Raw genomic sequence first — 55,157 nt, 5'->3', positions numbered from 1 at the left:
GCGGACGCCGCACTCCCACGTGCATGGCCGCGTCGCGCGCCCACCACTCGACGACCTTCTCCGCTTGCTCCCTCGACTCCCACTGCCTCGGCACACGCCGTTTCAGCTCCTTGGTGAGCTGGCGGTGCACGGCCGGCTGGTAGACCCCGCGGACCCGGAAGTTCGTCATGTGCACCCGAGGCATGATCATCTGGGACACCGGCCCAGGGCTGCCGCGGTGCCGGCCGACCACCACGAGGTCCTGCCCGCCGTCACCCCACTGCGGCGGCAACACCCACAGCTTCGTTCCGTGCGAGAAGTGCTTCAGATCGGTGGCGGCCACGTTCGCGACCACGCACCACCCCAGGAGTTCGTCCACCACCACAGTCTGGCGAGGAACATCACCACCACGCCCGCCGTTTACCGGACATGCGTCTGCGTTTGCTCGGTGACTCCCTCGCCGCGGGCGTCGGCAGCACACGCCGTGAGGACACTCTCGGCCCGCTGCTGGCCGCACGCCTCCGCGCGGCAGGGCACAAGGTCGACCTGCGGGTGCACGCCGTACCGGGCGCCCGCTCCGCCGACCTGCGCGCACAGGTGCAGGCCGCCATCGCGAGCGGCGTGGACCTCGCCGTGGTGGTGATCGGCGCGAACGACCTGACGAGGTTCGTCCCCGCGCACGTCGGTGCGCAGCAGCTGCACGACGCAGTTGCGGACCTGCGCCGCGCAGGTGCCGGCGTTGTCGTCAGCACCGCACCCGACCTGAGCGTTGTCGCGCACGTGCCTCCCGCGCTGAGGCACGTCGTGTCCGCGGTGAGCAGGGACTACGCCCTGGCGCAGCAGCAGGCCGCCATCCGGGCGGGCGCCGTGGTCGCCCACGTCGAGCAGGCCGTCACACCTCGGTTCGCCGCCGATCCGTCGCTCTTCGCCGCGGACCGCTTCCACCCGTCCGGCGCCGGGTACCGGGTGATCGCCGAGGCGCTCGCGCCCGCGGTCGAGGCGGTCCTGAGCGCCTGAGCGATTGCGATCACGGCCGGGGCGTCGTACTGTCCGCACTAAGTTCAAGCATTGAACGAACGAGGTGGATCATGAACGCGCCCACTCCGACGGACAAGTTCTCCTTCGGTCTCTGGACCGTCGGCTGGCAGGGTCGTGACCCGTTCGGCGAGGCCACGCGGCCCGAGCTGGACGTGGTCGAGGCGGTCAACCGGCTGGCTGAGCTGGGGGCGTACGGGTTGTCGTTCCACGACGACGACCTGTTCGGGTTCGCCGCCACCGATCGCGAGAAGCAGATCGGGCGGTTGCAGGGTGCGCTGCAGGAGACCGGGATGGTCGTCCCGATGGTCACGACGAACCTGTTCAGCCACCCGGTGTTCAAGGACGGCGGCTTCACCAGCAACGACCGCGGCGTGCGGCGGTTCGCGCTCAGGAAGGTGCTGCGCAACATCGAGCTGGCGGCCGAGCTCGGCGCGGAGACCTACGTGTTGTGGGGTGGGCGCGAGGGGTCGGAGTACGACACCGCGAAGGACGTGCGGGCGGCGCTCGACCGGTACCGCGAGGCGATGAACCTGCTCACGCAGTTCGTCACCGACAAAGGCTACGACCTGCGGTTCGCGATCGAGCCGAAGCCGAACGAGCCGCGCGGCGACATCCTGCTGCCGACGGTCGGGCACGCGCTGGCGTTCATCACGACGCTCGACAAGCCGGAGTTGGTCGGGCTCAACCCCGAGGTCGGGCACGAGCAGATGGCAGGCCTCAACTTCGTGCACGGGATCGCGCAGGCGTTGTGGCACGGCAAGCTCTTCCACATCGACCTCAACGGGCAGCGCAGCATCAAGTACGACCAGGACCTCGTGTTCGGGCACGGCGATCTGATGAACGCGTTCGCGCTCGTCGACCTGCTCGAAACTGCGGGCTACGAGGGGCCGCGGCACTTCGACTACAAGCCGTCGCGCACCGAGGACATCACCGGCGTGTGGGACTCGGCCAAGGCGAACATGCGGACGTACCTGCTGCTCAAGGAACGCGCTGCGGCCTTCAGGGCGGATCCCGAGGTGCAGGAGGCGCTCGCCACGGCCGGTGTGGCCGAGCTCGGGCAGCCGACGCTCAACGCCGGCGAGTCGTACGACGACCTGCTCAAGGACGACGGGTTCGACCCCGACCAGGCCGGTGAGCGCGGGTACGGGTTCGTGCGGCTCAACCAGCTCGCGCTCGAGCACCTCGCCGGGGCGCGCTGACATGACGCTCGTCGCGGGCGTCGACTCCTCGACGCAGTCGTGCAAGGTCGTGGTGCGCGAGGCGGAGACCGGGCGGCTCGTCCGGGAGGGCCGCGCGGCGCACCCGGACGGCACCGAGGTCGATCCAAAGCACTGGTGGACGGCGCTGCAGACGGCTGTCGAGCAGGCCGGCGGGCTTGATGACGTCGCGGCGGTCAGCGTTGCCGGGCAGCAGCACGGCATGGTGTGCCTCGACGAGGACGGCGACGTCGTGCGGGATGCGTTGCTGTGGAACGACACCCGGTCGGCGAAGGCGGCTGCGGATCTCACCGACGAGGTGGGCGCGGACGTGTGGGCGCGGCGGATCGGGCTCGTGCCGGTCGCCTCGTTCACGATCACGAAGCTGCGCTGGCTCGCCCAGCACGAACCGGACAACGCCAAGCGCACCGCCGCCGTCTGCCTGCCGCACGACTGGCTGACGTGGCGGTTGCGCGGTGCCAAGACGCTCGCCGATCTGGTCACCGACCGCTCGGACGCCTCCGGTACCGGGTATTTCGACTCGACCGCGAACGAGTACGCGCCGGATCTGCTCGAACTGGCCTTGGGGCGTGCGGATGTCGTGCTGCCGCGGGTGCTCGGGCCCGCGGAGTCGGTCGACGGGTTCGGAGCGGGTGCCGGGGACAACGCGGCGGCGATTCTCGGTGTCGGGGCGGGCGCGGAGGTGCTGGTGTCGCTCGGCACGTCCGGAGTTGTCACGGCGACCAGCGAGGTGCGGGCGGCGGACGCTTCCGGGATCGTGGCGGGGTTTGCCGATGCCACGGGGCGGTATCTGCCGTTGGCGTGCACGCTCAACGCTGCCCGCGTGCTGGACGCGACCGCTCGCGTGCTGGGCGTTGATCTAGCGACACTCAGCGATCTGGCGCTGTCCGCCAAGCCGGGCGCGGAAGGTCTCGTGATGGTGCCGTACCTGGAGGGCGAACGGACGCCGAACCTCCCGGACGCGACCGGCGCATTGCACGGGCTGACGCTGACCAACGCCACGCCTGCCAACATCGCGCGTGCGGCTGTTGAAGGCATGCTCTGCGGTCTCGCCGTGGGGCTGGATGCGTTGGCAGAGCAGGGTGCGGACGTCACGGGCGTACGGCTCGTTGGTGGCGCAGCGGTTTCTCCTGCCGTGCGGGAGATCGCACCGATGGTGTTCGGTGTGCCCGTGACTGTGCCAGCGCCCGGTGAGTACGTCGCCGACGGTGCGGCGCGCCAGGCCGCGTGGACACTCACGGGCGGGACGACGCCGCCGGCGTGGGCGGGCTCGGACAGCCGCAGGTACGAGGCCGAGGCACTGCCGGAGATCCGCGAGCGATACGGCGACGCAGCGCAGCGATACTTGAGTCGATGACCACCGTCGACCACCTGCGGCAGGTTCGCCTCGGCAACCTGCGGACGGTCCTGCTCGCACTCGTCGACCGCCCCGGTTCGCGGGCCGACCTCGCGGCCCGCACCGGCCTGACCAAGGCGACGCTGTCCAACCTCACCGAGCCGCTGCTGGCGGCCGGTGTGCTGGTCGAGGAACCCGCCACCCTCGCGGGCATGGGCAGGCCGTCCAAGCCGTTGCGGTTCCACCCGGACGGCCCGGTCGCGGTCGGCGCGGAGATCAACGTCAGCCACCTCGCCGTCGAGACCCTCGGCCTCGACGGCGAGACGATCAGCCGTCACCTCGTCCCCGCCGACAACCGCCACGCCACCCCTTCCGAGCTGCTTGATCGCGTTGTCGCACTGATCCGCGAGATCACCCCGCAACGCAGGCTGCTCGGCGTCGGCCTCGCGGTGCCGGGCGTGGTCCACGACGGCGTCGTCGTGCGCGCGCCGAACCTGCCGAAGCTGGTCGGCGCCGGACTGGCCGCCGATCTCAGCGCGCGCCTCGGCCTCGACGTCGAACTGGACAACGAGGCGAACCTCGCCGCACTGGCCCACCTCTGGCCGCGCCACCTCACCGGCGAGGACTTCGTGCACGTCTCCGCGGACGTCGGCATCGGCGCCGGTGTCGTGCTCAACGGCGAGATCTACCGCGGCGCCAGCGGGTTCGCCGGCGAGCTCGGCCACGTCGTGATCGAACGCAACGGCGTGCGCTGCACGTGCGGCAGCCGCGGGTGTGTGGAGCGGTACGCGGGCCTCGACGTCATCCTCCGCGAGGCGGGCCGCAGAAGGCTCGACTCGCTGGTCAAAGCCCTGGAAGCGGGCGATCCCGCAGCACTCAAGTCCGTGCACGACGCGGGCGAGGCGCTCGGGGTCGGGCTGGCGACCCTGATGAACCTCTTCGACGTGCCGACCGTCGTGCTCGGCGGCAGCTACGCCGTGCTGTACGAACACCTCAGCGCCGCCGTTCAGTCCGAAATGGACGGAAGGGTGCTCGCGGACGGAGAACGGCACACCCGGTTGCTCGCCTCGCCTCTCGGCGAGTTCGCCGTGGTGCGGGGTGCGGCAGGACTGGTCACCCGGCAGGCCGTGCACCAGCCCGAGCGCCTTTTCGCTTAGCCAGCCCGCCGAGCGTCACGGCGGCCAGTCCCAGCACCAACGAGACGTATCCCCCGACGATGCCGTAGCCGGTGCCAGGGCCACCCTTGGCCATGAGCACGACCATCACCCCGAGCGCAGCCCCCAGCACGCCCGCGACCAAGGCCACGACCGCACCCCGGCGCCGCGACAACGCCAGCGCGCCGAAGACGATGCCCACCAGGCCGAGCGCGGCGCCGACCAGGGACCACGCACGTCCCGCGGTCATTTCATAAGCAGCAGCAATGAGTGTCATGGGCACAGCATGTTCGCCGAACCTGGGACAGGTCGTCGTGCGAGCGCAGACAACGCATACCGCAGGCGCAGTACGTCGCATCTCCTCCCCACGCAGGATCTACCAGCGCGAACACCGGTCTAAAGTGCACCCATGAGGGGCCGCTGGCTGGACTGGGCGATCGCCGCCGGAGTGGCGGCGAGCCTCGTGGTGGCCGGACATCCCGCCACCATCCCCGCCTACGCGCTCCTGGCAACGAGCGGACTCGCCCTGGCGGCACGCAGGACCGCACCGATCGCCGTCCTCGCCGCCACCGGTCTCCTCGCGCTGGGCTATCAGGCGCTCGGATCAGACGTACCGGTGATCGCGTTCCTGTTCGCCGTCTACTCGACGATGCGGGCGGGCCACCGCCTGATCACCGTCGCCGGCTCCGTCCTGATGCTGGCCGTGCTCCCCCTGGCCGCACTCGTCTCGCCGCGCGACCTGACCACGTACGAGGCGTTCGCGCAGTCCCGTGACGTCCTCCAGATCGCCTGGCTCATCGCGGCCGCCGCAGCGGGTGAGGCGCTCCGGCAAGCCGAACGACGAGCAGACGAAGCCGAACGCACCCGCGAGGAGACCGCGCGCAGGCGTGCCAACGAGGAACGCCTGCACATCGCGCGCGAGTTGCACGACTCGCTCACCCACCAGATCTCGGTGATCAAGCTGCAGGCCGAGGTCGCGGTCCACCTGGCCCAGAAGCGAGGCGAGGACGTGCCCGAGCCGCTGCTGGCGATCCGCGACGCCGGCAGAGAGGCCGCCAGGGAGCTGCGGGCGACGTTGGAAGCCCTCCGCGATGACGACAAGAACCCGCCGCACGGCATCGACGACGTCCAGGAACTGGTGCAGCGAGCGCGATCCGCCGGACTCGACGCACAGCTGACGATCGAAGGAGAGCGCAACGACGTGCCCGCCGCCGTGGAACGAACCGCTTACCGGATCGTGCAGGAGTCGTTGACCAACATCGCCCGGCACGCCGCCGCCGCGTCCGCGAAGATCAGCATCGACTACCGGCCGGACGCGCTCCTCATCCGCGTCGAGGACGACGGCACCGGATCCCCGGGAACGGCGAATCCGGGCGTCGGACTGCTCGGCATGCGGGAACGGGTCACCGCGCTCGGCGGCAAGCTCGACGCGGCGCCCCGAGACGAAGGCGGCTTCGCCGTGCGCGCCGAACTCCCGGTGGCGCAGCCGTGATCCGCGTGCTGCTCGTCGACGACCAGCCGCTGATCCGCAGCGGGTTCCGGGCGTTGCTCGACGCCGAGGACGACATCGAGGTCGTGGCCGAGGCGGCGGACGGCGAAGCGGGCGTTCTGCAAGCGCGGCAACACCTTCCGGACATCGCGCTGATCGACGTCCAGATGCCGGGCGTCGACGGCATCGAGGCGACCCGGCGCATCGCCGCGGATCCTGCCCTCAGCGGCACCCACGTCGTGATCCTGACCAACTACGGCCTGGACGAGTACGTGTTCGACGCGCTGAAGGCCGGCGCGGCCGGGTTCCTGGTCAAGGACGTGCTGCCGGAGGACTTCCTGCACGCCGTCCGGGTCGCGGCCCGCGGCGACGCGCTGCTCGCACCGTCGATCACCCGCAGGCTGATCGACCGCTTCGTCAGCCAGCCGTTGCGGCCCAACCACAGCCTGACGCAGCTCACGGGCCGCGAGCGCGAGGCCGTCACGCTGGTCGCGCGTGGGCTGTCCAACGACGAGATCGCGCAGCGCATGGTGATCAGCCCGCTCACCGCGAAGACGCACGTCAACCGCGCCATGATGAAGCTGCACGCCCGCGACCGCGCGCAGCTCGTCGTGATCGCCTACGAGTCAGGCCTCGTCGAGGTGTAGCGCGGTCCGCAACCAGCCGAGGCTCGACGCGATCCACGGCAACGCGACCGGGTCATCGCTGCGCAACGGTTCCAGGTCCGGATACAGGCAGAACGCGGCTTGCGGCGGGCGGCACGCTTGAGCAGGTCGGCGGAGGCGCAGGTGCCGGTCGGGTTGTCCGGCACGGTGAGGATCAGGATGCGCGGGTCCGCACCCGCGGCACGCGCGGCGGTCCGGGCGGGTTCCCACAGGTCCGGGTCGGGAACACCACCTGCAGAGGCGGGGATCGGGACGCCGATGACGCGCTTGCCGGTGAGCTGGGTCTGGGCGGCGTAGGGACACCCACGACGGCACCGGGAGCACGACGTCGCCGGGCAACGCGGCCAGCGCGGCGTAGAGCAGCGCCTTGCTGCCAGGCGCAACAATCACCTGGTCAGGGTCCGTGGGCAGGTCACTGCGGGCGAGGTCGCCGGAGACCGACTCGCGCGCACGGGAGGAGCCGGCGACAGGTCCGTAGCCGTTCTCACCCGCGGCGGAAGCGTGCACCGAGGCGGCCTCGGGGAGGACCGGGCGACCTGCCTCGCCGAAGCCGAGGTGGAGGACGGGGCTGCCGGCGATGTGCTGGTGGGCGACTAGATCCACCGGTGCTACTACGTGGACGAGCAGGCGTGAACGGGCTCCACCGGGCACCCGGCCGCGAGCCAGGTGCTCGTGCTCTCGTGGGCGGCCGTGATGAGCTCGCGGGAGTGGCTGAAGTCGCCGGGTGAGACCCGCAGCGGGCACAGCGACGGCACCACGCGCAGGTCGACGGAGTCCCGGTAGCGCTCGACGTCGCGCGCCAGCCGGTGGTTGACCAGCAGTGTCAACGCCTGCAGCGCGATCCCCACGGCGCTGCGCGGCGGTGACGTGAGGGCGCACGCGTACCCCGTTGGCAGCACCCAGATCCGGTCGGCGCCGAGCTCGAACGCGTGGGACACCGGGGCGTTGTTCACTGCGCCACCGTCGACCAGGTACCTGCCGTCCAGCAGCAACGACGGGAACACCGCGGGGATCGCAGTGCTCGCCAGGACGGCGTCGACCGCGTTTCCGCTGGAGAGCAGGACTTCCGCGCCGGACAGCACATCCGTTGCACCCACGTGCGCGGCGATCCGCGTCCGGCCGAGGTCGAGGTCGCCCAGCGACCTCGTCAACAGGCGGCGCAGCGCGGAGTTCGGCACGAGGTGGTCGCGGAAGCCCAGCAGGCCGAGCAGGCCGCGCACCGGTCTGATCGGGAAGACGTCCGTGCGCGACAGGCCGGTCCAGAGCTCGACCAGACCGTCCACATCGGACGGGTTGGCGGCGTACCAGACCGCGTTGGCGGCGCCGACCGACGTGCCCACCACGAGATCGGGGCGGATGTCCGCCTCGGTCAGCGCGGTGAGCATGCCGACCTCGACCGCGCCCAGGCTGCCCCCGCCGGCGAACACGAACGCGGTCGTCATCCCGTCATCGTCGACCCGCGCGCAGGCCCGCGCGAGTGGCCATTTCATCCCTCACGGGTGACTCGCGTCCTCCTTTCCCGTACCAGCCTGAGGAAAAACGAAAGGTGGCGACGTGGCCAAAGGAGATGCGCCCAGTGCGGAGAAGCAGAGGCTCAGTGACGCCGGTCCGTGGCGGAGGTGGGGACCGTATCTGAGTGAACGGCAGTGGGGCACGGTCCGGGAGGCGTTCGGCGGCGGGGACGCGTGGGAGTCGTTCACCCACGACCAGGCGCGCTACCGCGCCTACCGGTGGGGTGAGGACGGGCTGGCCGGGTTCAGCGACGACCAGCAGAGGGTGTGCCTGTCGCTGGCGCTGTGGAACGGCACCGACCCGATCCTCAAGGAGCGGCTGTTCGGCCTCACCAACGGCGAGGGCAACCACGGCGAGGACGTCAAGGAGTGCTACTTCTACCTCGACGCCACGCCGACGGCGTCGTACCTGAGGATGCTCTACAAGTACCCGCAGGCGAAGTTCCCCTACGAGGACCTGGTCGCGACGAACGCCGGGCGCGGGCGGCACGACCCGGAGTACGAGCTGCTCGACACCGGGGTGTTCGACGACGACCGCTACTTCGACGTCTTCGTGGAGTACGCCAAGGCCGGGCCGGACGACGTGCTGATGCGGGTCACCGCGCACAACCGCGGGCCGGAGGAGGCGACGCTGCACCTGTTGCCCACCTTGTGGTTCCGCCACACCTGGTCGTGGGCCGGAGACGTGCGCACGCCGACGCTGCACACCTGCGCACCCGGCGCGGTCCGCGTCGAACACCCCGATCTCGGGGCGCGGTGGTGGTACGTCGAGCCGCCCGCACCGATTCTGGTGACGGAGAACGAGACGAACGACGAGCGCGTGTTCGGCTCCCCCAACGTCAGCCCGTACGTCAAGGACGGCATCGAACGTGCTGTGGTGCACGGAGAACTCGACGCGGTCGCCCCGGACGGCGTGGGCACCAAAGCCGCCGCACACCACGAGGTGCGCATCCCTGCCGGACAGAGCGCCACCGTCCGGGTCCGGTTCACCGACGCGAGCGCCGCCGAGCCGTTCGCCGACTTCGACGCGATCCTCTCGCAGCGGCGCGACGAGGCCGACGACTTCTACGACGAGGTGCTGGGCGGTGAGCCCCGCAGCGACGAACGGCTCGTCTGCCGGCAGGCGCTCGCCGGGCTGCTCTGGTCGCAGCAGTACTACGCGTTCGACGTGGAGCGCTGGCTGACCGAACGGGGTGCCGACCCGCTCGGCGCGGACATCGGACTGTCCAATCAGGACTGGCGGCATCTCGTCGCCGAGGACGTCATCGTCATGCCGGACAAGTGGGAGTACCCGTGGTTCGCGGCGTGGGACCTGGCGTTCCACGCGGTGCCGCTCGTCGTCGTGGACCCGGAGCTCGCCAAGAGGCAGATCGAGCTCCTGCTGACGCGCCGCTACCTGCACCCGAACGGCCAGATCCCGGCGTACGAGTGGAACTTCAGCGACGTCAACCCTCCCGTGCACGCGTGGGCGGCCTGGTTCGTCTACCAGCACGACCGCGACCGGGAGTTCCTCGTCCGCGTGTTCCACCCGTTGTTGCGCGCGTTCACCTGGTGGCTCAACCGCAAGGACGCCGACGGCCGCAACCTGTTCCAGGGCGGGTTCCTCGGGCTGGACAACATCGGCGTGTTCGACCGCAGCGCTCCCCTGCCGACCGGCGGCCGGATCGACCAGGCCGACGGCACCGCGTGGATGGCGCTGTACTGCCAGAACCTCGTCCAGATGGCATTGGAACTCGGAAAGGAGGACCCCACCTACCTGGAGCACGCCGCCACGTTGCTGGAGAACCTCGCCTGGATCGCCGCTGCCACCGGCCACGTCGGCAGCGGCCTGTGGGACGAGGAGGACGGGTTCTTCCACGACGTGCTGCGGCACCCGGACGGTCGCGCCACACCCTTGAAAGTCCGGTCCGCCGTGGGCCTCCTGCCCCTGGCCGCGGCGACCGTGATCAGCGCTGAGGTGCGGCGCGACCACCCCGGTCTGGTCGACGGCATGCGCGAGTTCCTCGACCGGCATCCCGCGGTGCGCGAGGCGTTGTGGGGACACGGCGCACAAGCCGACGCTTCGGGGCCGGTGTTGTTCTCACTGTTCGACGAGTCGCGCCTGCGCCGGATCCTCGCGCGGATGCTGGACGAACGCGAGTTCTTCGGCCCGCACGGCATCCGGTCGTTGTCGCGCTGGCACGAGGAGCATCCGTACGCGCTGGTCGTGGATGGTGTGGAGCATCGCGTCGGCTACCTGCCCGCCGAGTCCGACAGCGGCATGTTCGGCGGCAACTCGAACTGGCGCGGGCCGGTGTGGTTCCCGATCAACGTCCTGGTCATCCGCGCGTTGCTGCACCTGCAGGAGTACTACGGCGACGGGTTCACCGTGGAGTGCCCGACCGGGTCCGGGCGGCACCGGACGCTGCGCGAGGTCGCACGGGACATCGGTGACTCCCTCCTCGACACGTTCCTGCGCGGCGTGGACGGCCGGCGTCCGGTCCACGGTGGACAGACGCGGTACGCCGACGACCCGCACTGGCGGGACCTGCCGCTGTTCTACGAGTACTTCCACGGCGACAACGGCGCCGGCCTGGGTGCGAGCCACCAGACCGGGTGGACCTCGCTCGTCGCCCTTCTCCCCGGGATGGTGACGCGATGAGCTGGCCGGAGCGACCGGTGATCTACGAGGTCAACACCGCGGTGTGGCTGGGTGAGCTCTCGTGCACGCTCGCCGACGTTCCCCCGGAGGCCTGGAACGCCGTCACGCCGGCCGGGGTCGACGCGGTGTGGCTGATGGGTGTGTGGGAGCGCAGCACGCTGGGGCTGGCGATCGCTAACGCGCATCCCGGGCTGCGGGCGTCGTTCTACGAGACACTGCCGGACCTGCGGGTGGAGGACGTCGCCGGATCGCCCTACTGCGTGCGGCGTTACGCCGTGGCCAGCGAGTTCGGTGGCGACGAAGGGCTCGCCAAGGCACGGGCGGAGCTCGCTTCCCGTGGTGTGCGGCTGATCCTGGACTACGTGCCGAACCACGTGGCGCCGGATCACCCGTGGGTCGTCGAGCACCCCGAGTTCTTCGTGCGCGGCGATCTCGACGACTACACCGCTGATCCGCAGAGCTGGCTCATCGTCGGGGAGAACGTGATCGCGCGCGGCAAGGATCCGTACTTCCCCGCGTGGCCGGACGTCGTGCAGCTCGACGCGTTCTCGCCCGCGTTCCGGGCCGCCGCGACGATGACGCTCGCGAGCGTGGCCGCGCGTTGTGACGGCATCCGGTGCGACATGGCGATGCTCATGACGAACGAGGTGTTCTCGCGGACCTGGCAGGTTCCCCCGCCCTCCGCTGACTTCTGGCCGGAGGTCATCGGCGGGTTGCGGGCGGAGCACCCGGAGACGGTGTTGATCGCCGAGGCGTACTGGAACATGGAATGGCCGTTGCAGCAGCAGGGTTTCAACTTCTGCTACGACAAACGGCTCTACGACCGGCTCGTCGCCGGTGATGTGTCCGGTGTCCGTTCGCACCTGCTGGCCGATCCCGGTTACCAGTCGCGGCTGGTCCGGTTCCTGGAGAACCAGGACGAGCCTCGGGTCCTGAGCGAGCTCTCCCCCGCCGCCGCACGGGCCGCTGCGGTCGTGATCGCGACACTGCCGGGTGCGACGCTGTGGCACGAGGGCCAGTTCGAGGGCAGGCACGTCCGGCCGCCGGTGTTCCTGGCTCGCCGTCCTGACGAGCAGCTCGACGACGACCTGGCCGGCTGGTACCGGCGGCTGCTCGCGATCGTGGCCGATCACGGGGTGCGGCGTGGCGTCTTCCGGCTGCTCGATGTCCAGGGCTGGCCGGACAACCGGTCGTGCGAACGGCTGCTCGCGTGGGAGTGGACGGCGGCCGACGGTGCGCGGCACCTCGTGGTGGTGAACTTCTCCGACCAGACCGCGCAGGGACTGATTCCTGTTGACTGGCCGGAGAAGTACACCGATCTGCTCGACGGTTCCGTCTACGAGGCCGCTAGTCCGCTGTACGTGGAGCTGGGGCCTTGGGGGTGTCATCTGTTCGTGGCGGCCTGAGCAGTGCCGCCACCCAGCCGGCTGCCGGGTCGAGGTCGACCAGGAGCACCTTCACCAGCACGGTGAGCGGTACCGCCAGCAACGCGCCGAGCGGTCCGAGCACCCAGGCCCAGAACACGAGCGCCAGGAACGTCGCGGTGGTGGAGAGCCCCGCGGCGTTCCCGGTGAAGCGCGGCTGGATCAGCGACTGCACCACGAAGTTCAGCACGCCGTAGAACGCCAGCACGGCCAGCGCTTTGCGCGGGCCGTGCTGCAGCAGTGCGAGCACCGCGGGCGGTGCCACCCCGAGCAGGAACCCGATGTTGGGGATGTAGTTGGTGACGAACGACAACACGCCCCACAACAGGGCGAGCGGGATGCCGAGCAACAGCAATGCCACCGTGTCCAGCACCGCGACGACGAGCCCGAAGATCGTGGTCACCAGCACGTAGCGGCGGGTTCTCCTGGCGAACTCGGACAGCGCTTCCCGCAGGTGCGGCCGGTCCAGCGCGATCTCGGCCAGTCGTGACTTCGCCCAGCCGACCTCGACGCCGAGGAACAGCAGCAGTGCCGCCAGGAACACCAGGCTCGTGGTGAGGCTCGTCAGCTCCGTCAGCAGTCCGCCGATCGCGCCGGCCAGTTGCCCGCGGTCGATGTCGTGGAGCGCGCGCTCGGCCCTGACAACCAGCTCCTGCCGGGCGAACTCGGGCACCATCGAGGCGAGGCGCGCACCGGAGGCGATGACCGTGCCGGCAACGACCGCGAGCACGCCGTAGACGAGCACCACCACCGCGAGCGTCGCGAGCCACGGTGGCGCGCCGCGGCCGCGCAGCCACCGGTGCGCGGGGCTGACCGCGATCACGACCAGCAACGCCAGCATCGCCGGCGCCACCAGCCACGCGATCGCCCGCACACCGGCGACCACGACGACCGCGGCCGCGCCACCGAGCAGGATCGTGAGTGCTCTTGGCATCAATGGTGGTGTGTCGGTTCGAGCCTGGTGGTGTTCACATCCGCCTGGGAGCCGTGCACGACCACCGCCCAGATCACCGTGACGCACAAAGCGATGACGATCGTGGACCACAGCGGGTGCACCGACACGAACGCCAGTTGCGCCACCGCGTTGATCACCGCCAGCACCACGGCCACCACCCGCGCCCACGCGGCACCGGAGAGCAGCGCGCCGCCCGCGAGCGCCACCAGCACACCGATCACCAGGGTGATCCAGCCCCAGCCGGTGAGGTCGAAGACGAGCACCTGCTCCTCGGTCACGACGTAGTACTCACCGCGGAACAACGCCACCAGCCCCTCAATGGCGTTGAAGGAGCCCATGACGATCATCATGATCCCCGCGAACCAGATCCAGCCCAGCCAGCCTGTGTCCCGCATCGTGCCTCCGAAGTCTTGAGGTTGTGCGGCAACCGTGGCACCGGCGTCCGGTGCGGATCTTCACCCGCGAAGGGTGAGGACGGCACGGTGCGGTTCTCGGACAGTGGCGGGCATGGCCACTTTGACCGTGTGGAAGTTCGACACCTCCGACGGGGCGCGCTCCGCGCTCGACCTGTTGCGCAAGCTCCAGGAGCAACAGCTGATCACCATCCGCGACGCGGCCTACGTGTACTGGGAGGCCGACGACAAACGCCCGAAGACCAAGGAGCTCGGCAAGCTCACCGGCGCGGGCGCGCTCGGCGGGGCGTTCTGGGGCCTGTTGTTCGGGCTGATCTTCTTCATCCCGATCCTGGGCGCGGCGATCGGTGCGGGCGTCGGCGCGCTGGCCGGCTCGCTGTCCCGCGCGGGCATCGACGACGACTTCGTCCGCGACGTCCGGGACAGCGTCACACCCGGCACGTCCGCGCTGTTCGTCATGTCCGAGCACGCGGTCGTCGACAAGGTCGCCGACCAGTTCAAGCAGACCGGTGCTCACCTGATCACCACGAACCTCTCGGCCGAACAGGAAAAGCTGCTGCGGGAGACGTTCACGTCTTGAACCGCGGCGTGATCACGGCGGTGGCACGGCCGGTGGCTTCAGTCGGGGTGATGCTGCTGGTCTACTACCGCCTGCCGATGGACCAGCCGGAGGACGGGTACACCGTGCTCCGGCTGGTCTGCGGTCTGCTGCTGGTCGTCGCCGTGCTGTGGTGGCAGGTGCGGTTGATCCAGCGGTCGGCTCGCCCTTTCTGGCAGGGCGTGCAGGCGTTGGCGCTCGCGGTCTCCTTGTTCCTGCTGGTGTTCGCCCAGGCCTGCTTCCTGTTGGAACGGCATGATCCTGGGAGTTTCAGCTCTGCTTTGAGTCGCACGGACGCGCTCTACTTCGTCGTCACCGTGTTCGCCACCGTCGGATTCGGTGACATCGTGCCGGTCTCTCCGTTGGCGCGGGTGGTGGTGACCGTGCAGATGCTGTCCAACCTGCTGTTCTTCGGGGTGGCGTTGAAGGTGGTCCTCATGGCCGTTCGCCGGACCGGATGAACAGCGCGAGCACGAATCCCGTGGCCCCGAACAGGACGAGCATCGTCAGCGCCGCCTGATACGGGTGTCCCGCACCGACGAGCACCGAACCGACGAGCGCGGTTCCCAGTGACGATCCCAGGTTCGACACGGCGCGGGACACCCCGGACACGTCCGCCTGGTCCTCGTCCGGCCACCGCGACTGCACGACGTTGACCGACGCCGTCAGCATGATCCCGATGCCGGCGCCGATGAGGAACAGTCCTTGCTCCGGTTGGAGCGTGCCGACGATCGTGAGCGCGAATCCCGCGCGGATCAGGGTGTTCTGCTTGTGCTTTCGCGCCAGCCGGCCCGCCAGTGCGGACGTGACCAGCATGCCGATGGTCGCGGGCAGCAGGGCCAGGCCGGTGCCGATCGCGGTGAAGCCTTGTTCCTGCTGCAGGTGCACGGACAGCACGAAGAAAGTGCCCTGCAGCACGAGCCACTGGACCAGCTGCGTGCCCAGGCCGAGGTTCGACGTGCGGTCCTTGAACAGCTTCGGGTCGCACAGCGGGTTCTTCGATCTGGTGATGTGCCAGGCGAACCCGGCTAGTGTCGTCGCTCCCGCCGCGATCAGCAGCCAGGTCGTGGCTTGCCAGCCGTTGACGTTGGTGCGCAGGAAGCCCAGGACGATCAGTGTCAGACCGGCGCCGGACAGGAATGCGCCTATCAGGTCGAACTTCTGCCGTCCGGTCGTCGGTTTCGGGAGTCTGCGGGCCATCACGATGATCACCGCCACCACCGCGACCTGCAGCAGGAACGAGGCCCGCCAGCTGAACGTGCTCGTGATCAGTCCTCCGATGAGCGGTCCCGCCGCCGCGCCCAGGCCGCCCGCGCCGCTGACCATGCCGAACCCTCTTGCTCGCGAGGTCGGATCGGTGGTCAGTGCCGTGACGAGGATGTAGATCGGCGGGATCATCAACGCCGAACCGGTGCCCTCAAGGAACGCGTAGCCGACCAGGAGGAGGCCCGGTCCGGGTGCCAGCGCGGCGAGGAGGGCGCCGGTGCCGTAGATCGCCAGGCCGATGACGAAGCAGCGGCGGCGGCCCCAGATGTCGGTGAGCTTGCTGCCCGGCACCATCAGCGCGGCCATGACGAGCGTGAACAGGGTGATCGTGGTCTGGACGCCGGTGATCGTGGTGCCCAGGTCGTCGGCGATGGTGCTGATGGCGACGTTCATGTTGGTGGCGGCGTAGCTCGCGATGAACTGGGCCAGCGCCAAGGGAAGGATCTTCACGCCGCACCGCCGCACTCGGTGCGCCCGCCGGACTCGATCCGCCCGCCGGACTCGATCCGCCCGCCGGACTCGATCCGCCCGCCGGACTCGATCCGCCCGCCGGACTCGATCCGCCCGCCGGACTCGATCCGCCCGCCGGACTCGATCCGCCCGCCGGACTCGATCCGCCCGCCGGACTCGAACCGCCCGCCGCACGCGACACGGCCCGCGCGCTCGCCCGATCCGGCCTGCCCCGCTCCTCCGCTCCGCCGGGCGTCCCCACCTCCTCCGCTCCGCCCGGCGTGCCCAACTCTCCTGTCCCACCCGGCGCGCCCGACTCCCCCGCCCCGGTCGACACGCCCCGCACCCTCACCCCATCCGCCGTGTCCGGCGCGCCCGTCCCGCCCGCCTTGCCCAGCCAGCCCGCCCGACCCGGCGTGCCCGACTCCCCCGTCCCACCCGGCGCGCCCGACTCCCCCGCCCCGGTCGACACGCCCCGCACCCTCACCCCATCCGCCGTGTCCGGCGCGCCCGTCCCGCCCGCCTTGCCCAGCCAGCCCGCCCGACCCGGCGTGCCCGACTCCCCCGTCCCACCCGGCGCGCCCGACTCCCCCGCCCCGGTCGACACGCCCCGCACCCTCACCCCATCCGCCGTGTCCGGCGCGCCTGACTCCCTCGTCCCATCCGGCGCGCCCAGCTCCCCCGTCCCACCCGGCGCGCCCAGCTCCCCCGCCCCACCCGGCGTGCCCGACTCCCCCGTCCCACCCGGCATTCACGCCGTTCCCGGCGGATGGCCGAGCTCGTCCAGCGCATTCCGCGACAGACCACCACCCCAGCCACCGCGCCCACCCTCCACACCGCCCAATCCCGTTGCCGCCCAACGCCCCCATCACACCCCGTCCCCCGCACGCAGGTGCTCCGCCGCCTTGCCCAGCAACGCGTGCACCACCCGCAGCACGTCCGCCACGCGGTCCCGGTGCTCCCGCAGCACCTCCACCTGCCGCGCCGCCTCCCGCACCATCCGGTCGGCGCGCTCGCGGGCGGTCGCTTCGATCTGCCGCGCCTCCCGCAGGCTTTCCTTGCGGCGCAACGCCATCGCGAGTTCGAAGTCCGAGTTGACCTGTTCGCGGTGGCGGGCGGCGGCCTCGTCCAGCCGGCGGCGGCGGGTCTCGCCCTCGCGGACCAGGCGGGCCATGCGTTCGCGCGTTGTGGTGATGAGGTCGCGGTGTTCGGCGTGGGCCTCGCGGGCGGAAGTCCAGACGTGGTCCTCGATGGCGCTGGCGCGTTCGGCGATCGACGCGGCCTCGCCCAGCGCCGCGTCGACGGCGTGGCGGAGGCGTTCGCCCACCGAGTCCGGGGACAGCGGCTGGCGGCACAGGCGGTCGATGCGGTCGCGCAGCGCGCGGTTCTCCGCGCGGGCCGCTTCCAGGTTGCGGGCCAGCGACAAGGCTCTGGCCTCGGCCGCGTCGCGGTCGGCGGCGAGCAGGTCGAGGTCGTGCGAGGTCTCGGAGATGAAGTGGCGGACCTGGTCGCGCCGGTAGCCGAGCCACGCCACGTCGAAACCGGTGCGCAGCGGCACCAGGTCGGTGGTCACGACCGCACCAGGGTGAGTGGTGCCCGGCAGAGGCCGCCGATGTCCGCGAAGGGTGCGGAGGTGATCACGTGGACGCGGGTGCCGCTGAGCAGTGCGGCGCGCACGGCCACGTCGGCCAGCAGGCCGCAGCGGCGGGTCGGGGACCAGCCGGTGGCCACGTCGGCCGGGGACGGGCCGTACCAGGCGGTGGCGGTGAAGTCCTCCGGGTAGCCGACCAGCAGGTCGTCGAGGCGGCCCGCGGCGAGCGCGGCGAGGGTGTCGTCGGCACCTTCGACGGACAGGTGGTGGGTGCGGCCGCGCGCGTGGAAGTCGGCCAGCACGTCGTCGGTCCAGGAACGGGCCGCGGCCAGCGTTTCCGTGGCGATCCGGGTCGGGGTCAGGTCGGTGCCGGTCCACCGGACGACGACGTTGCGGCGGACGGGGGCGGGCAGCGCCTCCCACAACGCGCCCACCACCTCGTCCTCCCCCGCCATCACCAGCAGCCTGGCCTCGTGCCGGTCCAGGAGTTCCGCGCACGCCACCGCGGCCGATTGCACGCCCTGCCGCCACGACCCCGCCGGGTAGCTCAGCACCACGCGCCGCGCGTCGCCGGACACCAGTTCGGCGCTGTCGCGGCCCGCTGCCACCGCCACGCGCGCCGGGCGGTCCTGCACCCAGGCGAGCAGCGGCAGCACGTGGGCGGGTGAGCTGAACCAGGCGAGGTCCAGATGGCGCAGTCCAGGGGTGTGGAAGACGCGCGGCGGCAGTTCCTCGCCCGCGAACGCCACGAGCGTGTCGGCCTTCGGGTAGGCGGCGCGGGCGCGTTCCAGCACCTCGCCGACCGTGTCCACCAGCTCGGCGTCGGCGCCGTCGCTGTGCAACTGGTCGCTCAGGCGGGTCCAGCGCGCCCGCCACCCCAGCAGCGGGGTCGAACCCAGGTACACCGACGCCACGGGACGGGCTGGTCGGACCACGTCGACGAGATCACGCAACGAAAGTCGGCTGCTCATGGCCCACAGGTTCGGCGGGCGGCACGGCCCGCTGCTTCACCCGCCGCAGGTGATCCCCCTGCCCCGCGGCACGTCGCTACCGCCCGCGACGGGGGAGGCCGCACCTGTGCGGGCACGGGCAGCGTCAGGGCGGAGGAGGTGACCGATCTTGAGCCGTCAACCCGACCGGTCCCGGTCCCGCCGCATCGTGCTGGCCGTGGCCGTGTTCATGGCCGTCGTCGTCACCGGCGACGACGAGGACTGCGCACCGCCGTCCGGCACCCTCGCGACCTTGACGCTGCTCCCGCGGCTGATGGGCGCATTGGGCCGGGGGGTGGTGCTGATTTCCCTTCCAGGCAAGGCGATCGACTCGGAATGCCCAGTTCCGCCGTGATGCGGTTCGATCACGCGATCATGATCCGACAACTCCATCGGGAGACCAAACGCGATGTCCGACAGTTCGGAGTGTGAGCCTTCCAGCCCTGAGACCAGTCAGGCCAAGCTGCGCGCGCCTGCACCGGCCACGCCCCTCGTACCCCGCGACCACCTTCTCTCCACTGTGGACGATCACGTGTCGTCCGCGCCGGTCACGATGGTCACAGGCCCGGCGGGGTGCGGCAAGACCGCGCTGATCGCCGAGTGGGCGCGGCGCCGCACGGAGCGGGTTGCGTGGCTGACACTCGACGAGCACGACAACAGACCATCCCGGTTGCGTGCGTCGATCCGCGACGCGCTCGCGCTCACCGAGGCGATTCCGTTGTCCGAACCGGGTTTCTCGTCCGCGGTCAGCGCCGCTTTCGACGACGCACCCGCTGCGGTGGTCCTGGTGCTCGACAACGTGCACGAGATCCGCGACGCCGAAGCTCTAGCCAGCATCGACCTCCTCACCCGGCAGCCACCAGACCGGCTACGACTGGTGCTGCTGGGCCGCTTTCCCCCCTCTCTGCACCTCGCCCGGCTGCAGCTGGAGGGACGGCTGCGCGAGGTGCAGCCGCACGAGTTCGCGTTCACCCGCACGGAGACCGACGCGCTGCTGACAGCGCACGGCCTCCAGCTCTCCGGTGAGGACGTCGAACTTCTGCTGGGCCACACCGAGGGCTGGATCGGCGGGTTGCGGTTCGCGATCATGCGGCTGGCCACGACCGGCGCACGGCCGGGCGACCTGCTCATGTTCGCCGGTCTGGACCAGGTGGTGAGCAGCTACCTGGGTGAGGAGGTGTTGGCGCGACATCCCCAACGGGTGCGCGACCTGCTCGTCGCGACGAGCGTGTGCGACACGGTCAGCGCGGATCTGGCCGGCGCGCTGACCCGGCACGCCAGCCCCGGCGTGGTGCTCGACGCGTTGGAGCACACCAACTCGTTCGTCAGCAGGCTGGAGACCGCACCCGAGTGGTACCGCTGCCACCCGGTGCTGCGGGCACACCTGTCCGCCGAGCTGCGCCGTTCGCGCCCGAGCGACGAGTCGGCGTTGCACCGCACGGCCGCGCATTGGTACCACCGGCACGCCGAGCCGGCCGCAGCGCTGCGGCACGCGTTGCGGGCCGGTGACGACCAGCTGACCGCGGACATCGTCGAACATTCCGTGCTGCCCCAGGTGTTGCGGGAGGGCAGCGCGCGGTTGCGATCGGTGTTCGACGCGGTGCCGGGACACGTGCTCGCCCGTCCCCAGGTCGGCGTGGTCGCCGCACTGGTCGCGATGGACGCGGGCGACGTCGCGGCCGCGGACCGGGTGCTAGCGGGCCTCGGCGTGGAACCGCTCGCCCTGCGCCAGGACCGCGTGCGGGTGCTGCACGCCACGGCGTTGGTGCGCCGCGGCCGGTTCGACGCGCACACGGGCGAGGCGCTGCGGGTGATGGCCCGCACGGCGACCAGACCCGGCGGCACCGACGCCGAGGTCGCCGCGCTGCTCAACCGCGGCGTCGCGGCGCTGATGTCCGGCGACCACGCGGGCGCCGAGTCCGACCTGGTCCGCGCGGCCGCACTGGCCCGCACCGAACGGTTCGACCACGCGGTGCTGGACTGTCAGGTCCACCTGGCGGCGCTGACCAGCGCGGCCGGCGACATCCAGGCGGCGGCTCGGCAGGCGGGCGAGGCGCTGGCGTTCGCCGAGGAGAAGGGCTGGCAGTCGCACTTCGTGTGCGCGCTCGCTTACACGTTGCTCGGCGTGCAGGCGTATCTGCGACTGGACGACGTACGTGCTGCGGAGTTCTCCAGCCGCGCGGTGCACGCGCTGGGCGACCGGCCCGACCCGGCCACCGGTCTGGCCGTGTCCACTTTGGACGCTGCCGTGTCGTTCCCGACCTCGGGAGACCCGCGGGCGGTGGTCGGGCGCATCCGCGAGCAATGGCGGGACGTCGCCACACGCCAGGTGACGCCACCTCTCATCGCGCACATCGCCCCTGCCGTGCAACGGATAGCGCTGCGCTCGGGCGACGAGCAGTGGGCGAGCGCCATGCCCGACCAGGTGGAGGCGATGTTCGGCCCGTGCGGGGAGCAGGCGGTGCTACGTGCCGTCATGCACACCCATCACGCCCGCGTGAGCCAGGCCCGCAAGATCGTCGAGCCACTTCTGTCCGGCGAGCTTCCTGCCTTGGCGGCACCGACCGTCGTCGACGGCTGGCTGCTGGAGGCCGTGCTCGTCGACCGCGCGGGCGACCAGCGGCGCGCCCACGAGGCCGTCACTCGCGCACTGGCCGCCGCCGAACGCGTCGGCGCGCTTCGTCCTTTCGTCAACGCCGGCAAGCCGATCCGCGACCTGCTGGCCCGCGGTGCCGGCCGGTTCGGCAAGCTGGAACCGTTCGCCACCACCACGATGACCGCACTGCCCACCTCTTCCGACTCCGCGGACGTGTTGACGAGTCGTGAACGAGACCTGCTCGTAGAACTGCCTTCCATGCGCACCACCGAGGAGATAGCCGACTCGCTGTTCGTTTCGGTCAACACGGTGAAGACCCACCTGCGCGGCATCTATCGCAAGCTCGGCGTGAACCAGCGCCGTGACGCAGTGCTGGCGGCCAGGCGTCTGGGTCTGATCTAGCTCTCTGTCGCGGATTGGCCACTTGGGCCGACGGTCCGCGCGCGCCACACTTGATCCACGCGGGCACCACCGTCAAGCCCGTTTCACTCGCCATCAGCGAGATTCTTCTTCCGCACCAACGGCACCCCCGGCCGTGCGTCGCTTTGTGCTGCGCACAGCCGGGCGGGGTGCCGCCAGTTCTAGATACGAGCGACCTCAGAGGAGGCCAACAGGAACGCACCCACGCCGAAGTTCGCGGTGTGGTTGCGCCCGACCGGCTGGTGGTCCGACGGCTGCTGCCCCATGCCCTGCACGTACCCGAGCCGTCCGTTGGTGTGCACGGCCACGCGCAGCATCCCGTCCCACGCCTTCATCGCTACGGGGCGGTACGTGTTCGCGTTCAGCACTCCGGCCCTGATGCCCCACGCCAGGCCGTAGGTGAAGAACGCCGTGCCACTGGTCTCCGGGCCCGGATAGTTGTTGGGGTCGCCCAGGTTGACGTTCCAGAAGCCGTCCGCGCGCTGGACTCGCGCCACCGCCGCGGCCATCTTCCGGAAGTCGGTTTCGTAGCCGGCGCGGTAAGGCGATGACTGCGGAAGGACTTCGAGGGTCTTCGCGAGCGCGGCGATCGCCCAGCCGTTGCCGCGCGACCAGTAGATGTTCCGGTTGACGTACTTCCCGTCACGCCACCAGAGCCCGTCGTTCCACAGCCGCTGCCGCGTCCACCGGTACAGCCGGTCACCGTAGTCGGACTTGCCGAGCCTGGCGAAGATCGGCAACGCCATGTGCAGCGCGTCGACCCACCACCAGTAGTCGGTCCTGCCGGTCGCGATGGTCGCGTCGATCTCGCGCACGATGGCGGCTCGGCGGCGTGGTTCGGGGTTGTCCTCGTAGAGGTCGAGGTAGGCCTGGCCTGCTGCCTGGTGGTCGGCGAAGTGCGGGTTGCTCGAGGACGACCTCAACCCGAAGTTGTGCCGGTTCGCCCAGCTCAGGGAGTAGTCGCGGTACTTGGTGTCCTTGGTGGCCTTGTAGAGGGCCATCACGCCGCTGTGCAGGGTCGCGTCCTGCCAGTCGTTGCCGCCGAGGCTCATGGTGCGGATCCAGTGGTCCGCGACCGCCCGGCCGGTGTCGAGGGGGCCGGCCAGCGCGGTGACCGGGCCCGCTGTTCCAGGGGCTGCCAGGGCTGTTCCAGGGGCTGCCAGGGCTGTTCCGGGGCCGACGAGGGGCAGGGCCGAGGCCCCGAGGAGGAACGAACGCCGCCTCACCATCAGGTTCTCCAACCTGTGACATGGGCGGCGTCGGTTTCCATTAGAGCGGGGATTCGGGTCGGCCGACCAGGGTTTCGCGAGATCCCGGTACCCCCGGCGGTACAGGTCGAACACCGTCGCCGGAGCACGGGCTTCGAGCGACCTTCGTGGCGGCGAGTCCGGATGCGCCGGAACGCGCGGCTGTGGCGGCGGGTCCGGGTGCGCTGCAATGCGCGGCTGTGACGGCGAGTCCGAGTGCCTTGGAGCGCGCGGCCATCGCGGCAAGTCCGGGTGCGCTGCAATGCGTGGCCATCGCGGCGAGTCCGGGTGCGCTGGAGCGCGCGGCCATCGCGGCAAGTCTGGGTGCCTTGGAGCGCGCAGCCCAGGCCGCCCTCGTAGTGGCAGGTCTGGGCTGCGCTGCAATGCGCGGCCATCGCGGCGAATCCGGATGCCGAGGGGTGCGCGGTTCTGGGTGGCCGTCGCATCAGCGACTCCAGCTGCCGTGGAATGCGCGGCCGTGGCGGTGAGTCCAGGTTCAGTGGAATGCGCGGCCGCGGCGGTGAGCGACCACACAGATCCATTGGAAACACACGGGATCCCGGTGCCGTTGTAAAGAGTGGTCGGTGCGGTTCGTGTCCCCCGGGCCTCACCTCTATCGCCTTCGCGGAAGACCGTTCGGCTGGTACCGCGTTGTGCCCACCGCCGAGAGGCGACCGCCGCACCGACCATTCACAGACTCGCCCTCAGGCCGGCACTCTCCCCCGACGGCCGGCCTGGGGGCGTCCCGCACGCAGACCGCAAACCGCACCCCACCGCGTCTAGCCCGCGAACCCACGCGATGCCGGCGGCCGCCAGATCTCGCCCTCAGGTCGGTACTCCCCCGCCGGCCGGCCTGAGGGCCTCCCGCAACCCGAAGACGCAGTCAGGCGATGCCGGCCGCGATCAGCTTCGCCCAGATCTCGCCCTGATCAACCACCTCGACGCCGAGCTTCTCGGCCTTCGTCAGCTTGCTCGCGCCTACGCCCGCGCCGGTGATCAGCATGTCCGTGGTGGTCGACACCGATGAGGCTGCCGTCGCGCCGGCGCGCTCGCACATCTTCTGGAACGTCGGGCGGGTGACCTTTTCGCCGGAGCGCGGGTCGCTGATCGAGCCGGTGATGACGACGGACTTGCCCTCCAGGGGTGCGCCGGCCACGACCACCGGCGGCAGGTCCTCGGAGCGCACCTCCAGGGACACGCCGCGTTCGCGTAGCCGCTCGATCTCGGGGCGCAGGCGGGCCAGATGTGCGGTCAGGGACTCGGCGACCTTTTGCCCGATGTCCTCCACGGCCACGAGCTTTTCGACGCCGGCGTCGGCCACCTCTTCCAGCGAGCCGAAGCCCGCGCGGCACAGCCTTGCCGCCGTGCCTTCGGAGGCCATCGGGATCGAGAGGCCGATCAGGGCTCGGCGCAGGCCCACGGAGCGGCTGCGGTCGATCGACTCGATCATGCGGGTCGCGGAGACGTCGCCGATGCGGTCGAACTCCAGCAGGCGTTCCTTGGTCAGGGCGTAGAAGTCGGACGGGTTCACCAGGTCGCCGGTTTCAGCGAGGCGTTCGATCCACACCTGGCCGATCGCGTCGATGTCCGCGGCGGCGCGGGAGGACCAGTGGATCAGGCGGCGCACGGTTTGGGCCGGGCAGGTGGCGTTCGTGCAGAACAGCTCGCGGCTGTTGCCCTGTTCGGTCAGGGGCTCCGAACACGACGGACACACCGCGGGCGGGATGATCTCGCGCTCGGCGCCGGTGCGCTTCGACTCGTCCAGGACGCCTGCCACGAACGGGATCACGTCGCCCGCGCGGCGGACCAGGACGGTGTCGCCGATCTTGATGCCTCGGGAGCGGATCACCTCCTGGTTGGCCAGGGTGGCTCGGGTGACCGTGGTGCCGCCCACGAAGACCGGCTCCAGCCAGGCCACCGGGGCGATCTTGCCGGTCTTGCCCACGTCCCAGACGACGTCCATCAGGACCGTCGTCTTCTCCTCGGCGGCGAACTTGTACGCGATGGCGCCGCGCGGGGAGCTGGAGCGGGTGCCGGCGGCGGCGAACGCGTCGCGGTCTGCCAGGCGGAGGACGGCGCCGTCGAGGTCGTAATCGAGCGAGTTGCGGGCCTGCTCGATGCCCCCGATGAGCTCCTGGGCTTCCGCTGCGGTGGAACAGTGGCGCATCTCGGCGACGCTGAAGCCGAGCTTGCGCAAGCCCGCGTCGAGGTCGGCGTCGGCGCTCTCCGGCTCGGTCGTCAGGTCGAAGGCGAAGAACTGCATGCGCCTGCCCTCGACGGCCTTGGGGTCCTTGGCGCGCAACGTGCCCGCGGCGGCGTTGCGGGGGTTGATCAGAGGCTTGTCCGGGTGCGCCTTGTTGTACGTGTCGAACGTCGAGCGCAGCATCACGCACTCACCACGCACCTCGACGCGACCCGGCGCGTCGACCTTGTCCGGCACGCCGTCGCACAGCGCCCGCGTCAAGAAGGTGACGTCGTCGCCCGTCGTGCCGTCGCCACGGGTGACCGCGCGCGCGAGCCGGCCGTTCTCGTACACCAAAGCCAGAGACAACCCGTCGAGCTTGGGCATGACGACCACGGGCTGACCGGGGAACCGGGCGAAGAACGCCTCGACCTGCTCGGGCTTGTTCGCCTTCTCCAGCGACAACATCGGCCGCGAGTGCCGCACCGGCGCGTGCAGCACCGACGGCGCGCCCACGTGGTCCAGCGGGTTGTCCGCAGGTGCCAGCTCCGGGTGCTCCGCGACCAACGCGCGGAACTCGTCCTCCACCGCGTCGTACTCGGCGTCGGCCACCAGCGGCTCGCCCTGGTAGTACGCCTCGCGCAGCTCCACGATCCGCGCGGCCAGCTCCTGAATACGGTCCCCAGCACTCATGGTCGGCACGTTACCCGGCAGCACTGACAATTCCGTGCAGTCACGATCGAGTGCCGCTCAAGCGCTCCCAGAGCCACCCGAACCGGTCTGTCCGCCACAGCTGAGCGCCCACGACGAGTGTCGCCCCGAACACGGTCGGCCACGCCCGTTCGCCGTAGACACCGCGCTCGGTCCAGCTGCGCGGCGAGTCCACCGGCCGGAACGCGGCTTCACCACCGGCCACACGACCACCAGACCGATCGGCACCAGGCACCACCAGCCGATCGAGGTCCGGCTCCAGATCGCCGGCAGCGTCGCCGGAATCGCCGCGAACCGCGTCGACACGCTCCACGGGTTCGCGTGCCGCCGCCACGCCTCGTCGTCCATCCGGAACGCCCGCGCCACGAACTCAACGTCCATTCTGGACCTCCGGGTAAGCCGACAGGAACCGGTCGTCCGCGAACAGCCCGTGCGTCAACATCTCCAGACCGGCCACGGCACCCCGCACCGCGACCGAGGTCTCCGCCGGATCACCACCGAGCAACCGGCCCACGTGCTGCCCCAGCACAAGTGGCGCCAACAACCAGGACACATACGTCACGGCCCGAGCGCGCGCGTCCGAAGAAGGCCGCACCCACCCCTCAGCCTCCCCCTCGGCCAGCCACGACGAGGTCCGCTCCACGATCGAGTCGAACGGGGCGTGGCGGCCTGCAGCACCTCCGCGAGTTCAACCGAGGAATCGACCCCTCCAGAACGTACGCATCGCACGCCTGTCGCAGCCCTTCCTTCGACCCGAAATTGTGCAGCACCAGCACCGAACCAGGTCAATCGCCACGCAGGGTCAGCACCACCCGCAGCACGTGCTCGACGGCCGCCGGGAACACCGCCCCGCGCAGCTCATCGCGGTGCGCGAGGGTCTGACCTGCGAACTCGAGCATCCGCTCCGGCCCCACCCGCCGGACGACGAGCGCGGCGACCTCCTCCAGGTCGAGGCCGGGGTTGTCGAGGCGGGTCAGCGCGAACTCGACGATCAGTTCTTCCTCGGTCACCGGCCACCTCCTCGGGAGTGATTCGTCGAATTCTCCCACCGATACAGATCGAAAACATGCGCTGGACCGACGATCGGCCTCACCCGCACGCTGTGGTCATGAAGTTCCTGCGGTCAGACGCCCGCGCCTGGAGGTGCCCGCCCACGTCCACGAACGTGCGGGCCTTCCACGTGCAACTCCCGGACTACGCGCCCACCCCGCTGACCGAACTCCCGGCCCTCGCAACGGAACTCAACGCCGGCCGGGTGTTCGTCAAGGACGAATCCTCTCGCCTCGGCCTGCCCGCCTTCAAGGCCCTCGGCGCTTCCTGGGCCGTCCACCGCGTCCTCGAGAACCACCCGGGACCGGTCACGCTCACCACCGCCACGGACGGCAACCACGGCCGGGCGGTGGCCCGCATGGCCATGCTCTTCCACCAACGCGCCCACGTCTTCGTGCCGCGAAACGTGCACCCGCAAGCCGTCGAGGCCATCAAGGCCGAAGGTGCCGAAGTGACCCTGGTCGACGGCTCCTACGACGACGCGGTCAGCCTCGCGGCCAAGGCCGACGGGATTCTGGTGCAGGACATGGGCTGGCCGGGCTACGAGGAGATCCCGGCCTGGATCGTCGAGGGTTACGGCACGCTCTGCACCGAGATCGACGAGCAGCTCGAAGACGAAGACCCAGACCTCGTCGTCATCCCGGTCGGCGTCGGCTCGTTCGCCCAGGCCGTGATCACCCACTACCGCAGCAAGAACTCACGCACGCGGCTGCTCGCGGTAGAACCCGAGAACGCCGCCTGCGTCCTGAAAAGCCTCAGGACGAACGAGCGCAGAACCATCCCGACGAGCGACACGATCATGGCCGGCCTGAACTGCGGCACCCCGTCGGCCACCGCCTGGCCGTTCCTGCACAACGGCCTCGATGCCGCGGTCGCCATCTCGGACACCGAATGCGCCCAGGCGGTCAGCGATCTCACCGCGCTCGGTGTCCACTCCGGACCGTGCGGCGCCGCACCGCTCGCCGGGCTGCGCGCCATCCGCGACGACCTGGGCGAACTGGGCACCGTCGTGCTCATCAGCACCGAAGGTCAGGCCGCCAACCCCCGGGGAGACACCAGGTGAACCCGCGCGACCTGCTGGCCGAGCTCATCGCGATCGACTCGGTCAACCCGGACCTCGTACCCGGCGGCAACGGCGAACAAACGATCGTCGACTTCTGCGCCGACTGGCTGAGCGCCAACGACTTCGAGATCCACCGCCTGGAGCAACGACCAGGCCGCCCCTCACTCGTCGCCGTCAAGAAGGGCTCCGGCGGCGGCAGGTCGCTGATGCTCAACGGCCACGTCGACACGGTCGGCACCGCCGGCTACGACGGCGACCCGCTCAAGCCCGAAGTCAAAGACGGCAAGATGTTCGGCCGTGGCACGTTCGACATGAAAGGCGGCGTCGCGGCCATGATGGTCGCCGCCGCCAGAACCAAAGACCTGCGTGGTGACGTCATCGTGGCGTGTGTCGCCGACGAGGAGCACGGCAGCTTCGGCACCGAAGAGGTGCTGCAGCACTTCACCGCAGACGCCGCGATCGTCACCGAACCGAGCCATCTGGAAGTCACCCTGGCGCACAAGGGTTTCGTGTGGTTCGACGTGGAGATCGAGGGCAGGGCGGCGCACGGTTCACGACCGGAGCTCGGCGTCGACGCCATCGCCAAGGCCGGCCACTTCCTGGTGGCGCTGGAACAACACGGCCACGACCTCGCCACCGGCCCGAAGCACCACCTCCTGGGCACCGGCACCGTGCACGCCTCGCTGATCAGCGGCGGCGAGGAGGCCTCCACCTACCCGTCGGCCTGCCGGATCACCCTGGAACGCCGCACCGTGCCCGGCGAGACCCCCGACCACGTCGAGAACGAGCTCACGCAGATCCTGGACCACCTCACCGCGACCGTCCCGGACTTCAAAGCCGCGCTCACCCGCGGCCTCGCCAGAGACCCGTTCGAGGCCGACCCGGACGCGGAGATCGTCCGCACCCTGATCGCCAACCTCGGCGCACCGCCGGTGATCAGGGCGGAGCCGTTCTGGACCGACTGCGCCCTGCTCGCCGCCGCCGGCATCCCGTGTCTGTTGTTCGGCGTCGACGGCGCGGGCGCGCACGCCGCCACCGAGCACGTCGACCTGGCTTCCCTCGACCGCCTCACCGACGTCCTGACCGGCACGATCACCGAGTTCTGCGGCTGATATGCCGAAGTCAGCCGCACGAGACCACCGTCGACTAACGTTCCCCAGCTGGCAGTTCGATTTCACTGGGGGAATTAGATGCCACGCAAGGAACGCCCGCTCGACACGGGCGACACAGCCGTGCTCACGTTCGCGCGGGAGCTCCGGTCGCTGAGGGAGCGAGCCGGCAAGCCGACCTACCGCCAACTGAGCTCGATGACGCACTACTCGGAAGCGGCGCTGTCACAGGCCGCCGCCGGCCGGAAACTACCGACGCTGCAGGTCACGCTCGCGTACGTGCGCGCGTGCGGCGGCTCAGAGGAGGAGTGGGAACGCCGCTGGTACGCCACGGCCGTGGCTGACGGACCGGAACCCGAACCGGATGCCAACGCGCCGTACGTGGGCCTCGGCGCGTTCCAGCCGGAGGACGCCGAACGGTTCTTCGGCCGGGACAAGCTGGTCGACCAACTCGCCGACCGGGTCGCGCGACAACCGGTCGTCGTCGTGGTCGGCGCGTCAGGGGCAGGCAAGTCGTCGCTGCTCAGAGCCGGTCTGATGCCCAGGCTCGGCAACCGCGTGGCGCTCTTCACACCTGGCGTGCAGCCGCTCGACGAGCTCACCAAGGTCGTCCGGAACGCCGGTGAGGACTCGGTCCTGGTGGTCGACCAGTTCGAGGAGATCTTCACGCTCTGCGAGGACCGGGACGTGCGCAGGCGGTTCGTCGACCAGCTGACCGCGCGCCGGGTCGTGCTGGGCGTGCGGGCCGACTTCTACGGCCACTGCACGGACTTCCCCGCATTGGTCGAGGCGATGGGCAAAGCGCAGGTCACGGTCGGACCGATGACCACCGACGAGCTGCGCGCCGCGATCATCCAGCCCGCCCGCCGCACCGGGCACGCGGTCGAGACCGCGCTGGTCGCCGAGCTGGTGACGAACTGCGCCGAACAGGCGGGCGCGCTGCCGTTGCTCTCGCACGCGCTGCTGGAGACGTGGCACCGCCGCAAGGGCAACACCCTGACGCTGCAGGGCTTCCGGGCCGCGGGCGGCTTCGAGGGCGCGCTCACCCGCACGGCCGAGTCGGTGTTCGCGCAGTTCACCGAACGGCAGCAGGAGCTGGTGCGGTCGCTGTTCATGCGGCTCACCGCGGTCGGCGACGGCACGGAGGACACCAAACGCCGGATCAGCCGCGACGAGCTCGACGACGAACCGGACACCGCGCTCGTGCTGGAAGCGCTGACCACGCACCGCCTGGTCACCGTCGACCACGACCGCGTGGAGATCACCCACGAGGCGTTGATCCGCTGCTGGCCGCGCCTGCGCGAATGGCTGGCAGCGGACCGCGACGGCCTGCGCGCCCACCGCGACCTCGCCGAGTCGGCGGCCGTCTGGGAGTCGCTGGACCGCGATCCCGGCGCGCTGATCCGCGGTGCCCGGCTGGCGTCGTTGCGTCCGTGGCTGACCGAACCGCCGCATCCGCTCACCACCCGCGAACGCGAGTTCCTGACCGCCAGCCTCACCGCGGAGCAGGCCGAGCTCGCGTCGGCCCGCCGGGGCCGACGAAGACTCCAGGTCTGCGTCGCCCTGCTGGCCATGCTGCTGGTCGCGACGACCGGGATCAGCCTGGCCGCCCTTCGAGCCACCTCCGAAGCGACCCGGCAACGCAACATCGCGCTCTCGCAGAAGGTCGCCCAGGACGTCGAACGGCTGCGGGCCGCCAACCCGGCCCTGGCCGCTCAGCTCGCGCTCGCCGCCTACCGGCTGTCCCCGACCACCGAGGCCCGCAGCCAGGTGCTCAGCTCGTTCACGCCGTTCTACGCGACCCGCCTGACCGGCCATTCCGATCACGTCAACGCGGTCGCCCACGCCCCGGCCCGGCACCTGCTCGCCAGCTCCAGCCGCGACAGGACGATCACACTCCAGGACGTCACCGACCCGCACCACCCACGCGAGCTGTCGACGCTGACCGCGCACACCGAGAGCGTTGTGCACGTCGCGTTCAACTCCGACGGAACGGTGCTCGCCACGGCGGCATGGGACCGCACAGCCCGTTTGTGGGACACCACCACCGGCACCGTGCTCGCGACACTCCCCCACACCGACCTCGTCAACGCCGTGGCGTTCAACCGCGACAACCGGCTCCTCGCCACGGCGAGCAGCGACCGGACCGTCCGGGTGTGGGACCTCGCCGACCTTCAACACCCGCGCGAGGTCGCAGTCCTGCCGCACAGCGCCGCCGTCGTCGCGCTCGCGTTCAGCCCGAACGGAGACCAGCTCGCCACCGGCTCGTGGGACGGCTCCGCGCGTGTGTGGGAGCTGAACGGCATCTTCCGCGCGTTGCCCGGCCACGTCGGTGCGGTGCAGGCCGTCGCGTTCAGCCCTGACGGCCAGCAGATCGCCACAGCCGGGCAAGACCGCGTCGTGCGGTTGTGGCCCGTCGGCGGTGGCGAGCCGCGAGTGTTGGCCGGGCACACCGATGGCGTGCGCGGGCTGGCGTTCAGCGCGGACGGCCGCCTCGCGAGCACCGGCGTCGACCGCACGGTCCGCGTGTGGAACCTAGCCCAACCCGCTGATCCCCTGGTGCTGACCGGGCACACGGCTGCTGTTGTCGGCGTGGTCTTCGTGGGCGCGAACGTGGCGACCGCGAGCGACGACCACACCGTCCGGCTGTGGGACCTGCCAGGTGGGCTTCTCCAGGCGCACAACGACTCCGTCTACGCCGTGGCGACCTCCGGGTCGCTCGTCGCAACGGGAAGCTACGACCGTTCGGTGCGGCTGTGGCAGAACGGCACCTTGCTGTCCGTCCTCAACGGACCTGACGGTCCGGTGAACTCCGTGGTGTTCAGCCCGGACGGCAAGACGCTCCTCGCCGCGAGCGCCGACCACCGCGTGCACCGGTGGAACATCACCGATCCGGCGCGCCCGGCCCCGCTGCCTCCGCTCGCGGGCCACTCCGACGCCGTGAACGCCCTGGCGATCAGCCCTGACGGTCACGTCGTCGCCACCGGCGGCACCGACCGCGCGATCATCCTGTGGGACGCTCGGACAGGTTCGTCGCTCGGCACGCTGTCCGGCACGGCGGAGTCGGTGCAAGCCCTGGCCTTCAGCCCCGATAGCAAGCTTCTGGCCAGCGGTTCCGGCGACTTCAGCGTCCGGATCTGGGACGTGGGCGGCCGTCAGGTCGTGAAGCACCTGACCGGCCACACGCACACCGTGAAGTCGGTGGCGTTCAGCCCGGACGGCAACCTCCTCGCCACCGGCAGCACCGACTCCGCGGTCCGCCTGTTCGACCTCGCCGCCGGCACACCGGCGACCGAGCTCACCGGGCACACCGACGTCGTGCACGCCGTCGCGTTCTCCCCGGACGGCCGGACCCTGGCCAGCGCGAGCGCCGACCGCGACGTGCGGCTGTGGAGCGTTTCCGAACGGGCCCCGCTCGCCACGCTGTCCGGGCACGCCGAACGGGTCTACGCGCTGACGTTCAGCCCCGACGGTCACACGTTGCTCAGCGTCGGCGGTGACCGCACGGTCCGGCTGTGGGAGGCCGACGCCGAACACGCCGCCGATCGGATCTGCGCCACGGCGTCACCGGCTCTGTCCGAAGAGGACCGCAACCGCTACTTCCCCGACGTCGACCACGCTCCCATCTGTCCGAAGTAGAGGGTCGGGCCGGGTCGCCGCCCACAGCGACCCGGCCCTGCTCACGAACTCAGAGGAACTCCACGAACGGCCGCGCGCAGTCGTGCCAGGAGCTCGTCGATGCCGAAGGGCTTGGTGACGTGGTCGTCCGCCCCGGCATCGAGCGCCTCGGCCTTACGCGCCGAGTTGCCGTCGACGGTGAGCACGACGATGGGCACCGTGGTCCAGCCGCGCATCCGGCTGATCGCCTGGACCCCGTCGAGGTCGGGCAGCCCGAGGTTCAGGACGACCACGTCCGGCTTGTGCGTCGCAACGTCGGTCAAGGCCGCGTGTCCGTTGATCGCGACTCGGACGTTGTAGCCGCGCGCGGCGAGGTTGATGCGGAGTGCCCGGATGATCTGCGGCTCGTCGTCGACAACGAGGACGGTCGTCATGCGGAGCACTCCTTCGCCGGGTCGTACGCGGGGAGAGAGACGACGACGGTGAGACCGCCACCTGGCGTGGCTTCGGCGGTGATCGTGCCGTTCATCGCTTCGACGAATCCCTTCGCAACGCTCAGGCCGAGGCCCGTGCCTGTGGACGTCTGGCGATCGCCGAGCCGCTGGAACGGGATGAAAGCGGTCTCGAGGACCGTTTTGTGCAGTCCGGGGCCGTGGTCGACGACGCGGAGTTCTACGCGATCGGCGTAACCACTGGCACGGATCGCGACCCGGCGAACCGCGGCGAGAGCCAGCCCCTCGTCGGCCAGCTGCTCTGCAGCAGCACACCCGTGGCGCAGGGCGTTGTCGATGAGGTTGGCCACCACCCGTCCAAGCAGTCCTGGGTCGGCCACCACCAAGGGCACGCGGTCGTCGAGCTCCGCGCAGACGAGATGCCTCTCGCTGATGCTGGAGAAAGCGCCGGCGACCCCTTCCTCGTACCTGACGGGCCGCAACTGGGCTGTCACCACGCCTGCGGCCAGCCTCGACGGGTCGAGGAGGTTGTCGACGAGTCCGATCAGGCGGCCGGAGGACTCCGCGATCGTGGCCATCAGCTCGGACGTGTCCGCGGAGGAAAGCTGCAGGCGCGGCGAACGCATGCTGTCGATCGCCGCCTTGATGGAGGTCAGCGGCGTGTGCAGGTCGTGTCCCACGGACGACAGCAGAGCGGTCCGGAGTTCCGTGGCTTCCGCGCGTTGGCGCGCACGTTCCGACTCGGCCGCCAAGCGCTGATGGCGGACTGCGAGCAGCGCGGCCGCGACCGGGTCGTCGTTGGTGCTGTGACTCAGGAAAACAGTCGGTCTGAACCGGGCACCGCTCTCCTCCCCTTGCGGGTCACGACTGCTCGTGGTCGATCTCCCGCAACGCCACGTCGAGTGCTTCGAGATAGGTCATGTCGGCCACCACGGTCTTGCGCTTGCGGCCGAGCATCGTGCGCTCCGCGGGCTGGTCGCGGGTCTGCCACCACTTCGCTCCGTGGGCGGTCGACCGGATGACCAGCGTGCCACTGGGCAGCGTCAGCTCGTATTCGTGGACCTTGAAGTGGTCGAGTTCGCCGTCCAACAACGCCAGCAGCACACACGCGCGTCGCAGTGCCGCCTCGTACGCCTCCGTGTTCTGGTCGCACGGCGGCAGCACGATGACGACGCGCGACCTTGCCCCGGCCTGCCGGATCTGCTCGATCTCCCAGACGAAACCGTCGCCGAAGTCCCGGTCCGGCGGCAGGATCAGCACGATGACGTGTGCGCGGCTGATGAGTCGCTGGGCGACCTCTTGCCATACATCGTCGGCGGCGCGCATCAGGATCGGTCCCGGCGGGGCGAACGTGGTGCGCTGGTCGACGATGCCGTAGGTGTCCATGTCGAGCACCGTGCGCGCGGCGCGGGTGACGAGTTGCTCCATGGTCAGGTTGCGGGTGAAGGGCCCACTGTCCGTACGGCGTTTGGCCCCCGTCTTCGGCAACACGATCTCGGCGTCCTGTCCGAACGGCCGCAGGATGAGGCAGTACTTCTTCCGGGCCCGCAGCAACCCGAACACCACCTGCTCGTGCGACGGCGTACCCGCCGACCGCGGGTACTTGGCGGCACCCACGACGATCATCACGAGTGCGCTCAGCCCCATGCCGAGCACGCCGCCCACGCCGCTGAGCTTCTCCAACCCTCCCATGACGAGCAAGGCGAGCCCCGTCGTCAGGCCGACGAACAGCACGATCAGCCCGCGCACGCGGGTGAATCGGTGGAGCCGCACGAACAACGCCTTCACGCCAGTTTCTCGATCGCCAGCCGTAGATCGTTACGGGCCATACGCTGACGGTAAGCCTGGTACGCCGGGAGTGGACGGCTGTACCTCGGCTCACGGTCGAACAGGGTGCGGTCGTCGGGCAGCGGCACCGCCGCCAGCGCACCCACCCAGTTGTAGGTGAGGACTTCCTGCTGGGCCATGATCAGACCGCGCTGCACGCCCGCGTCTTGCAGTTCGGCACCGTCGCCGACTTCATCGACTCTGGTTGACCACGCCCGTCGGCCGCGGGCGTCCGGGCTCGTCCTCGAACGGGAGGTCGTCGTCGATGAGCACCGGCACGCCTTCGCGGACCACCGGCTCGAACTCGACGTCCCACGACCGCCAGCCGTCCGATCGGAAGAAGATCACGTGCATGACGGGGCAAGCTAGACCCGTTGCGCCGCATCACACCGGTCACACCGGGAAGTGCATCGTGCGGTCTGCCAGGACGAACACCTCGCCGTGCACGTACCGCCGCACGCCCTCCATCAACGCAGCGACCTCGACCTGGCGGCCCTCGCTTGTCAGCTCGGCCGTGGAAAGCACCCACATCGGCGTGGGTCTCGCCCCGGACGGTCTACACCGTCGTGCGGCCGAGGCTTGCGGCCTGACACCCAGCCAAGCGGCACCGTCGCTCGCCGGGTGAACCGCTGGTCGGTCGCGCGCAAGCGGGACAGGCACCTCGGAGTGTTCCGCCGAACTCGGCCCGGCGGCGCGGTGATCGGGCTATCGTCCGCGCACCAAGTCGAGGGGGGATCATCATGGGCGCGTCCGGCTGGTTGTACTACACGGAGTTCGACCCGAACCCGATGGCGGTGCTGACGACGTTGCACTGCCATGTGCTCGCCAGCCGCGAGTACCTGTGGGGAGACGACGCGCCGTGGCCGAGCACGCTCCAGGAGCTGCACGAGCTGTACATGGAGCACGAGCGGCTCGCGGAGCAGGGCACGCACTCCATTCTGGACATCTGGCAGGTCGGGACCAGAGACGACATCGGCACGATCCTGCCGCTGCCTGCGAACACCGTGCGCACGGTGTTCGGCGGCGGCGAGCCGACCAAGGAGCAGTTCGAGGCCGCGTACGAAACCGATGCACTGCACGACTTCCCGCGCGGGAGTGGCCGCTTCACCACGCTCTTCGAGGACGGCAAGCCCGCCGAGATCGCCGTGTGGGGCGTCTCGGGCGACTGATCAGTCCTCCGGCACCCACGTCAGCAGCCGCACCCTGGCAACGGTGCAGGTGCGTTCGCGCATGCGCAGGCTGTCCTTGAACTCGTTCACGGCGTCACAACCTGCCGAATGCCGTAGTCGGACATCACTGCTGATACGTCAGTGAGCAAGAGCAGGTGGTCGGCTTTCAGCGCGATCGCGAGCTCGGCCGAGGTGAGGTCCTCGTCCACGACCGCCTCGACGCCGTGGAGCTACCCGTTGTCGACGACGGGGCTCCTCCCCCTCCGGCACAGACCACGATGGTCCCGCCGCTCACGAGCTGCTCGACGGACTCCTGTTCGACCAGCCGGAGCGGCTCGGGTGCGCGGTCGTAGATCGGGCCGATGAACTCAGTTGGCGCTGCGAACGCCGGATCTGCGGCGTCGACGACGGTTTGGGTGACGACGGCGAGGACCGGTTTGCGGACGCCCGCGTTGCGCTGGGACCGGGCGAGCCAGTAGCCGATCATGCGCTGGGTTTCGGCGCCGAGGGTGTCGAGGGGGTACGGGCGGGTGAGTGACGGGTCGGTCTCGCTTTCCAGGGCGAGGCTTTGCTGGACGGCGGGCAACACGATCAGCCGACGCCGGCAGCCGAGCTGTTGGCACCGACCGGGTGCGGGAGCGGCTGCGACCGGCCTGCTCCCGCACGGTGCGGCTACTGACTTTCGGCGTAGTGAGTGGCGCCCCACCAGTCCACGACGACGACGTCCTCGTCGCCGACCACCCATGCGTCGTGTCCCTCGGGCAGGCTCGTGACCTGACCCGGGGTGGCGTCGAACTCGGTGCCGTCGGCCATCCGCACCCTCAGCGTGCCGGACACGTGGTACTGGAAGTGCGGCGCTTGGCAGAGGTCGGTGCCCGCGATCGGCTTGACGTGGGTGGACCAACGCCAGCCCGGCTTGAGTGTCAGCCGGCCGACCTCGCGGGTGTCGTCGAAGCGGAGCAGTTCCACGTGCCCGTAGTCGAAGTCGCGGACCTCATCGGGCTTTTCGAAGTCGCGGTGGTCGAACGTGGTCATCGCGCACCGTCCCATGCCTGCACACCGAGTTGGCGGCTGATTCGTCCGCCTGCCAGGTCGAGCACCGCGGCGCACAGGACCTGGGTGCCGTCGGGATAACGGCAGGACTCCAGGTAGGCGACGTGGTCGCCGGTGACCACCACGCGGTCGAGGGAGTGGGTCATGTCGCGGGCGGCGATGTCGTCCAGGTAGGCGCCGATCGCTGTGCCCCGCAGGATCCTCGGGTCACTCGGGGAGTTGACGCTGTCCACGATGGTCAGTTCCGCGTCGTCGGTGTAGAGCGCGGACAGGGTGGCCGCATCGCGTTCCTCGATGCCGCGGCGCAGTGCCTCGACATCGAATGTCGTTTGTTCGGTGGTACTCACGGTTCCGCTCCTTCCTGAGGCGTGGGAGGAGCGTGCGCTGCCACCGTCAACGCACCGTCAACACCGGACGCGCACGTTGCCCGAGCGGCATCGCGGATCGACACTGACGAGGTGAGCACTTCGCTGGCGGTGCGCCTGTTCGGCGCATTCGAGGTCGTGGCCGACGGCACACCCGTCGTGCTGCCCCGCCAGCGCAAAGCCTGCGAGCTGCTGGCCTGGCTGGCGGTGCATCCGGGCCAGCACTCACGGTCACGGCTGGCTGCCCGGTTCTGGCCGGACGTGCTCGACGCCAGTGCCCGCGCGAGCCTGCGCAGCGCGATCTGGGCGTTGCGCGGCGCATTCGGGCCCGCGCGGGCGTGGTTGCTGGCCGACCGCGAACGCGTCGGGCTGAGGGCTGACGGGCTGACCACGGACCTGCGCGTGTTCGACGAACTGGTTGCGGCGGGCAAGCTCGCCGAGGCCGAGCGGGTGCGCAGTGGAGACGTGCTGCACCTCTTCGACAGCGACTGGGTGTTCGAACTGCGCGCCGAATACGACGACAAGTTCGCGGCGCTGCTCGACAAGCTGGCGCAGAACGGCGACCCGGACTACGCCCGCCGCGCGCGGCGCCTGCGAGGCCGTTTCGACATGCCGGCCGATGACGCGCCGACGGTACCGGAGCACGATCTTGTGGGCCGTCGCACCGAGATGGCGGCGGTGCGGCGGTGCTGGGACGCGGCGCGCGCCGGGTCGGGCACGGTCGTGGCGATCACGGGCGACGGCGGGATCGGCAAGACCCGCCTGGCCGAGGAGGTGCTGGCGATCGCGGGTGCGGACGGCGCGCACGCCGCGGGTGGCGCGGGGCCGTCAGTCCCGTTCGGAGTGTGGCTGGAGGCGCTGCGAGCGCTGGCCGACGACTCACTGCCGGACGCGTGGTGGCCGCAGGCTCTGTCCGGCTTGCTTCCCGGCGCCGCGCCCGACCGGTCGGTGCCGCCGAGCCACGATCTCGACCGGGTCCGCGTGTTCGAGGCCGTGGTCTCGCTGCTGACCTGGGCATGCCGATCGGGTCCGGTGGCGATCGTGTTGGAGGATCTGCACCTGGCCGACCCGTCCAGCCTCGAGCTGCTCGCTCACGCGGGCAGGCGGGTGACCAAGCTGCCGATCCTGCTCGTGGTGACCCGCCGCCGCCTGCCACCGCGCCCGGACGTCGACCGGGTGTGCGCCGCGCTGCGGGCCGGCGGAGCGCTGGGGGTGGAGCTCGATCTCGCGCCGCTGCCCCGTGAGTCGGTGCGGTCGCTGGCACGCGCGACCGCACCGTTGTCCGCCGGGCAGGCCGAGCAAGTGGTGGCGGTGGCGTCGGGCAGTCCGCTGCTGACCGTGGAGCTGGCCCGCGCGCTGGCCGGGGGCGCGGACGCCGCCGAGGGCCTGCGCTCCGCGACCCGCTGGGCCACTGGCCGGTTGCACGGCCCCGCGCGGGTGTTCGTCGAACTCGCTGCCGTAGCGGGCCGTGACCTGCAACGCGCCGAGATCGCCGCGCTGCCGGGGCTGGCCGACCCCGCACAGGCGGCCGCCGAAGCACTGGGTTCCGGGCTGTTGCGCGAGCGCGACGGCACGATCGGGTTCCGGCATGCCCTGCTCGCCGACGCGGTCGCCGCCGACCTGTCGGACCCGGTACGTTCCCGCAGGCACGACGCCATCGCCGAGGCTTTGCGCCGCGCGCGGCGCAATGCTCCGCGCCGAGCGGCGGAGATCGCCCGGCACCTGCGGCTGGCCGGGCGCGACGAGCAAGCCGTCGCGCACCTGGTGAAGGCCGCCGCTGCGGCACGCTCGGTGTGCGCGCTGGTCGAAGCCGCCACCCTGCTCACAGAGGTCACCGAGATCGACCCGCACGACCCGGACACGTTCGTCGAGCTCGCCGAGGTCGAGGCCTGGCGAGGACTGCTCGGCGAGTCGGACGCCGCGTTCGACCGGGCGCTGGAGCTGATCGCCCCGCTTGACCGGGGCGCACTGGTCAGCGCCTGGCTGCGCCGGGGAAGGTGGCTGCGCGGCGGGCTGTGCATCCCTCGCGAGTGCCGCCGCTCCTACGCCGCAGCGCTGGACGTGCTCGACCGCGACCCGGACGCCGACCCGGACGCGCGGATCGAAGCACTCGCGGGCATGGCCTGGGCGGAGGCTGTGACCGGCGGCGTAGCCGCCGCGGAGGAACTGCTGGTCGCGGTCGACGCGCTCACCCACCGCAGGCCGGTCGGGGACCTGCTGGCGCACGACGTCAGCGTCGCCCGCGCGCACATCCTGCTGCGGACCGGCCGGTTCGCCGACAGCTATGCGCCACTGATCGCCGCCGCCGCGGCAGCCAACCGGGCCGGGCGTCCCGACCTGGCCTTCCCGAGCCTGCTCAACGCCGCGTCGGCCGCCGCCTGCCTCGGCGCGTTCGACCGTGCCCTGGACTTCATCGACCGCAGCGTGCCACTCGTGGCACCCAACGGACTGCTTCGCCTGGGTGTCTACGCGCACTCGGCCCAGGTGTCCGTGTTGTGCCGGCTGGGCCGGGTCGGTGAGGCTGCGGCACGCTGCGACCAGGGCGCCGTGCTGGCGGAGCGGCTGAGCCTGTCCGAACTGGTAGGTCTCGTCCACCACGACCGAGCCACCATCGCCCGCACCACCGGCGACTGGGACCGCGCCGCCCACGAACTCGCCACCGCGATCGACCTGAACGCCCCGGTCGGCCGCGCACTGGCCCGCCTGTACCGCGCCGACGCCCTGGCCCGCGCGGGCAAGCCGGCCGAGGCGGAGGCGGAACTGCGCGCGGTCGCCCAGGAACCGGTGTCGCCCGCCGACTTCCCGGACACGCTCGTCGCCCGCATGTCGGCGGTGCAAGGCCTGATCGCGGCGCGCCGGCACGATCCCGAGCTGGCCAGGCGTCGGCTGAGCGAGGCAGTCCGCGGGTGGCAACGACGCGCCGGGGACACCGGCCCGGGTTACGTCGCCGCGCTGATCGACCTGGGCCGCCCACCGCTGACCGCGCTGGTGGAGCCCGACCGCGAGCTGGCCGCGATCACCGCCGACCTGAGAAGCATCGATGCCGACGTTCGCTGAGACAGCACACAGCGCCGCCCCACCGGAGGAGGTGTGGAAGCTGCTGTACGACCCGAGCCGCTTCCCGGAGTGGTGGGCCGGGGTCGGCACGGTCGAACCGTCCACCCAGGACGGTGAGCCCTACACCATGTACCCGGATGGCTACCCGGACTTTCCGATGCCACAGCTGCTGTGCGGCGACCAGCGACGCGGCAACGTGACGATCTCCTGCCTGGTGTCGGACCTCGTGTTCGCTTGGCGGCTGCGCGAGGTGGACGGCGGCACGCAGATCGACGTGCACGTCGAGATCCCCGACGCCGAAGCCCACCGTCTGGACACCCAGCGGGATGTGATCCACCGGTCGATGCGCGCCCTCGCCGAGCTCGCCGCCCGGGAATGCGGGTGAGGTCACGTTCGTACGCTTCCCCAATGGCGTCCATGGACAGAAGTTCTTCCGTAAGAACACGGACACAAGTGCACCGGAGCGGCTGCCGACCGTGCTTCTGCGCGGCGGCTCTCGGCGGGAAGCTGAGGCTGATGAGGTCGTTCGCCATCCGCTGCTTCACGAACTCGCCGCACTCGTGTGGCCGCCAACCTGGCGGCACTTGAACTCCACGTTCCTCAGTGGACGGAGCGCGGGGATCGTTGGAGGTTCGCAAGGAACGACGCATCGCCACGGGTGCACACAGTGCGACCCCGATCACTCGACGGCGACGGTGAGCGCCGCGGTGTGCAGCCTCCCTCCGTGGGAGAACTCGAGGAACAACCGATACTCGCCACGTTCGGCGAACACCGAGCGGAACGTCAGTTCGCCGTCGATCAGCGGGGCGCTCACCGGCTCCACAGGATGCATGTGGGTTGCGGACAGCAGCATCGTGTGGAACCCGGTCATGTGCCCGTTGGCGCCCAGATGCGGATCGAGCTTCTCGACCGGTTCACCGTCCGGTGTGCGGATGGCGAACCGCAGCGAACGCTCGCTCAGCAGCGGAAGCGCGGCGGCTTCGTCGACCCGGGTCACCGTGTAGCCGGTCGCGGTGACGGTGCGAGCCTCCGGAGCCGGAACCGGTACCAACGAGGTGTCGCCGGCGACGCTGAACGGAACGCCGAGCACCACGGGGTGGCGAGGATCCTTGGTGTCCAACGGGATGAACTCGGCGAACATGCGGTAGGCGCCGCCGTCGGGCAGATCGACCGCGGTGTGCCAGGTGTCGCCGTCCAAGGTCGGGTGCACGTGCCGGAACACGTTCATGTCGTCGCGGACCACGAAGAAGTGCATTTGTTTGGTCTGGTTGTCGAGGAACCGGGTGACCGGTTTGCCGTCAGCGCCGAGAACGCGGAACGCCACTGGAACCGACGGTCCCCGGCCGGCGGGCATGACAACGCGTTCGAACCGGTAGCCGCCTTCTACTTCGGACAGACCGTCGCTGTGCCCGGCAGGCACCACGGCGGCGGCCTGCTGGTGCTGCGAGTGCACCGAGCCGGGGGTGGAGCGGAACAGCATGAACGCGCCCGCGGCCACCACCACGACGGCCACCAGCGCGAAGATCCAGTCGGTGACGCCCAGCTTGCGCATGATCTACCCCCACGCGGGGGTGCCCCGGCCGCGGCCGGGGCACCTCACCTTCAGAACTGCAGGCTCCAGGCGTCGATGTAGCCGGTGTCGGAGCGGTAGACGTCCTGCACCTTGAGCTGCCAGGTACCGGAGGCCGTCTCCGCCGAGGCGTCCACGGTGTAGGTGGTGATCACGTTGTCCGCCGAGTCGTTGTTCGACCCCTTGAGGCGGAACGTGGAGCCGTCGGGTGCCACGAGGTCGATGACCAGGTCACCGCGGTAGCTGTGCTTGACGTCGACGTTGACCTTCAGCGCCGATGGCGCCTTGTCCGCAACACCGGAAACCGTCACCGAGGAGGTGATGGCCGCGCCGGCGTCGGGGATGGCCACGTCCGCCGTGTTCTCGAACTTCCCGCCGGCCGGAGGAGGTTCGACAGCGCCGAGGTTGGGCTTGACCACGACCAGCCCCTGCTCGATGCCGTTCACCAGGACGATGCCACTGGCGAAGTACGGGTAGTTGCTCCACGCCCCGTTGAACTTCGCCTCGTTCGCTGCCGGGTAGATGTCGAAGAACCCGGCCTCGGTCAGCTGTGCCGAGGCGACGCCGCTGACGTCCAGGATCCGCAGTCCGGCCTGGTAGTTGGCCTGGTAGGAGTACTTGCCCTTGATGTACTGGTTGTGGTCGATCGCGTTGGCCGGCGAGTTGTAGACGCCGGTGTGCACCGGGTTGGCCAGGCTCGCCAGGTCCCAGATGTAGGTCTTGGTGCGCTTGTCCGTGCCGCGCGACTCGTCCAGTTCGTCGTCGAGCAGGAAGTACCGCTGGTCCTCGGTCAGCCAGCCCTGGTGCGAGTACTGCGCGCCTGAGTAGCCCTTGCGGGAGATCTGCACCGGGTTGGCCTTGTCGGTCACGTCGACGATCGTCAGCGTGTCCTCGTTGGAGTTGAAGCAGATCTCCTTGCCGCGGTAGGCCGCGTCAGGGCCGCGGTAGATCACGCACTGGTTGTCGTGCGTGTAGCCGTCCTGCGACACACAGCCGGCCTTCACCGGCGACTTCGGAGTCCTGATGTCGACGATGTGCGGGCCGCCGCTGCACGTGTTGGAGCCGATCGCGTAGGCGAAGCCGGTCTCCTCGTTGATGGCGATGTTGTGCGCCGGGCCGAACTCCTTGTAGAGAGCGTCGGCGGTGAAAGTCTGCGGCGTGGTGATCGTCCGCAGCCTGGTCAGGTCGAACACCTGCATGCCGTGTCCGGTGATGAAGTCCGCGACGATGAACGCGTGGTCCTTGTAGACCTTCATGTCGCGCCACGTGCTGCTGCCGCCGTTGGACGGCAGGTTGCCCAGGTAGCGGGGCGCTGTCGGCGTGCTGACGTCGACGAACGCGGTGCCGTTCGTCCGGCCGACGATCGCGTACTCCTTGCCGGAGGACGGATCGGTCCAGCCCCAGATGTCGTTGCCGTTGCCACCGCCCATCTGCGCGAGCGGCAGGACGCTGAGCAGATCGACGTTCTTGCAGGGGTAGATGTCAGCCTTGCCGTCGACGCACGGCACACCGGCCGCGGTGCCGGTCACCGCGTGCCGCTCGGCTGGACGGTGGTCGGAGAGGAACGCTCTCGCCGCCGCCTGCCCTTCGGGGGTGTCGGGGTCGTGCGCGGACGCGCCCGACATCGTGAGGGCGATCGCCGACGCGGTCAGCACGGCGAGCGCCCCCAGGCGCAGGGTCTTCATGAAGTTGGGCTCCTCACGGAATCCCGGCCGCCGAGGCGGACGGGTGCAGGGTTTCCGATCAGAGACCGACGGTAGGACGAGTGACCATCCCACGGGAACCGTCGTTCGTCTGGTCTCCAAGAACCGAAGAACCCGCCAGCGACTCTTGCCCACGTTCTGACCCTTGCGCGGTGACACCGGACCACAGTGCGTCCACAACAGATGACCGACCCGATGGCGATCGCCCGTGGGGTCGGGGCCCGCTCAGCCGGACCGCATCATGATCGCCAGGGACGCCGCCAGGATCACGAAGATCCCCGCCATCGCGACCCATCCGCCCGCGGTGGCAAGTCCGAGTACGACTGCGGGAACCAGCACCAGGGCCAGAACCACGACGACCGGTCGGAGGGTTCCACGGGAGTCGAACAGCATGCGACGCATACCGACAGCGTGCCAAACAGGCGCGAGCAGCCTCACGCAGTACCCAACTCGCACCGCGCCCTGCTGCGAAGAACACGAAGGCGGCCGAGGTCGCGCGCCTTCTCGGGGGGCGGCCTCGTGGTGACCACGGGTGAAGTTCCCAGATCTGTGATCCTGGACTTGTCCATCCAGTCGTGCACTGTGACATCCGCGGTGTGCGGACACCTCACCCACCTGCAGACGGCGTACGGCGGCAGAACCGAATGTTCCCAACCGGTCTTGAAGGTGCTGCGGCGAGGAAGCGCAGGCGGATCTGCTTGCCCGCAACACGACGGACGCCTGGCAAGATCGTCCACAGTGGACACGGATGGCGCCGGTCGCCCCGCCCGGTTGGCAGTGCGCACCAAGGCGGACATGATGATCCGATGGACGTGAACGAGGTTCTCCTGCCCGGTGTGGGCCTGCGGTACGAGTTCACCAACGCCGACGGCGACCGGATCGGCATCGTCGCCCGCCGCGAGGGCAGCTTCGAAGTGATCCGCTACGCCGACGACGACCCCGACGAGGCCCAACCGCTGTTCCGGCTCACCACGGCCGAGGCCGACACCATCGCCGAGATCCTCGGCGCGCCGCGCATCGCCGAGCGGTTCGCCGATCTCACCAGGGAGGTACCCGGCCTCAGCGCGGGCCAGGTCGTCGTGCCCGCCGCGTCTGCCCACACCGGCAAGCCACTCGGCCACACGCGGGCACGCACCCGCACCGGCGCCTCGATCGTCGCCGTCGTCCGCGGCGAGGACGTCATCGCCTCCCCCACACCCGACGAGGTGTTGCGACCCGGCGACGTGCTTGTCGTCATCGGCACTCACGACGGCATCAAGGGCGTGCGCGACATCATCGAGAGCTGACGATGCACACCTCCTTCGCGCTGCTGCTCGAACTCGGCGTCATTCTCGTCGGGTTGAGCGTGCTCGGCGCGGCCGCGAGGCGGTGGTCGTTCTCCCCCATCCCGCTCTACCTGCTCACCGGGCTCGCACTCGGCAACGGCGGCATCGCACCTGTGCCCGCGGCGGGCGAGTTCGTCGAGGTAGGTGCGTCGATCGGGGTGGTGCTGCTCCTGCTCACGCTCGGCCTGGAGTTCAACACCGCCGAGTTCGCCCACAGCCTGCGCCGCCACGTCCCGTCCGCGGTGCTCGACCTCGTCCTCAACGCGACGCCCGGCGCCATCGCGGGCTGGCTGCTCGGCCTGCACTGGACCGGGGTCCTCGCGCTCGCGGGCGCTACCTGGATCTCCTCGTCCGGCATCATCTCCCGGCTGCTCAGCGACCTGCGCCGCCTCGGCAACCGCGAAACACCAGCCGTGCTGTCGATCCTGGTCATGGAGGACTTCGCCATGGCCGTCTACCTGCCGGTGCTGGCGGTCCTCGCCTCGGGCGGCACCTGGTGGCAGGCGCTCATCGGCGTGATCGTGGCAATCATCAGCGTCGCGGCGGCGTTCACCGCGTCCCACCACTGGGGCCACCACGTCAACCGCTGGCTCGCGCACCCCGACGACGAACAACTCATGCTCCGCGTCCTCGGCACCACCCTCGTCGTCGCCGCACTCGCCGAGCTCGTCTCCGTCTCCGCCGCTGTCGGCGCGTTCCTCGTCGGTCTCACCCTGACCGGAGACACCGCCGAACGTGCCCGCGCCGTGCTCGCACCGTTGCGCGACCTGTTCGCCGCCGCGTTCTTCCTCGCCATCGGCTTCGCGGTCAGTCCAGCCGACCTGCTGCCGGTGCTGCCCGCCGCCTTCGCACTCGCCGCAGCCGGCACCGTCACCAAGATCGCCACGGGCTGGTACGCCGCCCGTCGTGACGGCATCGCGATGCGCGGTCGGCTCCGCGCCGGCACCGCGCTCATCGCACGCGGCGAGTTCTCCATCGTGATCGTCAGCCTCGCCGCGGCAGCGAGCCCGGAACTCGGACCGGTGGTCACCGGCTACGTCCTCATCCTCGCCACCGCGGGCCCGTTGCTCGCCCGCTGGTCCGGAGACTGGCTGCGCGCCACTCCGAGCGCCGATCCACCTCCGGTTCGCTGATCCGGCGCCATGTCTGCTCGAGACGGTCCCGCAGACGTCCGAGATCCGCGGTGACGCTCTTGCGAACCTGGCGGGTCATCAGCGGCGTCGCCCTGCCGAAGAACCTGCCGGGCGCCCCGCTCGCTCGGATCGGCCGCTTGGTCGCCAGATCCGCGTCGCGCAGTGCCACGACTGCACGTTGCCGTTCCGGCAGGTCGTCGGGTGCCCGCGCCCTCCGCGGATCACCGCCAGCCAGGTGTCCGGCAGCGAGGCGAAACGCGGCCTTGTCGCCGGAACGAAGCCCGCAGGCAGCACGCCAGGAATCTACCGGTACTCGGGGTTGTCGAAGTCGTAGCGGCAACCCGCGTCCCAGCCGGAGCGCTGGTTGCCGTGCGCGGGGATTCCGCCTGCGTCCTTGAGCATCCGCGCGAGGTGCAGCAGGTTCCACGTCATGAAGGTGGTGTTGCGGTTGGTGAAGTCGTTCTCCGGGCCACCCGATCCAGGGTCCAGATAGGACGGTCCGGGTCCTGCCTCGCCGATCCAGCCCGCGTCGGCCTGCGGCGGAATCGTGTAGCCGAGGTGCTGCAGGCTGTAGAGGATGTTCATGGCGCAGTGCTTCACACCGTCCTCGTTCCCGGTGATCAGACAACCGCCGACCCGCCCGTAATACGCGTACTGACCGGCGTCGTTGAGCAGGTGCGAGCAGGCGTAGAGGCGTTCGATGACCTGTTTGGTGACGGAACTGTTGTCGCCCAGCCAGATCGGTCCTGCGATCACCAGAATGTCCGAGGCCATGACGCGTTCGTAGATCTCCGGCCAGGCATCGGTCGCCCAGCCGTGCTCTCTCATGTCCGGCCACACACCAATCGCGATGTCGTGGTCGATCGCACGCACCACCTCGACCTGGACGCCCTGTTTCTCCATGATCGCCCGGCTGACGCCGACCAGGCCCTCGGTGTGACTGCGGTCAGGCGATCGCTTCAGCGTGCAGTTGATGAACATCGCCTTGAGGTCGCGGTAGTCGGTCATGCGAAACGCTCCTTCAACGCGGTCAGGCACGGCAGGAAGATCCCGTCGCGGACCTGGGAGATCACCTGGGGCTCGTCGGTCATGTCGCGGTCGAGATCGGCCCGCCACTCGACAGGCGACATGCTCTCGGAGGCTGGGGGCACCCGCACGCCGGAGACCTGGTCGCGCACCGACGGGTCCGCGGTGTCCTCTGCGACGTACCGGTTACCGCGGTCGGCGTCGTCGTGCGCCACGAGCCGCAGGCGGAGAAGTCGCGGTGCAACGCACACCTCATCGGCAGGCGCATCGAGCACAGCGCAGGCCACGATCCTGGGCATTCGTCAGCTCCTCACAGAGGTGGGGTCTGCCGACTCAGCAACCACTCGTGCACGGTGCGCGCGGTGGGCAGGATCGAGCGCGTGGTCGCAACGTCCCCGTCTGCCGGGTTCGTGCGCAGCCAGCGCCACATCGCGCTCAGGTCCTCGCCCACGAACCGTTCGAACATCCACACCGGCATCGGAAAGCGCCCCGGCCGGCGCCCGAACACATCGCGCCAAAGCTCACGGCACTCGGCTACGCTCCGCACATCGGAGGCGAGCTTCAAGTCGGCTCCCACGAACCGGTCCGGCTCGCGGAACACCCTTGCGGCCACCGCGCCGAGGTCGTCAGCGCACAGCCACGGCACTGGGCGGTCGGCACCCATCAGTTTGGGCATCAGGTGCCACATCGCCACTGGCGGGTACAGGTCCTTGTCCGTCATCAGCTCCATGAAAGCCGTCGGCCGCAACACCGTCAGTGGAAGGCCGAGCGACTCCAAACAGGACTGCACGACCAGCTTCGACTCCCACTGGCCGATGCCCGTGCCCGGCTCGCCCGTCCCCGCAGACCCGTAGACGACGTGCCGCACGCCCGCCTCGGCAGCCGCGGCACCGACGCTGCTCCCCTGCACGATTTCCGCATCCACTCCGCTGATCATCGGATTCTGCACGCTGAACACGCCGTAGGCGCCCCGGAACGCTGATCGCAATGACCCGACGTCCGCCATGTCGGCACGGACGACCTCGGCACCGGCCTCAGCCAGCCGGCGGCAGGCGACCGAGCCGGGCGTGCGCGAGAGCGCTCGCACCCGCCAGCCGTCAGCCAGCAGATGACGGGCGGTCGCGCCGCCCTGTCGTCCTGTCGCACCCGTCACCACGACCAGCCGAGCGTCGCCCATCGCGAACCTCCCGACCGTCTATCGCTTCCTCGTTCCGGCTGATTACGCCGAACGCATTCCGATGACAGCGCGGAATCGAGCTGCTACAGCTCGTCACGCGGTTGACCGCACGAGCGAACCCAACAGGGCTCAACCCACGAAGCGATCGGCGCGGAGCCGGCCAATCCGCATCCAGGGTCCGCAAGGCGGCGATCCGCGCGGTCAGCCAATGCAGAAGATCCACGCCACGGGCCCAGCGCATGCGTCCAGCGGGAGGGTGTGGGTGATGATCCCGGGTCCGGCCACCGCGGCGAGCAAGCACGGTGGTCGGACCCGGCCTCGCCGGGCCACCCGCGCAGAATGTCCACAGTGGACGCGTCGATCTCCCCGCTCGAACGAATCACACGGACTCTGGTCTTCTGGGTGAGGACCGAAGCTTCGCACGCGTGCGAAGCTTCGGTCCGCGAGGCGGAAATCCCCGGGCCGGCCGTGGGCCTGTGGGGTCACGCCTGGAGCTTCTCCCGGCGCTCCTGCTGGCGGTAACCGTATGCGGCGTTGCGCACCGCCTCATCGCTCTCCAACCGCGCACCGAGCGCACCGGCCACGGTCGCGACCGACGCGGCGAGCCACGCCAGGCCCAGGTAGTCGCGCACGGCCGGCGCATGGCCGATCTCCTGTGCCAGCACCGACGGTTCGAGCACGAGCAGGGCCGCCGCGAGCACCACCACGAACAACGCCAGGTACAGCGTCGAGATCCCCAGCACCAGGGTGAGCACCGTGGTGAGGTTGTACAGCCGCGCCCGTTCCCTCCCGATCGCGTCGGACGGGCGCTCCCACAGCTTGTGGCTGACGATCAGCCACACCACCATGGCCGTGATCGACAACAGCGTCGCCGCCACCAGCCTGACCACGCTCGAGTGGGTGCCGAGCGTCCACATGGTCGCGCTGATCAACGTGTACGCGCCCGTTCCCAGCGCGGCGACGAGCACGCTGGACAGGCCCATCGCGAGCCGCCACGGCCGGTTCGCCCTGATCATGCCCGCGAACAGCCGCAGCCGGCCGCGCAGGCCCGGGGCCACGAACCGCACACCGATGTCGTCGCTGGGTGAGTCGACCCGCTGGGCGAGCCGTTTCATCGGGATCTCACGGTCCCTGAGCTCGGCCACGAGGGCACTGACCACGTCACCGGTCTTGCGGTGCAGGCCCCAGCTGCCCAGCGCCGGAAGCGACGCCACCGCCAGCCCGTCGTCGGCGCTCGCGTCGGCCACCACCGGGTCGGTGCCGTCTCTGCGTGGCAGGTCCGTCAGGCACACCCACAGGTCGCAACGGTCCTCCACGACCTGATCGCGCACCGCCTGCACAACGTGCCGCACAGAGCCGTGCTCGTCGGCGGCGAACTGATCGCAAACGGGCACCACCCGCCACTCCACGTCGCCGTCCACGTCACGGCGCAGCCGCCGCGGCAGGTCTTCGGCGAGGTCCTCCACGATGTCGGTGGCCAACCCGGGATCAGCGAGCAAGCCGAGCACAACGGTCTCCTGCATGCGCCGCCGAGTACCCCGCGAGAAACTCGGACAGTCATCTGGAATCCGCCGATGACCAGACCGCGGGACTACTGGTGGTACGGGTTGTCGAGGAGCACGCCGGTCATCCAGATCTGCGGATGGGCCTTCACCATCGGGACGATCACGTCACCGTCGAACACGTCGAGGTCGTAGAAGCACAGCGCGTACACCGGGCGCCTGTTCACCCACAGGCCCGCGTTCATCTCGTACCGGAAGAGCGCGTCGAGCTGTTCCGGGCTGCGCGGCGACCTACCCACCCAGCTCATGTCACCCGCGACCCGGCACGGTGTTCCCTCCCTCTGCGACCACTCGTCCAGCTCGGCCACGATCGCCTCGCCGTCCAGCACGTCGTCGCGCTGGTACCGGACTTCCGGCTCCTGCACCTGGAGTCGCGGGTGCGGACCTCCCAGTCTCTGTTCCGCGTCGCCCTTCTCCCCGTCGACGGCGAAGTACCGGCACGCCTCGCCGCGGCGAAGTCCGTCGAACAGGAACGGGATCACCAGGTCGTCCCGTTCGGCGCGGCCGTGGTGGAACACGCACAGGTGAGAGTGCATCTCGAGCCGTGACCACCTCGGCGGTGTCGCAGCAACTGTCCAGGCTGGAGCGTGAGGTGGGTCAGCGCCTGCTGGAACGGCAGGGACGCGGCATCCGGCTCACCGACGTCGGCGACCTGCTCGCCGAGCACGCCGGCAGGCTGCTGCAACAGGTCGAACACATCGAGACCGACCTCGCCGACCACCGCGGCGCCGTGTCCGGAACACTCTCGGTGGCCGCGTTCGCCACGGCTGCCCGCGGCCTGGTGCCGCCTGTGCTGCACACACTGCGGGAGCAGTACCCGAACCTGTCCGCGCGGCTCGTGGAACTGGAGCCTGTCGAGTCGATCGCACAGCTGCGCCACGGCGACATCGACATCGCGGTCGTGCAGGACTGGCCGGAAGAACCACTCACAGTGCCCGACGGGATCTTGTCCGCCCCGGTGCTGGAAGACGTTCTCGATGTGGCGCTCCCCGACCAACATCCGTTCTCCGCCCAGGCCACGGTCACCCTGGACGAGCTGCGCGGCGAGGACTGGGTGGGCTGGCCCAGCGACGAGATCTGCCACGGCTGGCTCGAGAAAACCTTGCGCCGCAGTGGAATCGAGCGCCGGATCAGGCACACCGCCTCAGAGCACTCCACCCAGCTCGCACTGGTGGCGGCAGGGCTCGGGGCCGCGATCATCCCCCGGCTCGGCCGCGGCCCCACACCAGAAGGTGTCCGGTTCGTGCCGCTGCTACCCACACCCCGGCGACGCGTATTCGCGTTGTGGCGCAACAGCAGCACGAACCGTCCCGCGTGCCGGGCGGCACTGCGCGCCTTACAGGAGGCCGCTCAGCAGTGCGCCATCAAACCGAGTGGCCGACCGTGAGCAGCACCGGACGATGACCCCCGGTCAGGTCTACTTCAGCGCGGCCCTGTCCTGTTCCGCGGCGGCGCTGATGATGCAGCTGCCTGCCGCCGGGATCTGAGCAACCGCTCAGCTTCCAAGACACGCGCCGCCGTGATGCCGGTCGTGTCAGCGCTTCCGGCTGCGGTAGGCGCGTTGTTGGCAGCTTCGCGAGCAGTAGGCGCGCGGACGGCCCGAAGCGGGTTGCTCGATCGGCCCGCCGCACATCGCGCAGGTTTCGTCACGCGTTCCCTCACGCTGCGCGATGCGCAACTCGACGCCGTCCAGCACGAGGGCCAGGCCGAACTCGAACGGGTCCGGCTGCTCGAAACCGCCCGTCTCCCACAGCGCGGTGAGGGTCGGGTAGCGGCTCATCCGCGACCAGAGTCCGTCGCGCGCGCCCCAGAACTCCTCGTCGCTCACCCCGCTGTCCCGCTCGGCGCGCGCCGCCTCGACCAGTGCCAGGGCCTCGGCGTCGAGGAAGCGGCCCAGCAGGCCCGCCGCCGCCACGACCTCCGCCGGCAGGAGGGGTGTGCTCGCCAGGATGCTCAGCAGGTGCTCGTACTGCGCCAGCGCGTTCGGCCCCGGGAGGTGCCGCGTGCTGCGCTCCTCGGCCAGCCACGGGTGGCGTTTGCGCAGCTCCCAGCCGTGCCGGACGGCCGCCTCCAGGCGCTCGCGCCACGGTGCGCCGGTGTCGTCGGGCGCGGGCGCGTCCAGGACGGCGTCGCGCATGAGGTCGACCAGGTGCTCCCGGCTGGGCACGTGCCGGTACAGCGACATCGTGGTGAAGCCCAGGTGCTCGGCGACCTTGCGCATGGACAAGCCCGCCAGGCCCTCCGCGTCGGCGACCTCCACCGCGGCGGCCACCACCCGCTCCGGGCTCAACCCCGGCCGCACGTCCTCGTCGCGCCACAGCAGTTCGACCCGCTCGTTGTCCTGCGTCACCCAACACCTCCTGTTTATAGTATAAATACGTTTATGGCATACACAACCGAAGTCCACGTGGCCCTCGACGGCGACGACGACTCCCCCGGTACCCCGGACCGGCCCTTCGCCACGATCGACCGGGCGCGGAGGGCGGCCCGGGAGGCGGTGGGCGACGTGGTCGTCCATGTGCGGGCCGGCACCTACCCCGGGCCGTGGGAGTTCACCGAGGAGGACTCCGCGCGGGAAAACAGCCGAATCACCTACCAGGCGAACGGCTTCGGCACGCCCGCGCAGGACGAGGTGGTGATCGGCGGCGGCCGGGTGATCACCGGCTGGCGGGCGGGCGGTGACGGCGTGTGGGGTCGTGGACGTCGGCACGCTCGACACCCGCCACCTCACGGTCGGCGGTCGGCGCGTCGAACGGGCCGCCATCGACGGAATCCCGGGCGAAGTGAGTGAAAATGAGTCAGGTTACGTCACGGATGCTCGCCTCGACTGGCGAGCGGGCGTCGAGTTCGTCCACCGGGGCGTCTACCCGTGGACCGAGGCCCGGCTCGCGGTCGAGTCGGTCGCGAACGGCACGATCACCATGAAGCAGCCCGCCTTCTCCTGGGCCCGGCAGCTCTACAACTCCTCCTGGGACGGCCAGACCTCCTCCGGTCCCGGCCTGCCGACCCGCGTGGAGAACGACCCTTCCTTCCTCACCGAACCGGGCACGTTCGCCCTGGACCGCTCGCGCCCCGGCGAGCACGTCCTGCACTACCTCCCGCGCACCGGCGAGGATCCCGCTGTCACCCAGGTCGTCGCTCCGGAACGGGACACGCTGCTGGTGGCGACGGGCGCCAGCGGCATCTCGTTCCGCGGCCTGATCTTCGCCGACACCACCTGGCTGCGGCCGACCGGCGACCGGGGCTTCCTGCACTACCACGGCAGCGGCTTCCACGACGGCGGCCGGATCGACACCGTGGTCGTCGTGGAGGGCCAGTCCTGGCTGACCGTCACCGGCGAGCCGGAGACCGTCCCGGCGTGCGCGTCCCTGGTCGACACCACCGGCATCCGGTTCGAGGGCTGCCGCTTCACCCGCCTGGGCTCGACGGCGCTCGGCGTCACCGGCGGCGCGGACACCGTGGTGCGCGGGTGCGGGTTCGACACCCTCGCCGCCGGCGCCATCACCCTGACCGGCACCTACCGGGCGGTGGTCGAGGACAACGAGATCCACCGCGTCGGGCTCGACCACTCGGGCTCGCCCGGCATCGCCCTCCTCGCCACGGTGGACTGCACGGTCGCGCACAACCACGTGGACGACGTCCCGCACTGCGGCATCGTGGGCGGCCCGGCGAAGGGCACGCGCATCCTGCACAACCACGTCACCGGCGCGATGGGTGTGCTGGCCGACGGCGGCGGCATCTACGTGTCCGGGCCGCAGGGCGAGTCGCACGAGGACGGCGCGGTCGTACGCGGCAACGTCGTCACCGACACCCGCACCCCGTACAACTTCGCCCTCTACACCGACTACGGCGCGGCGTGGGTGACGGTGGCGGACAACGTGGTGCGGCGCGCCGACAACACCGCCGTGCTGCACGTCCATCCGCCGCTGGACAACGTGGTCTACCGCGGCAACGTGTGGGACGCCGACCCGGTCGGCAGCGACGCCGTCCCGGATTCGGTCACCTACGAGGACAACGCGACCCTGACCGACGCAGCCGGCCTGGACGCCGCCGAGGCACGCGCACAAGCCGGACCTCGCCGACGCTGACCGCACCCTGCCCGCGGCCCCTCCACGGGTCGCGGGTCCCTGTGGGGCGCCACCACCGGAAGACGGCCGCAGGCAGGTGGAGCTGAGAGGGCGCCCGCAGGCACCCTCTCCTCCGCGTACACCTCAGCTGGCCTCGACCAGCAGCGGAGAGGCGACAGATTCGTTCGTCAGGTCCACCGGCACCCCGCCCCAGTAGCGATCGATGCACGCCCGTTCGAACGGCTTCGTCACGTGGATGTACTCGGGCAGCGCCCAGAACAGCTGCGCCTTGACCTTCAGCACGCCCGGTCCCGTGCCCAAGTTGGTGGCGCAGACGTGCGTTTTCCCGAAGATCCAGGTGGGAATCGTGGTGGTATGTCCCGGCAGCAGCACGACCGCGGACGAGTTCGTGGTCACCTCTCCTGGCGGCGGTGCGGTGTCTGCCGAAGCCGTCGCGCTCGCGGTGGCGGCGACGCCGACGGCGAGCAGAGCGGCCAGTCCGACGCGCGCTGCCCTGTTCTTGAATGAGCTCGTGTTCACATCGACCTCCGTGATTCGTGAATGCTTTCGGTGGTACGAATCAAGGATGTGACATGCCTGTTGGCCGCCCGTATACGCCGCATATATCCGTGCCGTACACGGACGCCACGACCTGCAGGGACCAACGAATTCGAATGATCGCGATTTCTGGCTGCTCCCCGTACGCCGCGCCCATCTCCGCGGCGCATCCGATGGTTCCGCGGAATCGTTCGAGCGCGTCGATGACAGCCACGTCGACCTCCTCGCGGCTCGGGTGGGTACCGGTGGGCACCGAGCTCGCGAACAACGCCTCCGCCAGGTCGCAACGCCTGCGGTCGCCTGCCTTGATCATCGCTTCTCCCCTGGTCATCGGTACTGGACGTGGCAAGTTTCGCCTTGCCGCGTATATCCGGCGTAGCGCCTGGGTATGGCGTGGTGCC

The 55,157-nt window shown here is 70.2% G+C and carries 58 protein-coding genes and 1 pseudogene (1 of these 59 cut by a window edge); 23 read left to right on the top strand and 36 right to left on the bottom strand.

Annotated elements, in window-relative coordinates; all coding sequences use genetic code 11:
- Positions 1-358, bottom strand: partial view of a hypothetical protein gene (locus tag LFM09_RS18165; RefSeq protein ID WP_414097650.1) — the 5' portion only. Its footprint begins 251 nt before the window's first position; the window shows 358 of its 609 coding nt (coding positions 1-358); its start codon is at positions 356-358; the stop codon falls past the left edge of the window.
- Between the two features lie 50 nt (positions 359-408).
- On the opposite strand from LFM09_RS18165, the gene LFM09_RS18160 reads away from it, so the two are divergent.
- The 4 genes from LFM09_RS18160 (at position 409) to LFM09_RS18145 (ending at position 4,727) form a co-directional block, all read left to right on the top strand.
- Positions 409-996 carry an SGNH/GDSL hydrolase family protein gene (locus tag LFM09_RS18160; protein WP_414097649.1) on the top strand — a complete coding sequence of 196 codons (588 nt, stop codon included), beginning with the start codon at positions 409-411 and terminating at the stop codon, positions 994-996.
- Positions 997-1,064: 68 nt separating this feature from the next.
- Positions 1,065-2,216 (top strand): xylose isomerase, encoded by a 1,152-nt coding sequence (gene xylA / locus LFM09_RS18155; RefSeq protein ID WP_414097855.1) that lies wholly within the window; start codon positions 1,065-1,067, stop codon positions 2,214-2,216.
- 1 nt (position 2,217) lies between these two features.
- Positions 2,218-3,591, top strand: a complete 1,374-nt coding sequence (locus LFM09_RS18150) for a xylulokinase (protein WP_414097648.1) — start codon at positions 2,218-2,220, stop codon at positions 3,589-3,591.
- A complete protein-coding gene (locus LFM09_RS18145) occupies positions 3,588-4,727 on the top strand; it encodes an ROK family protein (RefSeq protein WP_414097647.1) in 1,140 nt (379 codons plus the stop codon). The genes LFM09_RS18150 and LFM09_RS18145 overlap by 4 nt, the downstream gene beginning before the upstream one ends.
- Here the strand turns inward: LFM09_RS18145 and LFM09_RS18140 are convergent.
- On the bottom strand, positions 4,684-5,001 hold the full coding sequence (locus tag LFM09_RS18140) for a DUF6223 family protein (protein ID WP_414097646.1): 318 nt from the start codon (positions 4,999-5,001) through the stop codon (positions 4,684-4,686). The two genes, LFM09_RS18145 and LFM09_RS18140, sit on opposite strands and share 44 nt — an antisense overlap.
- Positions 5,002-5,133: 132 nt before the next feature.
- On the opposite strand from LFM09_RS18140, the gene LFM09_RS18135 reads away from it, so the two are divergent.
- Together LFM09_RS18135 and LFM09_RS18130 are read left to right on the top strand one after the other, a co-directional pair.
- Positions 5,134-6,216 carry a sensor histidine kinase gene (locus tag LFM09_RS18135; protein ID WP_414097645.1) on the top strand — a complete coding sequence of 361 codons (1,083 nt, stop codon included), beginning with the start codon at positions 5,134-5,136 and terminating at the stop codon, positions 6,214-6,216.
- Entirely contained in the window at positions 6,213-6,860 is a 648-nt protein-coding gene (locus LFM09_RS18130; protein ID WP_414097644.1) for a response regulator, read from the top strand. Before LFM09_RS18135 ends, LFM09_RS18130 begins: the two co-directional genes overlap by 4 nt.
- Here LFM09_RS18130 and LFM09_RS18125 read toward each other — a convergent pair.
- The gene (locus LFM09_RS18125) at positions 6,840-7,481 is read right to left on the bottom strand and encodes an aminotransferase class I/II-fold pyridoxal phosphate-dependent enzyme (RefSeq protein WP_414097643.1); all 642 of its coding nucleotides are present in this window, start codon (positions 7,479-7,481) and stop codon (positions 6,840-6,842) included. The genes LFM09_RS18130 and LFM09_RS18125 overlap by 21 nt on opposite strands.
- An 8-nt stretch (positions 7,482-7,489) precedes the next feature.
- Complete coding sequence (locus LFM09_RS18120) at positions 7,490-8,320, bottom strand: patatin-like phospholipase family protein (RefSeq protein WP_414097642.1); 831 nt, start codon at positions 8,318-8,320, stop codon at positions 7,490-7,492.
- 112 nt (positions 8,321-8,432) lie between these two features.
- Between LFM09_RS18120 and LFM09_RS18115 the strand changes: the two genes are divergently transcribed.
- Together LFM09_RS18115 and LFM09_RS18110 are read left to right on the top strand one after the other, a co-directional pair.
- Positions 8,433-11,030, top strand: a complete 2,598-nt coding sequence (locus LFM09_RS18115; protein WP_414097641.1) for an MGH1-like glycoside hydrolase domain-containing protein — start codon at positions 8,433-8,435, stop codon at positions 11,028-11,030.
- Positions 11,027-12,436 carry an alpha-amylase family glycosyl hydrolase gene (locus LFM09_RS18110; RefSeq protein WP_414097640.1) on the top strand — a complete coding sequence of 470 codons (1,410 nt, stop codon included), beginning with the start codon at positions 11,027-11,029 and terminating at the stop codon, positions 12,434-12,436. Before LFM09_RS18115 ends, LFM09_RS18110 begins: the two co-directional genes overlap by 4 nt.
- Here the strand turns inward: LFM09_RS18110 and LFM09_RS18105 are convergent.
- Entirely contained in the window at positions 12,378-13,388 is a 1,011-nt protein-coding gene (locus LFM09_RS18105) for an AI-2E family transporter (protein WP_414097639.1), read from the bottom strand. The genes LFM09_RS18110 and LFM09_RS18105 overlap by 59 nt on opposite strands.
- Positions 13,388-13,804 carry a hypothetical protein gene (locus LFM09_RS18100; RefSeq protein WP_414097638.1) on the bottom strand — a complete coding sequence of 139 codons (417 nt, stop codon included), beginning with the start codon at positions 13,802-13,804 and terminating at the stop codon, positions 13,388-13,390. Before LFM09_RS18100 ends, LFM09_RS18105 begins: the two co-directional genes overlap by 1 nt.
- 112 nt (positions 13,805-13,916) lie before the next feature.
- Between LFM09_RS18100 and LFM09_RS18095 the strand changes: the two genes are divergently transcribed.
- A complete protein-coding gene (locus tag LFM09_RS18095; protein ID WP_414097637.1) occupies positions 13,917-14,402 on the top strand; it encodes a DUF1269 domain-containing protein in 486 nt (161 codons plus the stop codon).
- The gene (locus LFM09_RS18090; RefSeq protein ID WP_414097636.1) at positions 14,399-14,881 is read left to right on the top strand and encodes a potassium channel family protein; all 483 of its coding nucleotides are present in this window, start codon (positions 14,399-14,401) and stop codon (positions 14,879-14,881) included. Before LFM09_RS18095 ends, LFM09_RS18090 begins: the two co-directional genes overlap by 4 nt.
- Here the strand turns inward: LFM09_RS18090 and LFM09_RS18085 are convergent.
- The 4 genes from LFM09_RS18085 to LFM09_RS18070 all read right to left on the bottom strand — a co-directional run bounded on the left by LFM09_RS18085 (position 14,856) and on the right by LFM09_RS18070 (position 18,698).
- Positions 14,856-16,136, bottom strand: a complete 1,281-nt coding sequence (locus tag LFM09_RS18085; protein WP_414097635.1) for an MFS transporter — start codon at positions 16,134-16,136, stop codon at positions 14,856-14,858. The two genes, LFM09_RS18090 and LFM09_RS18085, sit on opposite strands and share 26 nt — an antisense overlap.
- Complete coding sequence (locus LFM09_RS18080; protein ID WP_414097634.1) at positions 16,133-16,891, bottom strand: hypothetical protein; 759 nt, start codon at positions 16,889-16,891, stop codon at positions 16,133-16,135. The genes LFM09_RS18085 and LFM09_RS18080 overlap by 4 nt, the downstream gene beginning before the upstream one ends.
- A 113-nt stretch (positions 16,892-17,004) precedes the next feature.
- Entirely contained in the window at positions 17,005-17,709 is a 705-nt protein-coding gene (locus LFM09_RS18075; protein ID WP_414097633.1) for a hypothetical protein, read from the bottom strand.
- Positions 17,706-18,698, bottom strand: coding sequence for a hypothetical protein (locus LFM09_RS18070; protein ID WP_414097632.1), 993 nt, complete (start codon positions 18,696-18,698; stop codon positions 17,706-17,708). Before LFM09_RS18070 ends, LFM09_RS18075 begins: the two co-directional genes overlap by 4 nt.
- Positions 18,699-18,846: 148 nt before the next feature.
- On the opposite strand from LFM09_RS18070, the gene LFM09_RS18065 reads away from it, so the two are divergent.
- Together LFM09_RS18065 and LFM09_RS18060 are read left to right on the top strand one after the other, a co-directional pair.
- Entirely contained in the window at positions 18,847-19,071 is a 225-nt protein-coding gene (locus LFM09_RS18065) for a hypothetical protein (RefSeq protein WP_414097631.1), read from the top strand.
- A gap of 54 nt (positions 19,072-19,125) precedes the next feature.
- Complete coding sequence (locus LFM09_RS18060) at positions 19,126-21,714, top strand: LuxR C-terminal-related transcriptional regulator (protein ID WP_414097630.1); 2,589 nt, start codon at positions 19,126-19,128, stop codon at positions 21,712-21,714.
- Positions 21,715-21,893: 179 nt separating this feature from the next.
- Here LFM09_RS18060 and LFM09_RS18055 read toward each other — a convergent pair whose 3' ends face one another.
- The 5 genes from LFM09_RS18055 to LFM09_RS18035 form a co-directional block, all read right to left on the bottom strand.
- Entirely contained in the window at positions 21,894-22,961 is a 1,068-nt protein-coding gene (locus LFM09_RS18055) for a glycoside hydrolase family 88 protein (protein ID WP_414097629.1), read from the bottom strand.
- 901 nt (positions 22,962-23,862) lie between these two features.
- Positions 23,863-25,854, bottom strand: coding sequence for an NAD-dependent DNA ligase LigA (gene ligA / locus LFM09_RS18050; protein ID WP_414097628.1), 1,992 nt, complete (start codon positions 25,852-25,854; stop codon positions 23,863-23,865).
- Between the two features lie 57 nt (positions 25,855-25,911).
- Positions 25,912-26,220 carry a DUF6653 family protein gene (locus tag LFM09_RS18045; RefSeq protein WP_414097854.1) on the bottom strand — a complete coding sequence of 103 codons (309 nt, stop codon included), beginning with the start codon at positions 26,218-26,220 and terminating at the stop codon, positions 25,912-25,914.
- A gap of 22 nt (positions 26,221-26,242) precedes the next feature.
- Complete coding sequence (locus tag LFM09_RS18040) at positions 26,243-26,515, bottom strand: hypothetical protein (RefSeq protein ID WP_414097627.1); 273 nt, start codon at positions 26,513-26,515, stop codon at positions 26,243-26,245.
- 142 nt (positions 26,516-26,657) lie between these two features.
- Positions 26,658-26,882: a hypothetical protein gene (locus tag LFM09_RS18035; protein WP_414097626.1), complete on the bottom strand. Its 225-nt coding sequence runs from the start codon at positions 26,880-26,882 to the stop codon at positions 26,658-26,660.
- A 98-nt stretch (positions 26,883-26,980) separates the two neighbouring features.
- On the opposite strand from LFM09_RS18035, the gene LFM09_RS18030 reads away from it, so the two are divergent.
- The 3 genes from LFM09_RS18030 (at position 26,981) to LFM09_RS18020 (ending at position 32,733) form a co-directional block, all read left to right on the top strand.
- On the top strand, positions 26,981-27,985 hold the full coding sequence (locus LFM09_RS18030; protein WP_414097625.1) for a pyridoxal-phosphate dependent enzyme: 1,005 nt from the start codon (positions 26,981-26,983) through the stop codon (positions 27,983-27,985).
- Positions 27,982-29,097 (top strand): ArgE/DapE family deacylase, encoded by a 1,116-nt coding sequence (locus LFM09_RS18025; RefSeq protein WP_414097624.1) that lies wholly within the window; start codon positions 27,982-27,984, stop codon positions 29,095-29,097. Before LFM09_RS18030 ends, LFM09_RS18025 begins: the two co-directional genes overlap by 4 nt.
- 78 nt (positions 29,098-29,175) lie before the next feature.
- Entirely contained in the window at positions 29,176-32,733 is a 3,558-nt protein-coding gene (locus LFM09_RS18020) for a helix-turn-helix domain-containing protein (protein WP_414097623.1), read from the top strand.
- A 62-nt stretch (positions 32,734-32,795) separates the two neighbouring features.
- On the opposite strand, the pseudogene LFM09_RS18015 reads toward LFM09_RS18020, so the two are convergent.
- The 6 genes and pseudogenes from LFM09_RS18015 to LFM09_RS17990 all read right to left on the bottom strand — a co-directional run.
- A pseudogene (locus tag LFM09_RS18015) lies at positions 32,796-33,146 on the bottom strand (response regulator); the annotation flags it as partial.
- Positions 33,143-33,916, bottom strand: coding sequence for a sensor histidine kinase (locus LFM09_RS18010; RefSeq protein WP_414097622.1), 774 nt, complete (start codon positions 33,914-33,916; stop codon positions 33,143-33,145). The gene LFM09_RS18010 and the pseudogene LFM09_RS18015, both read right to left, overlap by 4 nt.
- A 109-nt stretch (positions 33,917-34,025) precedes the next feature.
- A complete protein-coding gene (locus tag LFM09_RS18005) occupies positions 34,026-34,952 on the bottom strand; it encodes a hypothetical protein (protein WP_414097621.1) in 927 nt (308 codons plus the stop codon).
- Positions 34,949-35,149, bottom strand: a complete 201-nt coding sequence (locus tag LFM09_RS18000; RefSeq protein WP_414097620.1) for a hypothetical protein — start codon at positions 35,147-35,149, stop codon at positions 34,949-34,951. Before LFM09_RS18000 ends, LFM09_RS18005 begins: the two co-directional genes overlap by 4 nt.
- A 34-nt stretch (positions 35,150-35,183) precedes the next feature.
- Positions 35,184-35,345, bottom strand: a complete 162-nt coding sequence (locus tag LFM09_RS17995) for a hypothetical protein (RefSeq protein WP_414097619.1) — start codon at positions 35,343-35,345, stop codon at positions 35,184-35,186.
- A gap of 39 nt (positions 35,346-35,384) precedes the next feature.
- Complete coding sequence (locus LFM09_RS17990; RefSeq protein ID WP_414097618.1) at positions 35,385-35,522, bottom strand: hypothetical protein; 138 nt, start codon at positions 35,520-35,522, stop codon at positions 35,385-35,387.
- A gap of 209 nt (positions 35,523-35,731) precedes the next feature.
- Here LFM09_RS17990 and LFM09_RS17985 point away from each other — a divergent pair, with 209 nt between their 5' ends.
- Positions 35,732-36,160, top strand: coding sequence for a hypothetical protein (locus tag LFM09_RS17985; RefSeq protein WP_414097617.1), 429 nt, complete (start codon positions 35,732-35,734; stop codon positions 36,158-36,160).
- Positions 36,161-36,246: 86 nt separating this feature from the next.
- On the opposite strand, the gene LFM09_RS17980 is transcribed toward LFM09_RS17985, so the two are convergent.
- The 4 genes from LFM09_RS17980 to LFM09_RS17965 form a co-directional block, all read right to left on the bottom strand.
- The gene (locus LFM09_RS17980) at positions 36,247-36,369 is read right to left on the bottom strand and encodes a hypothetical protein (protein ID WP_414097616.1); all 123 of its coding nucleotides are present in this window, start codon (positions 36,367-36,369) and stop codon (positions 36,247-36,249) included.
- Positions 36,327-36,749, bottom strand: a complete 423-nt coding sequence (locus tag LFM09_RS17975; RefSeq protein WP_414097615.1) for a hypothetical protein — start codon at positions 36,747-36,749, stop codon at positions 36,327-36,329. Before LFM09_RS17975 ends, LFM09_RS17980 begins: the two co-directional genes overlap by 43 nt.
- Before the next feature lie 83 nt (positions 36,750-36,832).
- Positions 36,833-37,195 (bottom strand): cupin domain-containing protein, encoded by a 363-nt coding sequence (locus LFM09_RS17970; RefSeq protein ID WP_414097614.1) that lies wholly within the window; start codon positions 37,193-37,195, stop codon positions 36,833-36,835.
- Positions 37,192-37,560, bottom strand: coding sequence for a nuclear transport factor 2 family protein (locus LFM09_RS17965; RefSeq protein WP_414097613.1), 369 nt, complete (start codon positions 37,558-37,560; stop codon positions 37,192-37,194). Before LFM09_RS17965 ends, LFM09_RS17970 begins: the two co-directional genes overlap by 4 nt.
- A gap of 111 nt (positions 37,561-37,671) precedes the next feature.
- Here LFM09_RS17965 and LFM09_RS17960 point away from each other — a divergent pair, with 111 nt between their 5' ends.
- Positions 37,672-40,635, top strand: coding sequence for an ATP-binding protein (locus tag LFM09_RS17960; protein ID WP_414097612.1), 2,964 nt, complete (start codon positions 37,672-37,674; stop codon positions 40,633-40,635).
- Positions 40,619-41,020, top strand: a complete 402-nt coding sequence (locus LFM09_RS17955; RefSeq protein WP_414097611.1) for an SRPBCC family protein — start codon at positions 40,619-40,621, stop codon at positions 41,018-41,020. Before LFM09_RS17960 ends, LFM09_RS17955 begins: the two co-directional genes overlap by 17 nt.
- A gap of 294 nt (positions 41,021-41,314) precedes the next feature.
- Here LFM09_RS17955 and LFM09_RS17950 read toward each other — a convergent pair whose 3' ends face one another.
- The 3 genes from LFM09_RS17950 to LFM09_RS17940 form a co-directional block, all read right to left on the bottom strand.
- Positions 41,315-42,187, bottom strand: a complete 873-nt coding sequence (locus LFM09_RS17950; RefSeq protein WP_414097610.1) for a hypothetical protein — start codon at positions 42,185-42,187, stop codon at positions 41,315-41,317.
- Positions 42,188-42,237: 50 nt separating this feature from the next.
- Positions 42,238-43,890, bottom strand: coding sequence for a choice-of-anchor B family protein (locus LFM09_RS17945; protein WP_414097609.1), 1,653 nt, complete (start codon positions 43,888-43,890; stop codon positions 42,238-42,240).
- A gap of 243 nt (positions 43,891-44,133) precedes the next feature.
- On the bottom strand, positions 44,134-44,310 hold the full coding sequence (locus LFM09_RS17940) for a hypothetical protein (protein WP_414097608.1): 177 nt from the start codon (positions 44,308-44,310) through the stop codon (positions 44,134-44,136).
- A gap of 404 nt (positions 44,311-44,714) precedes the next feature.
- On the opposite strand from LFM09_RS17940, the gene LFM09_RS17935 reads away from it, so the two are divergent.
- The gene (locus LFM09_RS17935) at positions 44,715-45,194 is read left to right on the top strand and encodes a cation:proton antiporter regulatory subunit (RefSeq protein ID WP_414097607.1); all 480 of its coding nucleotides are present in this window, start codon (positions 44,715-44,717) and stop codon (positions 45,192-45,194) included.
- A 2-nt stretch (positions 45,195-45,196) separates the two neighbouring features.
- Positions 45,197-46,366, top strand: coding sequence for a cation:proton antiporter (locus LFM09_RS17930; RefSeq protein ID WP_414097606.1), 1,170 nt, complete (start codon positions 45,197-45,199; stop codon positions 46,364-46,366).
- Between the two features lie 303 nt (positions 46,367-46,669).
- On the opposite strand, the gene LFM09_RS17925 is transcribed toward LFM09_RS17930, so the two are convergent.
- The 5 genes from LFM09_RS17925 to LFM09_RS17905 form a co-directional block, all read right to left on the bottom strand.
- Positions 46,670-47,374 carry a flavodoxin family protein gene (locus LFM09_RS17925; protein WP_414097605.1) on the bottom strand — a complete coding sequence of 235 codons (705 nt, stop codon included), beginning with the start codon at positions 47,372-47,374 and terminating at the stop codon, positions 46,670-46,672.
- Complete coding sequence (locus tag LFM09_RS17920; RefSeq protein ID WP_414097604.1) at positions 47,371-47,691, bottom strand: hypothetical protein; 321 nt, start codon at positions 47,689-47,691, stop codon at positions 47,371-47,373. Before LFM09_RS17920 ends, LFM09_RS17925 begins: the two co-directional genes overlap by 4 nt.
- A gap of 11 nt (positions 47,692-47,702) precedes the next feature.
- A complete protein-coding gene (locus LFM09_RS17915; RefSeq protein ID WP_414097603.1) occupies positions 47,703-48,569 on the bottom strand; it encodes an NmrA/HSCARG family protein in 867 nt (288 codons plus the stop codon).
- 482 nt (positions 48,570-49,051) lie between these two features.
- On the bottom strand, positions 49,052-50,092 hold the full coding sequence (locus LFM09_RS17910; protein ID WP_414097602.1) for a hypothetical protein: 1,041 nt from the start codon (positions 50,090-50,092) through the stop codon (positions 49,052-49,054).
- A 68-nt stretch (positions 50,093-50,160) separates the two neighbouring features.
- A complete protein-coding gene (locus tag LFM09_RS17905; RefSeq protein WP_414097601.1) occupies positions 50,161-50,667 on the bottom strand; it encodes an MEDS domain-containing protein in 507 nt (168 codons plus the stop codon).
- 8 nt (positions 50,668-50,675) lie between these two features.
- On the opposite strand from LFM09_RS17905, the gene LFM09_RS17900 reads away from it, so the two are divergent.
- Positions 50,676-51,518, top strand: coding sequence for a LysR substrate-binding domain-containing protein (locus LFM09_RS17900; protein ID WP_414097600.1), 843 nt, complete (start codon positions 50,676-50,678; stop codon positions 51,516-51,518).
- A 147-nt stretch (positions 51,519-51,665) separates the two neighbouring features.
- Here the strand turns inward: LFM09_RS17900 and LFM09_RS17895 are convergent, their stop codons facing one another.
- The gene (locus tag LFM09_RS17895; RefSeq protein ID WP_414097599.1) at positions 51,666-52,481 is read right to left on the bottom strand and encodes a TetR/AcrR family transcriptional regulator C-terminal domain-containing protein; all 816 of its coding nucleotides are present in this window, start codon (positions 52,479-52,481) and stop codon (positions 51,666-51,668) included.
- 33 nt (positions 52,482-52,514) lie between these two features.
- Between LFM09_RS17895 and LFM09_RS17890 the strand changes: the two genes are divergently transcribed.
- Positions 52,515-52,922: a hypothetical protein gene (locus LFM09_RS17890; protein WP_414097598.1), complete on the top strand. Its 408-nt coding sequence runs from the start codon at positions 52,515-52,517 to the stop codon at positions 52,920-52,922.
- Complete coding sequence (locus LFM09_RS17885; protein WP_414097597.1) at positions 52,915-54,219, top strand: right-handed parallel beta-helix repeat-containing protein; 1,305 nt, start codon at positions 52,915-52,917, stop codon at positions 54,217-54,219. Before LFM09_RS17890 ends, LFM09_RS17885 begins: the two co-directional genes overlap by 8 nt.
- 123 nt (positions 54,220-54,342) lie before the next feature.
- Here the strand turns inward: LFM09_RS17885 and LFM09_RS17880 are convergent, their stop codons facing one another.
- Positions 54,343-54,738, bottom strand: coding sequence for a hypothetical protein (locus tag LFM09_RS17880; protein WP_414097596.1), 396 nt, complete (start codon positions 54,736-54,738; stop codon positions 54,343-54,345).
- Between the two features lie 40 nt (positions 54,739-54,778).
- Complete coding sequence (locus tag LFM09_RS17875) at positions 54,779-55,069, bottom strand: hypothetical protein (RefSeq protein WP_414097595.1); 291 nt, start codon at positions 55,067-55,069, stop codon at positions 54,779-54,781.
- Positions 55,070-55,157 lie beyond the last annotated feature (88 nt).

It is taken from the genome of Lentzea alba (genome assembly GCF_047445655.1).
In the GTDB taxonomy this organism is placed as follows: domain Bacteria; phylum Actinomycetota; class Actinomycetes; order Mycobacteriales; family Pseudonocardiaceae; genus Lentzea; species Lentzea alba_A.
This window is presented reverse-complemented; position numbering and strand designations above follow the sequence as displayed.

Excerpts from the sequence above, each read along its gene's own strand:
- LFM09_RS18120 (WP_414097642.1), bottom strand. The coding sequence starts at position 8,320 with ATGACGACCGCGTTCGTGTTCGCCGGCGGGGGCAGCCTGGGCGCGGTC.
- LFM09_RS17940 (WP_414097608.1), bottom strand. The coding sequence starts at position 44,310 with ATGCGTCGCATGCTGTTCGACTCCCGTGGAACCCTCCGACCGGTCGTC.
- LFM09_RS18135 (WP_414097645.1), top strand. The coding sequence starts at position 5,134 with ATGAGGGGCCGCTGGCTGGACTGGGCGATCGCCGCCGGAGTGGCGGCG.
- LFM09_RS17985 (WP_414097617.1), top strand. The coding sequence starts at position 35,732 with ATGGGCGCGTCCGGCTGGTTGTACTACACGGAGTTCGACCCGAACCCG.
- LFM09_RS17925 (WP_414097605.1), bottom strand. The coding sequence starts at position 47,374 with ATGACCGACTACCGCGACCTCAAGGCGATGTTCATCAACTGCACGCTG.
- LFM09_RS17935 (WP_414097607.1), top strand. The coding sequence starts at position 44,715 with ATGGACGTGAACGAGGTTCTCCTGCCCGGTGTGGGCCTGCGGTACGAG.
- LFM09_RS17915 (WP_414097603.1), bottom strand. The coding sequence starts at position 48,569 with ATGGGCGACGCTCGGCTGGTCGTGGTGACGGGTGCGACAGGACGACAG.
- LFM09_RS18160 (WP_414097649.1), top strand. The coding sequence starts at position 409 with ATGCGTCTGCGTTTGCTCGGTGACTCCCTCGCCGCGGGCGTCGGCAGC.
- LFM09_RS18070 (WP_414097632.1), bottom strand. The coding sequence starts at position 18,698 with ATGAGCAGCCGACTTTCGTTGCGTGATCTCGTCGACGTGGTCCGACCA.
- LFM09_RS17910 (WP_414097602.1), bottom strand. The coding sequence starts at position 50,092 with ATGCAGGAGACCGTTGTGCTCGGCTTGCTCGCTGATCCCGGGTTGGCC.
- LFM09_RS18140 (WP_414097646.1), bottom strand. The coding sequence starts at position 5,001 with ATGACACTCATTGCTGCTGCTTATGAAATGACCGCGGGACGTGCGTGG.
- LFM09_RS18105 (WP_414097639.1), bottom strand. The coding sequence starts at position 13,388 with ATGCCAAGAGCACTCACGATCCTGCTCGGTGGCGCGGCCGCGGTCGTC.
- LFM09_RS17930 (WP_414097606.1), top strand. The coding sequence starts at position 45,197 with ATGCACACCTCCTTCGCGCTGCTGCTCGAACTCGGCGTCATTCTCGTC.
- LFM09_RS17950 (WP_414097610.1), bottom strand. The coding sequence starts at position 42,187 with ATGCGCAAGCTGGGCGTCACCGACTGGATCTTCGCGCTGGTGGCCGTC.
- LFM09_RS18060 (WP_414097630.1), top strand. The coding sequence starts at position 19,126 with ATGTCCGACAGTTCGGAGTGTGAGCCTTCCAGCCCTGAGACCAGTCAG.
- LFM09_RS18030 (WP_414097625.1), top strand. The coding sequence starts at position 26,981 with ATGAAGTTCCTGCGGTCAGACGCCCGCGCCTGGAGGTGCCCGCCCACG.
- LFM09_RS18110 (WP_414097640.1), top strand. The coding sequence starts at position 11,027 with ATGAGCTGGCCGGAGCGACCGGTGATCTACGAGGTCAACACCGCGGTG.
- LFM09_RS17920 (WP_414097604.1), bottom strand. The coding sequence starts at position 47,691 with ATGCCCAGGATCGTGGCCTGCGCTGTGCTCGATGCGCCTGCCGATGAG.
- LFM09_RS18100 (WP_414097638.1), bottom strand. The coding sequence starts at position 13,804 with ATGCGGGACACAGGCTGGCTGGGCTGGATCTGGTTCGCGGGGATCATG.
- LFM09_RS17945 (WP_414097609.1), bottom strand. The coding sequence starts at position 43,890 with ATGAAGACCCTGCGCCTGGGGGCGCTCGCCGTGCTGACCGCGTCGGCG.
- LFM09_RS18095 (WP_414097637.1), top strand. The coding sequence starts at position 13,917 with ATGGCCACTTTGACCGTGTGGAAGTTCGACACCTCCGACGGGGCGCGC.
- LFM09_RS18020 (WP_414097623.1), top strand. The coding sequence starts at position 29,176 with ATGCCACGCAAGGAACGCCCGCTCGACACGGGCGACACAGCCGTGCTC.
- LFM09_RS18145 (WP_414097647.1), top strand. The coding sequence starts at position 3,588 with ATGACCACCGTCGACCACCTGCGGCAGGTTCGCCTCGGCAACCTGCGG.
- LFM09_RS17990 (WP_414097618.1), bottom strand. The coding sequence starts at position 35,522 with ATGTGGGTGCTTTCCACGGCCGAGCTGACAAGCGAGGGCCGCCAGGTC.
- LFM09_RS17995 (WP_414097619.1), bottom strand. The coding sequence starts at position 35,345 with ATGCACGTGATCTTCTTCCGATCGGACGGCTGGCGGTCGTGGGACGTC.
- LFM09_RS17890 (WP_414097598.1), top strand. The coding sequence starts at position 52,515 with ATGGCATACACAACCGAAGTCCACGTGGCCCTCGACGGCGACGACGAC.
- LFM09_RS18150 (WP_414097648.1), top strand. The coding sequence starts at position 2,218 with ATGACGCTCGTCGCGGGCGTCGACTCCTCGACGCAGTCGTGCAAGGTC.
- LFM09_RS17905 (WP_414097601.1), bottom strand. The coding sequence starts at position 50,667 with ATGCACTCTCACCTGTGCGTGTTCCACCACGGCCGCGCCGAACGGGAC.
- LFM09_RS18055 (WP_414097629.1), bottom strand. The coding sequence starts at position 22,961 with ATGGTGAGGCGGCGTTCGTTCCTCCTCGGGGCCTCGGCCCTGCCCCTC.
- LFM09_RS17875 (WP_414097595.1), bottom strand. The coding sequence starts at position 55,069 with ATGATCAAGGCAGGCGACCGCAGGCGTTGCGACCTGGCGGAGGCGTTG.
- LFM09_RS18045 (WP_414097854.1), bottom strand. The coding sequence starts at position 26,220 with ATGGACGACGAGGCGTGGCGGCGGCACGCGAACCCGTGGAGCGTGTCG.
- LFM09_RS17970 (WP_414097614.1), bottom strand. The coding sequence starts at position 37,195 with ATGACCACGTTCGACCACCGCGACTTCGAAAAGCCCGATGAGGTCCGC.
- ligA (WP_414097628.1), bottom strand. The coding sequence starts at position 25,854 with ATGAGTGCTGGGGACCGTATTCAGGAGCTGGCCGCGCGGATCGTGGAG.
- LFM09_RS17955 (WP_414097611.1), top strand. The coding sequence starts at position 40,619 with ATGCCGACGTTCGCTGAGACAGCACACAGCGCCGCCCCACCGGAGGAG.